This window comes from Limimaricola variabilis (genome assembly GCF_034371605.1).
In the GTDB taxonomy this organism is placed as follows: domain Bacteria; phylum Pseudomonadota; class Alphaproteobacteria; order Rhodobacterales; family Rhodobacteraceae; genus Limimaricola; species Limimaricola variabilis.
Genome location: NZ_CP139691.1, coordinates 1 through 54,193 on the forward strand (window position 1 = coordinate 1; position 54,193 = coordinate 54,193).

Sequence of the window (54,193 nt, forward strand, 5' to 3'; positions counted from 1 at the left end):
TTTGGGACGAAAAATGTCTAGACTATAGGCTGGTTTCTTTGTGCGCCTTGAGTCTTAAGGCATATTTAGCGCATGTGAGGCAAAGGTAGTCTTGCTAAGTATGCCGATGACTGATTCGCCTTTTATACTTCACGGGCGCTTTCCCCAAGCGAAAGGGGTTCTAGGCTCGTATTCGATCGTCAGATAGTGATTCCAAGGCTGGAGAGCAAGCCGCCAATTTTCTCTGCGAACGACCATAGGGAATCTACAGGTTTAACACGTTCCTCAATGCCCTTGAGAATGCTGCTAATTACTGGCTTAGATCGCTTTCCCGCAATTTGCTCAGACAAAGTGCCCAGTAGCTCGCCAATTTCATGCTTGTCTATTCCGGAAATGTCTTTCGAATCGATAACGGCTTGGGCGAAGTCTCTTATTGTGCGGCCTAGTTCTTCAGAGTCGCTGCCTTCCGTTATGGTAATTACCGCATTGATCTTAGCTAAATCTCCCGTATTAAGCACGCCTACGGATGAGTTTGATATCGAAATATGATTGTTAGTAGTCGGTTTGTTCATTGCTCGAGCCAAATCGCTTACGGGTATCCTGCCGCTATTCATTTGAAGGCCAGTTACCATATCCATGTCATCTAATGACTGATTCATCATCGCGGCATTCATTAAAAAGCTGCGGTAATTGTTTTCTTGTAGCAAGGTGTTGCAGTGAAGGCAGAGGGACGGCCCGTTTTCATAAGTATATAGAGCCGGTTTTTCACACTGATGGCACTTCATTGCCTTTGTTTCCCGTTACCAATTATACATTAACTTAGTTGCGCCTTCAGGACGCTACACTATTGTACGAGATTGGCAACTTAAGGTTGACTTAGACCGAAGCTCCGCAAAGAGGACTTCCAACGTGCTCCTGCTGTAAGGACAGCAGAATGGACAGTATACAATCACACCCGCCCATTCTTCTCCTGCAACGCATCGATCCGCTCGCTGGCCTCGGCCTTGGTCAGGCTGTCCTCGAACTCCTCACCGACCTCTTCGCACAGCGTCTTGAGATAGCTCGCCTGCGCGCCGATCATCGGCTCGTCGCCGGTGACCCCGTCCTCCGGATCTTTCTCGGCGTTGCCCTGCGGGTGGCTCTTGGGATTATCGGTCATGTCCTGATCTCCTGTGTGGGAGTTCATGTAATGTTCCGCGCTCGGGAGCGTTCCCCGCGCCGATGATCACACCGGCGCGAGGCGCGTCTCACCCCTCCAGAAAGCCCCTGACCGCCGCCTCGACCTCGCGCGGCTTTTCCGCGTGCAGCCAGTGCCGGGCGCCCTCGATCACCTCGAAGGACGGGTCGGCGAACAGCGCGTGGATCGCGTCGTGGCGCTCCTCGCCGACATAGTTCGAGTTCGCCCCTGAAAGGAACAGCGCCGGGCCGTCGAAGCGGCCTTCGACCTCCGGGAAGCCGAGGATCGTCTCAATGTCGCGCTCCAGCACGTCGAGGTTCAGCTTCCAGCGCTTTTCCTTGAGGTCGAGCGACTGCAGGAAGAACGCCGCCGTCGCGGCCTCCAGATCGTCGCCCAGCATCTCTGTCGCGTCGGACCGGCTGCCGATCCGCTCCAGGTCGACCTGCTTCATGCGGCGGATATTGTCGATCTGGTCATGGCCGTAGGACACCGGCGCGATGTCGGCCACGATCAGGCGACGCACGAGGTCGGGGCGGGTGAGGGCGAGCACCATTGACGCCTTGCCACCCATCGAGTGGCCCAGCACGTCGGCGCGGCCATGGCTCTCCAGCACCTCGGCCAGATCCTCGGCCATGCCGAAATAGTCGTGGCTCTCGGTCCAGTGGCTGTCGCCGTGGTTGCGCATGTCGACCGAGATCACCTGCCGGTCCTCGCCCAACCGGCGCGCGATGACGCCCCAGTTGCGGGCCGAGCCGAACAGGCCATGGACGATCAGGAGGGGCGGGCGGTCGGAGGGCTCTCCGGTGAGGATGGTATTGAGCATGGGGGATGTTGTAGCGCCTGCATCCGCGCGCGCCAGCCCCGTCATCTGCCATTGAGTGCCGCCGCCCGGGGCGCTAACAAAGTCGCATGGACCGCACCACGATAACCGGCTGGACGCGCGAGATTTCCCGGCTGCTCACCGACCGCGCCGGGGTCGACGGACGCACGTTGGGCGACCGTCTCGACCGCGCCGCACCGGTGCTGCCGCCCGAGATCCTGTCGCGTGCCCGTTTCCTCGCTGCCGCCGAAGCGGTGGCCCGGATGCCCGGACGCGCCGAGGCGATCGACATGGAGCGGGTGGAGGCGGCCTATGTCACCGTGCAGAGCTGGCTTATGGCCGAAGAGCCAGACGAGCTGCGCCACGCGCTGCACCGGGCGATCTGGCGGCGCAGGATGCGCCATGCGATCACCATCCTCGTCGCGGCGGTGATCGCCTGGGTGTTGTGGCGCGAGGTCCTCTGACCCCGCGCCGACGTTCTCAGAGGTTGGGGTAGAGCGGGAAGCGCTTGCAGAGTTCCTCGACCTCGCCGCGCACCTTCTCCTCGACCTCAGCATTGCCCTCGGCGCCGTTCGCCGCCAGCCCGTCGACCACCTCGACGATCCAGTCGGCGATCTGCCGGAACTCGGCTTCGCCGAAGCCGCGCGTCGTGCCCGCGGGCGAGCCGAGGCGGATGCCGGAGGTCACGGCCGGCTTCTCCGGGTCGAAGGGGATGCCGTTCTTGTTGCAGGTGATGTTGGCGCGGCCCAGCGCGTCCTCGGTCGCGTTGCCCTTCACGCCCTTGGGGCGCAGGTCGACCAGCATCAGGTGGCTGTCGGTGCCGCCGGTGACGATGTCGAGCCCGCCCTTCATCAGCTGGTCGGCGAGCGCCTGGGCGTTCTTCACGACCTGCTGCTGGTAGGTCTTGAACTCGGGGCGCAGCGCCTCGCCGAAGGCCACGGCCTTGCCGGCGATGACATGCATCAGCGGACCGCCCTGGATGCCCGGGAAGATCGCCGAGTTGATCTTCTTGGCGATCGCCTCGTCATTGGTGAGGATCATGCCGCCGCGCGGGCCGCGCAGCGTCTTGTGCGTGGTGGTGGTGGCGACATGCGCGTGCGGGAAGGGGGAGGGGTAGAGACCCGCCGCCACGAGGCCCGCGAAATGCGCCATGTCGACGAGCAGATACGCACCGACGCTGTCGGCGATCTCGCGCATGCGCGGGAAGTCGATGATCCGCGGAATGGCCGAGCCGCCGGCGATGATCATCTTCGGCTGGTGCTCGGTCGCGAGCTCCTGGATCCGGTCGTAGTCGATCTGCTGGTCCTGCTGGCGCACGCCGTACTGGACCGCGTTGAACCACTTGCCCGATTGGTTCGGCTTGGCGCCGTGGGTCAGGTGACCGCCCGCGTCGAGGCTCATCCCGAGGATGGTGTCGCCGGGCTGCAGCAGCGCCTGGAACACGCCCTGGTTCGCTTGGGAGCCGGAGTTCGGCTGCACGTTGGCGAATTCGCAGGAGAACAGCTGCTTGGCGCGGTCGATGGCGAGGTTCTCGGCCACGTCGGCGAATTCGCAGCCGCCGTAGTAGCGCCGCCCCGGATAGCCCTCGGCATATTTGTTGGTGAGCACCGAGCCCTGGGCCTCGAGCACGGCGGCCGAGACGATGTTCTCGCTGGCGATCAGCTCGATCTCGTGGCGCTGGCGGCCGAGTTCGTCGGTGATCGCCTTGGCGATCTCGGGGTCGCGGCTGTCGAGCGTTTCGGTGAAGAAGCCGTCGTCGCGGGTGGATGCGTTCATCTCGGACACCTCGTGCGGGGTTGCGTCGCGGCACTCTTAGCGCAGGGGAAGGGGGGTCAAAAGCCCCGAAACCGTCGCGGCTTGCCTTTCGGTCATGGCTGGCCGACAACCTATCGGCAGCATCCGGGAGGACAGGGATTTGGGGACCGACCGCATCGCCTTTCTGGCCAGCGAGACCGGCGTGGCGCAGGAGACGCGCGAACGGCTCGCGCTGCGCTACGGCGACCACCCGCTCGAGGATGCCGACGTCGTGGTGGCACTGGGCGGCGACGGCTTCATGCTACAGACGCTGCACGCGACCGAGGGGCTAGACCTGCCGGTCTATGGCATGAACCGCGGCACCGTGGGTTTCCTGATGAACGCCTTTTCCGAGGACGACCTGCCCGAGCGGGTCGCCGCCGCAGAGGAAGCGATCATCAACCCGCTCGCCATGCTGGCCGAGACCGCCTCCGGCGAGGTGCAGCGCGGTTTGGGCATCAACGAGGTCAGCCTGCTGCGCGCCGGGCCCCAGGCGGCCAAGCTGCGGGTCATCGTCGACGGGCGGGTGCGCCTCGAGGAGCTGGTATGTGACGGGGCGCTGGTGGCGACGCCGGCCGGGTCGACCGCCTACAATTATTCTGCCTACGGGCCGATCCTGCCGATAGGGGCCGACGTGCTGGCGCTCACCGCGATCGCGCCGTTCCGGCCCCGGCGCTGGCGCGGCGCGCTGCTGCCCACCGGCGCCACGGTGCGCTTCGAGGTGCTCGAGCCCGAGAAGCGACCGGTGATGGCCGATGCCGACAGCCGTCTGGTGCGCGACGTGGTCGCGGTCGAGATCCGCTCCGAGCCGCGGGTGCGCCACCGCATCCTCTTCGATCCCGGTCACGGGCTCGAGGAGCGGCTGATCCGCGAGCAGTTCGCCTAGTTGAAGCTGATCACGGCGAGGATCACCGCGAGGATCGAGAACAGGCCGGCCCCGGCACCCAGCCCGGCCATGCGCGCCGCATCCGGGGCGCGGGCCGCGCGGGCGGCGCGGCGCGCCTCGACCTGCATCAGCACCGTCATCGCGGTCAGCCCCAGCACCGCCAGCATCTTGAGCCAGAAGGACAGCGGCAGCGCGGCGCCATAGACCAGACCGGCCATCCAAGGGCCGGTGATCCAGAGCACCACCAGCGCGCCGACCGAAACCATGCCGATCCGCTTCTGCAGCGCACCGAAGGCTGGCGCCGCCTCGGGGCGCGACCGCGCCAGCCGTGCCGCGATGGCGTTGGCGACGCCGCCGCCCAGGCCCAGCGCCAGCGCGAGAATGTGCAGGCTCTTGAGCAGCCAGAAGGTGGCCGTCACGCCGTCTTCTCCGTCTTGGTCATGCCGTAGCCCAAGGGCGCGATCGCGGCCCGCAGCTCGTCGAGGATGGTGGGGTCGTCGATCGTCGCGGGCATCGCGAAATCCTCGCCATCGGCGATCTTGGCCATGGTCGCGCGCAGGATCTTGCCCGAACGGGTCTTGGGCAGCCGTTCGACCACCACCGCCAGCTTGAAGGCGGCCACCGGCCCGACGCGTTCCCGCACCAGATCGACCGCTTCGCCGACGATATCCTCGGGCGGCCGTCCGCAATTGCGGTTCAGACAGAGAAAGCCCATCGGCAGCTGTCCCTTGAGCGGATCGGACACGCCGATCACCGCGCACTCGGCCACGTCGGGATGATCGGCCAGCACCTCCTCCATCCCGCCGGTCGAGAGGCGATGCCCGGCCACGTTGATCACGTCGTCGGTCCGCGCGAGGATCGAGACATAGCCATCCTCGTCGATCATCCCGGCATCGCCGGTGGTGTAGTAGCCGGGATGGGTCGAGAGATAGCTGCGGCGGAACCGTGCCTCGTCGCCCCAGATCCCGGTGAGCGTGCCCGGCGGCAGCGGCAGGCGGATCGCCACCGCGCCCAACTCGCCGCGCGGCCGGTCGTGGCCCGCCTCGTCGAGGATGTGCACGTCGTAGCCCGGCATCGGCACGGTCGAAGAGCCGTCCTTCACCGGCAGCGGCTCGATCCCGACCGGGTTGCCGGTGATCGTGTAGCCGGTCTCGGTCTGCCACCAGTGGTCGTAGACCGGGACCTGCGCCACGTCGCGGGCCCAGGCCACCGTGTCGGGATCGGCCCGCTCCCCGGCGAGATAGATCGCGCGCAGCGCTGAAAGGTCATGGTCGCGCGCCATCCGCCCCTCCGGATCCTCACGCTTGATCGCGCGCAGCGCGGTGGGCGCGGTGAAGAAGGTCCGCACCTTGTTCTGTGCGATCACCCGCCAGAAGGCGCCGGCATCGGGCGTGCCGACGGGCTTGCCCTCATAGACCACCGTCGTGTTGCCGTGGATCAGCGGCGCGTAGCAGATATAGCTGTGGCCCACGACCCAGCCGACATCGGAGGCGGCCCAGAACACCTCGCCCGGCTCGGTGGCGTAGATGTTCTTCATGGTCCAGTGCAGCGCCACGAGATGGCCGCCGGTAGGGCGGACCACGCCCTTGGGCCTGCCGGTCGTGCCGGAGGTGTAGAGGATATAGGCCGGATGGTTCGCCTCCACCGGCACGCAATCGGCCGGTTCGGCCTCCTCCTGAAAATCGTGCCACTCGATGTCGCGGCCATGTTCGATCGCGGCCATCGCCTGCGGGCGCTGCAGGATCACGCAGAATTCCGGCTTGTGGTCGGCCTCGCGCAGCGCCTGATCCAGCAGCGGCTTGTAGGCGACCACGCGGTTCGGCTCGATCCCGCAGGACCCGGCGAGGATCGCCTTGGGCTTGCAGTCGTCGATCCGCACCGCGAGTTCGCGCGCCGCGAAGCCGCCGAAGACCACGCAATGGATCGCGCCGATCCGGGCGCAGGCCAGCATCGCCTCGATCGCCTCGGGGACCATCGGCATGTAGATCACGACGCGGTCGCCCTTGGTCACCCCGCGCGCCTTGAGCGCGCCTGCCAGCCGCGCGACCCGACCCAGAAGCTCGCCATAGGTGATCTCGGTCCGGCTCTCGGTGACGGGGCTGTCATGGATGATCGCGATGTCATGGGTGCGGCCCTCGGCCACGTGCCGGTCGAGCGCGTTGTGACAGCCATTGACCATGCCGTCGGGAAACCACAGCGGCACCGGGTCGGCCTCTTCCGAGAGCGCCTGGCTCGGGAAGCGGTGCCAATCGATGGCGCGCGCGGCCTGCAACCAGAAGCCCTCGGGATCCGAGCGCCAGCTTTCATAGACTTCCGCATAGGTCATGGCCGTCCTCCCTCGGGACGGAATCCTACGCCTGCCCAAGGGTTTCGGGCAAGTGTCACGCACCGTAGTCCGGTGCGATCCGGGGCAAACGGTGCGGATTGCCCGAATAGGCGGAGCGGAAAGTGGGGGAGGCGTGTGCCTCCCCGCAGGATCTCAGCCGTAATGTGCGACCGGCGTGCCGGCGATGGCCGACATGTTGAGAAGGCCGCGCGCGGTGATCGAGGGGGTCACGATATGGGCGCGGTTGCCCATCCCCATCAGGATCGGCCCGACCTCGAGCCCGGCGCCCTTCATCTTGAGGATGTTGCGCACGCCCGACGCCGCGTCGGTGTTGGCGAAGACCAGACAGTTGGCCGCGCCGTTGAGCCGCGCGCCGGGGAAGATCCGCTCGCGCAGCACCGGGTCGAGCGCCGCATCGACATGCATCTCGCCCTCATAGGCGAAATCGCGCGGGCTCGCATCGAGGACCTCCAGCGCGGCGCGCATCCGGCGTCCGGTGCCGATGTCGAGATTGCCGAACTGCGAATGCGAGCACAGCGCGATCTGCGGCGCGAGGCCGAAGCGGCGGATGTGCCGGGCGCAGCCTTCGACCGTCTCGGCGATCTGCTCGGGTGTCGGCTCGGCATGGACCTGCGTGTCTGCGATGAACAGCGGCCCATCCTCGAGGATCATCAGCGACAGCGCCCCGACCGGGCGCAGATCGGCGGTGCCGAGCACCTGCTCGATGTAGTTGAGGTGCCACAGATACTGACCGAAGGTGCCGCAGATCAGGCTGTCCGCCTCGCCGCGATGCACCATCACCGCGCCGATCGCGGTGGTGTTGGTGCGCATGATCGCCTTGGCCAGATCGGGGGTCACGCCCTTGCGGGCCATGATCTCGTGATAGGTGCCCCAGTAGTCGCGGTAGCGGGGGTCGTTCTCTGGATTGACGATCTCGAAGTCCATGCCGGGCCGGATGGTCAGGCCCGCGCGCTCGCAGCGGGTCTCGATCACCTCGGGGCGTCCGATCAGGATCGGCGTGTCGGTGGTCTCCTCGATGATCGCCTGCGCGGCGCGCAGCACGCGCTCGTCCTCGCCCTCGGCGAAGACGATCTTGCGCGCCGCCTCGCGGGCCGCGTCAAAGACCGGGCGCATCAGCAGCGCCGATTTGAACACCGAACTGTCGAGCCGTTCCTTGTAGCCCTTCATGTCGGCGATCGGGCGCGCCGCGACGCCGGTCTCCATCGCGGCCTTGGCCACGGCCGAGGCCACGACGCCCATCAGCCGGGGATCGAATGGCTTGGGGATCAGGTAGTCGGCGCCGAAGGTGAGCTGTTCGCCGCTATAGGCAGCCGCCGCCTCGGCCGAAGTGGTGGCGCGCGCCAGCGCCGCGATGCCTTCGACGCAGGCGATCTTCATCTCGTCGTTGATCGTCGTCGCACCGACGTCGAGCGCTCCCCGGAAGATGAAGGGGAAGCACAGCACGTTGTTGACCTGGTTCGGGAAGTCCGACCGGCCGGTGGCGATGATCGCGCCCGGTTTCACCTCGCGGGCGAGGTCTGGCATGATCTCGGGCGTCGGGTTGGCGAGCGCGAAGATGATCGGCCGCTCGGCCATCTTCCCCACCATCTCGGGCTTGAGCACGCCGGGGCCCGACAGGCCGAGGAACAGGTCGGCACCGTCGATCACGTCACCGAGGCCGCGCGGCCCGCCCGGCTGGGCATAGGCGGCCTTCTGGGGGGTCATGTCCTCTTCGCGGCCCTCATGGACGAGACCAGCGAGATCGCACAGGAAGACGTTCTCGCGCTTCACGCCGAGCTTGATCAGCATGTCGAGGCAGGCGATGCCCGCGGCGCCCCCGCCGGTCGAGACGACCTTGATCTCCTCGAACGACTTTCCGGCCACCCGCAGCGCGTTGGTGGCGGCGGCGCCGACGACGATCGCGGTACCGTGCTGGTCATCATGGAAGACGGGGATGTTCATCCGCTCGCGGCAGATCTTCTCGACGACGAAGCAGTCGGGGGCCTTGATGTCCTCGAGATTGATCGCGCCGAAGGTCGGCTCGAGGGCGCAGACGATGTCGGCGAGCTTCTCGGGATCGCTTTCGTCGAGTTCGATGTCGAAGCAGTCAATATTGGCGAACTTCTTGAACAGGACCGCCTTGCCCTCCATCACCGGCTTGGAGGCCAATGCGCCGATATTGCCCAGACCCAGAACGGCGGTGCCGTTGGTGACCACGGCGACCAGATTGCCGCGCGAGGTATAGTCGCGCGCCGTGTCCGGCTCGGCCTTGATCTCGAGGCAGGCCTCGGCGACGCCGGGGGAATAGGCGCGGCTCAGGTCGCGGCCATTGGCCAGCGGCTTGGTGGCGCGGATCTCCAGCTTTCCGGGCTTGGGCAGCCGGTGATAGTCGAGCGCGGCCTGCCGCAGCCCGTCGGAGCCCCCGCGGGCGGTGTCGTCACTGCTTTCGGCCATCGCGTCGTCTCTCCCCAAAACGGAATGGTTCAGCATTAAACCTTTTCTTCGGGGGCGCGAAAGCCCTATCGCTCGTCGCGCCTCTCGCGCAGCGCGGCGATCCGCTCGTCGGCCTGCGCCTCGGTGAGCGCGGTGTCGAACTCCTCGCCGGTCTTCTCGCACAGGTCGCGCAGGATCGTCGCCTGCTTCGGGTTCATCGGTGCGTCGGGATCGTCGGGGGTGCGCGCCTCGGTTTCGGGCAACACGGATTTGGTCGGTTCGATCATGTCGGGACCTCCTGTGATTGCGAAACCGGGCAGCGGGGCAGGGGTTCCGCGAGGGCGGACTTGCATGAAGCGGGGGCGCGGGACACAGTTTCCGGCAAACCCCCGATGGAGGCCCCTTATGTCGCTGGTCGATGACGCGCGCGCGGTGCGCGAGAACGCCTATGCCCCCTATTCCAACTTCAAGGTCGGCGCGGCGATCCGCGCGACCTCCGGCACCGTGCATCTCGGCGTCAACGTCGAGAACGTCGCCTATCCGGAGGGCACCTGCGCCGAGGCCGGCGCCATCGCCGCGATGATCGCCGCCGGCGATGCCGAGATCGCGGAGGTGGCGGTGATCGCCGACAGCCCGGTGCCGGTCTCGCCCTGCGGCGGCTGCCGCCAGAAGCTGGCCGAGTTCGGCAAGGGCGACGTACGGGTCACGCTGGCCACCACCGACGGCGAAACCCGGCAGACCACGCTGGCCGAGCTTCTGCCCGGCGCCTTCGATCGCCACCAGATGGACCGAGCCTGATGCAGGCGGCGCGTCTCATCGCCGCCCTGCGGCGCGGCGAGACACCCCCGGCGGAGGCGGTGCGCGGGTTTGCGCGCGGCCTCGCCGACGGCTCCGTGTCCGACGCGCAGGCCGGGGCCTTCGCCATGGCGGTCTGCTGCCGGGGTCTCGGCGAGGCGGGGCGCGTGGCCCTGACCGAAGGGATGCGCGACAGCGGTGACCGGCTGTCTTGGGACCTGCCGGGGCCGGTGCTCGACAAGCATTCGACCGGCGGCGTGGGCGACCCGGTGTCGCTGCTGCTCGCACCGGCACTGGCGGCTTGCGGCGTTTTCGTCCCGATGATCTCCGGACGGGGCCTCGGTCATACCGGCGGCACGCTCGACAAGCTCGAGGCGGTGCCGGGTCTCTCGACGCAGGTCGACGAGGATCGGCTGCGCGCGATCACCCGCGAGGTGGGCTGCGCCATCGTCGGCGCGACGGGGCGCATCGCCCCGGCCGACAAGCGGCTCTACGCCATCCGAGACGTCACCGGCACGGTCGACAGCGTCGACCTGATCACCGCCTCGATCCTGTCCAAGAAGCTCGCCGCCGGGCTGGAGGGGCTGGTGCTCGACGTGAAGCTTGGCTCGGGTGCCTTCATGAAGTCGCGCGAGGAGGCGCTTGCGCTGGGCGGCGCGCTGGTGGCGACCGCCAATGGCGCGGGCTGTCCGACCGCGGCCTTCATCACCGACATGGACGAGCCGCTCGCCCCGGCGCTGGGCAACGCCACCGAGATGGCCGTCGTGATGCGCGTGCTCGAAGGCGACCGTCTCGCCGCGCCGCGGCTGCACGACCTGACCGTGGCACTGGGTGGGCGGCTGATGGCGCTGGCCGGTGGCGCCGAGGGCGAGGGCGAGGAAATGATCGCCCATGCCATCGCGAGCGGCCGCGCGATGGAGCGCTTCGCCGCTATGCTGCACGGCCTCGGCGGCCCTGCCGACATGGCCGAGAATTGGCGCGCGCATCTGCCGTCGGCGCCCGTGGTGCGCGATGTCGCCGCCCGCGAGGCCGGGCATCTCACCGCGATCGACGGCGAGGCGCTGGGCCACGCGGTGGTGGGCCTCGGCGGCGGCCGCCGGGTCGAGAGCGACCGGATCGACCCGGCCGTGGGCCTGACCGATGTGACCCGGCTCGGCACCCGGATCGCCTCCGGCGACCTGCTGGCGCGCATCCACGCGGCGAACGAGGAGGCCGCCGATGCCGCCGAGGCGGCGCTGCGCGACGCCATGCACATCGGCTCGGCGCCGCAACTCAACGACCTGGTGATCGAAAGGATCGACCCATGAGCCGTGTCTTCCTGCTGGTGATGGACAGCGCCGGGATCGGCGGCGCGCCCGATGCTCACGCCTTCTTCAATGGTGACACCCCCGATACCGGCTCCAACACAATCGGCCATATCGCCGAAGCCTGCGCCGCGGGGCGCGCCGAGGAGGGCCGCTCCGGCCCGCTGCGCCTGCCGACGCTCGATTCCCTGGGGCTCGGGCGGGCCATCGCCCTGGCCTCGGGCCTCGACGCGCCCGGTCTCGGGGCCGAGCCCGTGGGCCCCTGGGGCGCCGCGACCGAGGTGTCGAACGGCAAGGACACGCCCTCGGGCCACTGGGAGCTTGCCGGCGTGCCGGTGCCGTGGGACTGGCACTATTTCCCCAAGGAGATCCCGGCCTTTCCGACCGAGGTGACCCGGGCGCTGATGCAGGCTGCCGGCACCGACGGGATCCTCGGCAACCGCCACGCCTCGGGCACCGCCGTCATCGACGAGGAGGGCCCCGAGCACATGCGCACCGGTTGGCCGATCTGCTACACCTCGGTTGACAGCGTGCTGCAGATTGCCGCCCATGAGGAGCGCTTCGGCCTCGATCGGCTGCTGGAGATGTGCCGGGAGGTCGCGCCGTTGCTGCACGACATGAAGGTCGGCCGGGTCATCGCCCGGCCCTTCGTCGGCGACGAGACGACCGGCTTCACCCGCACCGCCAACCGCCGCGATTTCGCCATCGCGGCGCCGGGCCGCACGCTGCTCGACAGCGCGAAGCGGGCGGGGCGGGACGTGCACGCGGTCGGCAAGATCGGCGACATCTTCTCGATGCGCGGCGTCACCGACCTGCGCAAGGGACCGGATGCGAAGCTGATGGCGCACCTGTCGGACCTCGTGGACGAGGCCCGGGACGGCGCCCTGGTCTTCGCCAATTTCGTCGAGTTCGACACCAATTACGGCCACCGCCGCGACGTGTCGGGCTATGCGCGTCACCTCGAATGGTTCGACGCCGAGCTGGGCCGCATCCTGCCGCGGATGCGTGCGGACGATCTCGTGATCGTCACCGCCGATCATGGCAACGACCCGACCTTTGTCGGCACCGATCATACCCGCGAACGGGTGCCGGTGCTGTGCCACGGCCCGGAGCCGCGCGCGCTGGGGCAGATCGGCTTCACCGATGTCGGCGCGCTGGCGGCTTCGCATCTCGACATTCCGCTCCCCGACCCGGAGGCCACGCCATGAGCTATCGATCCATGCCCAAGGTCGAGTTGCATCTGCATCTCGAGGGCGCGGCGCCGCCATCCTTCATCAAGGGGCTCGCCCGCGAGAAGCACATCGATATCGACCGCATCTTCGCCGAGGATGGCGGCTATGCGCGCGGCAGCTTCGAATGGTTTCTCAAGGCCTATGACGCAGCCTGCACCACGCTGCAGGGGCCCGAGGATTTCCGCCGCCTGATGCTCGCGGTGCTGGAGGAGAGCGCTGCGCATGGGGTGATCTACACCGAGTTCTTTGTCTCGCCGGATTTCTGCGGCGGCGGCGATCTCGCGGCGTGGCGCGACTATCTCGACGCGATGACCGATGCCGCCGACGAGGCCGAGCAGCGCATGGGCATCGCCTCGCGCGGCGTCGTGACCTGCCTGCGCCATCTCGGCCCAGAGGCCGCAAAGCCGATTGCGCGCTGCGCCGCCGAGACCAAGGGCCGCTTCGTCACCGGCTTCGGCATGGCCGGCGCCGAGATGATGCACCGGCCCGGCGATTTCGCTTGGGCATTCGACGCCGCGCGCGAGGCCGGGCTGGGGCTGACCGCCCATGCCGGCGAATGGGGCGGGCCCGACATGGTGCGCGAGACCGTCGACCTGCTGGGCTGCTCGCGGATCGGCCATGGCATCAATGCCGTGTCGGACCATGCGCTGTGCGACCACCTGATCGAGCGGGGCGTCACCCTCGAGGTCTGCCCGGTCTCGAATCTGGTGCTCGGCGCGGTGCCGGACTGGAAGAGCCACCCGATCGAGGAGTTGCGTGATCGCGGGCTGCGCGTCACCGTCTCGACCGACGACCCGCCCTGGTTCGGCACCACCATGACCCATGAATACGACATGCTGGAAAAGCATTTCGGCTGGGAAGAGGAACGGCTGGCGATCGCCAACCGCGTTGCCGCCGAGGCGGCCTTCTGCGATGACGCCACACGCGCGGAGATCCTGAAGAAACTGGAGGCGGCATGAGCCACACCGACAAACATTTGACCGTCGTCGAACACCCGCTGGTCCAGCACAAGCTGACCCTGATGCGGAAATCCGAAACTTCGACCGCGAGCTTCCGGCAGCTCCTGCGGGAGATCAGCTTGCTCCTCGCCTACGAGGTGACGCGCGATCTGCCGATGACCACCACCCGCATCGACACGCCGATGCAGCCGATGGACGCCCCGGCGATCGAGGGCAAGAAGCTGGCGCTGATCTCGATCCTGCGCGCCGGCAACGGGCTGCTCGACGGCATCCTCGAACTGATCCCCTCGGCTCGGGTCGGCTTCGTGGGTCTCTATCGCGATCCCGAAACGCTGGAACCGGTGGAGTACTACTTCAAGGTGCCCGGAGGCCTCGACGCGCGGCTGACCATCGCGGTCGATCCGATGCTGGCCACCGGCAATTCCTCGGTCGCGGCGATCGACAAGCTGAAGGAGGCGGGCGCCAAGGACATCATCTTCCTGTGCCTGCTGGCGGCGCCCGAGGGCGTGGCGCGGATGAAGGAGGCCCATCCCGACGTGCCGATCGTCACCGCCGCGCTCGACGAGCGACTCGATGATCATGGCTACATCGTGCCCGGACTGGGGGATGCGGGTGACAGGATGTTCGGAACCAAGTAGCGCCAGCTTTACAGCTTGACGGGGCTGCGCCATGGTTTCGGAAAACATCCCGGGGGCAGGGGGCAGCATGTTCAAGACGATACTCGCCGTGTCGGCGACGGCCTTGGCCGTGGCGGGCCCGGCCATGGCGCAGGACCGGCTTCCGGCGGAGTTTCCGCCCGAAAGCTATGCCGGCAACCAGTATGTGGACAGTGAGGGCTGCGCCTTCATCCGCGCCGGAATCGGCGGCATGACCAACTGGATCCCGCGCATGAGCCGGGACCGCGAGCCGCTTTGCGGCTTCCAGCCCACGCGCATCGCCGGCGCCGCGCCGCCGGTGCTGCCCGATCCGGCCCCTGCCGCCGCGCCCGAGCGGCGCGCCGAGGCGGTGGCCGCAAACGCGCCCGCGACGCGTCGCGCGGCGCCCAGTTCGCCCCGAGTGGTCGCGCCGCAGCCGGTCCGGAGCGAGGCGCCGCGCCTGACCTTCGCCGCCTTCTGCGCCGGCCGCAGCGGCCCGCAGCCGGGCTATGTCAGCAGCCGCACCGGCGAGACCATCGATTGCGGTGGTGCTGTCGCGGCGCCGGGCGCACCGCTGCGCGGTGCGGTGACTCTGGCCGCCGTCTGTGCCGACATGGCGGCGACCGGGCGGCGTTACGTGCTGCGCGACACCGGCACGCCGGTGACCTGCGGGCCACAGAGCGCGACCGCCCCGGCGCCGGGCAGCCGCCTCGCCGCGACCCGCATGCCCACGGCGCCCGCCGCCCCGGGCGCGCCGGTCGCCGCCGGGCAGGGGCCGGTTGCGATGGCCGTCACGAGCTGTGCCGAGACCGGTCGCTCGGGCCTGCCGCGTCGCTGCGGACCGCAGGCGCAATCCCCCTCGGGCATCGGCAACGCCGCCCGGGCCGCGACGGCGCCCGCCTCCGGACATGCCGCCGCTCTGGCCTTTCTCGACCCGCAGGCCGATCGGCTGATGCGCGCGGCCGCGGCGGTGACACTGCCCGATCCGGCAACGCCGCCGGCCGGCTATCGCCGTGCCTTCGACGACGGCCGGCACAACCCGCTGCGCGGCGTTCGCATCGTCGAGCGCGCGGGTGCGGGGCAGGTGCGTGCGCCGGTCACGGCCGCGCCGGTGGCCGTGCCGACGGCTCTGGTAGCCCGCGTGTCGACCAGCTCCGCCCCGGCGCAGGCCGCAACGGGCCGCTTCGTGCAACTCGGCACCTATGCCGAACCGGCCAATGCCGAACGGGCTGCGGCGCGGCTGCGGGCGATGGGCCTGCCGGTGGCGCAGGGCCAAGTCAGCCGCAATGGCACCAGGATGCGGGTGGTCGCGACCGGCCCCTTCGCCGACTCCGCGACGCTGGGCCGGGCGCTGGGCGCAGTGCGGGCCGCCGGATACACCGACGCCTTCGCCCGTCGCTGAAATTGGGTAACGGGCCGGGGCTCAGCCCCGGCAGATGCCCTGCAGGCTGACCCAGTCGCCATCCGAGATCACCGGACCGGCGCTGCCAGCAGGCTCCGCAGCCACCAAGACAGCTGCGTCGAGCCCTGCGGCACCAGTGGCGCGGACCCAAGGCCCGATCGGCACGCCGGCTTCCGCGAATTTCCCCAGGAGCAATGTCTCGTCGGCGCGCGGCGTCGGCGTCACCGCGAGGTGACGGGCCTGTGCCTGCAGCTTTTCGGTCGGGATGTCGCCGGTGGTCAGCAGCCGCAGCACCGTGCCGAAACCGGCCTCGCGCAGCAGCGCGTCGAGCGGGTCGTGTTCATCTCGGCTGGCGGCCGTGGCCAGCACGTGGCCTGCAACCACGGCCGGATCCTCGGTCTCGGTCAGCAGCGTCTCGGGCAGCACGATGATCCCGCCGGGCAGGTAGAGCGGGCCTTCGAGCCCTTCCGGCACCACGACGATCTGGCCGCCGCGCCGGCCCAGAAGGCGGTCACGCAGCCGGTTCAACGCCTCGCTGCCCAGCGGATCGCGGCAGGTCGGCCCGGTGATCTCCTGTATCATGCCGAGCAGCGTCGCCCCGAACTCGCTGCGCTTGCCCGGTGGCACAACGCTCAGGGTCTGCTGCATCAGCGCGCCGGGCAGCCAGAACACCGCCAGCCCGATCGCGAGCGCGGTGCTGCCCCAGATAACGCCTTGGCGCAGGCGCCCCGGCCGGGGCTGCCGCGCGGCGACGGCGCGGCGCACCTTTTCCAGCGCGCCGATCATCGTGTCGTCTTCGATTTCGAGCGTCTCGCTGGCCTCGGCATCGGGGGCGTAGAGGGCAGGGCGCTGTCCGGGGTTGAGCCGATTAAGTGCGGGCAGTGACCAATGGGTGACCGGCAGGCCGCTATCGTCTGACAGGACCAACGTCGCCTCGCCAAAGGATACCGTGACGCCACGCGGCTCGGCGCCCGGTTCCGGATACCAGGTGCCGATCGTTTCCAGCCGGGCGAATTCCTTCAGTGCGGTCATCGGTCCTTTCGCGGCCAAACCCTTCCCGGCCTGCCGTTTGGCGCAACATAGCCCCCGCTCCGGGGGAGGAACAGGGGCCAAGCGTGGATCGGTTCCCGCCGAAGCGCGCATATCGCGGCGCTCCGGCGGGAAGTGGCTCAGGCGGCAGCCGCGCGGCCGTCGCCGTAGCGGCCGTAGAAGCTCTGCCCGCCATCGGCGAGCTCCCGCAGAAGCCCGGGCGTGGCAAAGCGGGTGCCGTGCCGCGCGGCGAGGCCGTCGCAGCGCTCCGCCGCGGTGCCGGCGCCGATCATGTCGAGCCAGGAGAACGGCCCGCCCGACCAGGGCGCGAAGCCCCAGCCGAGGATCGCCGCCACGTCGCCCTCGCGGATGTCGGTGAGAACGCCATCCTCGAAGGCGCGCACCGCCTCGAGCACCTGCGCGAAGAGCAGACGCTGCTGCACCTCGATGAGGTCGGGCTGCTCCGCCGCGACCGGGAAGCGATCCCGCAGGCCGTCCCACAGGCCTGTGCGCTTGCCCTTGTCATCATAGGCGTAGAAACCGGAATTCGACTTGCGCCCCATCCGGCCCTGGTCGGCCATCCAGAACAGCACCTCGTCCACCGCCCCGTCCGGATAGGCGTCGCCCATCGCGGCCTTGGTCGCCTTGGCGATCTTGACGCCCAGATCGATCGAGGTCTCGTCGACCAGCTGCAGCGGCCCGAGCGGCATGCCGACCAGACGCGCGGCGTTCTCGATCAGCGCGGGCTCGACCCCTTCGGCCACCATGCGGATGCCTTCGTTGATGTAGGGGATGATGCAGCGGTTGGCGTAGAAGAAGCGCGCGTCGTTGACCACGATCGGCGTCTTGCGGATCTGCCGCACGAAATCGAGCGCCTTGGCCACTGCCACGTCACCGGTTTCGCGACCCTTGATGATCTCGACCAGCATCATCTTGTCCACCGGCGAGAAGAAGTGGATGCCGATGAACCGATCGGGTCGCTGGCTGGCGCGGGCCAGCTCGGTGATCGGCAGGGTGGAGGTGTTGGTGGCGAAGATCGCGTCCTCGCCGATCACCGCCTCGACCCGCTGCGTCATCTCCGCCTTGACGCGGGGATCCTCGAACACCGCCTCGACGATCAGATCGCAGCCCCGGAGCGCCTCGATCTCGGGCGTCGCGTTGATCCGGCCCAGCACGGCTTCCTTCTTCTCCGGCGTCACCTTGCGGCGCTGGATGCCCTTGTCGAGAAGCCCCTCGGAATGGGCCTTGCCACGGTCGGCCGCCTCCTGGTCGCGGTCGATCAGCACCACCTCGATGCCCGCCAGAGCCGCGACATGGGCGATGCCCGCGCCCATCATTCCGGCGCCCAGCACGCCCAGCTTCCTGACGCTCTGATCCGGTGCCTCGGGCCGGTTGGCACCCTTCTCCAGCGCCTGCTTGCTCAGGAAGAGCGAGCGGATCATCGCCTCGGAGGAGGGGTTCATCAGCACATGTGTGAACCAGCGCGCCTCGATCCTGATCGCGGTGTCGAAATCGACCAGAGCGCCTTCATAGACCGCCGAGAGCAGCGCCTTGGCGGCCGGGTAGACGCCCTGCGTCTTGCCATGCACCATCGCGCTCGCGCCGACGAAGGTCATGAAACCCGCCGGGTGGTAGGGCGCGCCGCCGGGCATCTTGTAGCCCTTGGCGTCCCATGGCTTCACCAGATCGGCGTCCTTGGCGCTCAGCACCCAAGCCTTCGCGGCGGCGAGCGGGTCCTCGACCACCTCGTCGACGAGGCCGAGCGCCTTGGCCTTCTTGGGGTCGCTCAGCTTGCCCTCGAGCAGCAGGGGCGAGGCGCCCATCGCGCCCAGCTTGCGCACGAGGCGGGTGGTGCCACCGGCGCCGGGGAAGATGCCGACCATGATCTCGGGCAGGCCGATCTTGGCCTTCGGGTTGTCGGCCACGAAGATCCGGTGACAGGCGAGCGGGATCTCGAGCCCGATCCCCAGCGCGGTGCCGGGCAGGGCGGCGGCGATCGGCTTGCCGCCCTTGTTGGTCTTGGGGTCCATCCCGGCGCGCTCGATCTTGCGCAGCACGCCATGCATCCGCATCACGCCTTCGAACACGGCCTTCGCCGGCTCGTCGCCGCCAGCCTGCTTCATCCCGGCGATCACGCCGAGATCCATGCCGCCGGCGAAATCGGGCTTGGCCGAAGTGATGACGATGCCCTTCACGGCCTCGTCGGCCAGGGCCTCGTCGATCCGCGCCTCGAGTTCCTCGAAGCCCTGCATCGACATCACGTTCATGGAACGGTCCGGCACGTCCCAGCTAATGACGGCAACGCCGTCGGCGCCCTTCTCGAGGGTGAAATCGGTCATCACGACCTCCCGTTGGCAGGATATGTGGAAAGGGGGCGGCGTGCCGCCCGTGTCAGTCGGCCGGCTCCGGCGGCGCGCCGAACTCGATCATCTCGATCACCGGGCGCGGCTTGTCGAAGCGGCAGTAGTAGATCACGTCCAGGTCGACCCGGTCGTGCCCGTCGTTCTCGAAGCTGCGCTCGATCCAGACCCGGAACCGGCCCGAGCGGGGCAACTCCAGCGTGTGGATGCGCAGCCGGCTTTCCCGCATCTGCCGCTTGCCGAGATCGCGCTGCCAGTTCTGCAGCCAGCTGCGGTACATGTCGCGCGTGGCGAGCACCCGCATGCCGTCCCTGCCCTGCACAGGCAGGGGATAGGCGCAATCGTCCAGCATCTCCTCGATCCGTCCCTCGCGGAACAGCTGGGCATGATGCTCGATGAACTGCGACAGGGGACAACCCATGCCAAGAACCTTCACGCTTGGGAGCGGTCGAGATCAAACAGACATTAGTTCCCGGCGCAATCATGTCCATGCGGCGGCGCGCGCCAAGATGCGGTGCTGCCACGGATCAGACCCGCTCGATGATGGTGGCCGCACCCATGCCCGAGGCCACGCAGAGCGTGGCGAGGCCGGTGCCCTTGCCGGTGCGCTCCATCTCATCGAGCAGGATGCCGAGGATGATCGCTCCGGTTGCGCCGAGCGGGTGGCCCATCGCGATGGCGCCGCCATTGGGGTTGAGCGCCGCGGGGTCGATGTCGAAGGCCTGCTGGAAGCGCAGCGGAATCGCCGAGAAGGCCTCGTTGACCTCGAACAGGTCGATGTCGGAGATCGCCATGCCGCTGTCAGCGAGGATCTTCTCGGTCACCGGCACCGGGCCGGTCAGCATGATGGTCGGGTCGGTGCCGATCTTGGCGGTGGCGCGGATGCGTGCGCGCGGCTTGAGCCCATGCGCGCGGCCGAATTCCGCGTCGCCGATCAGCAGACCCGCGGCGCCATCGACGATGCCCGAGGAGTTGCCCGCGTGGTGGACGTGCTCGATCCGCTCCAGATGCGGGTATTTCATCAGCGCGACCTTGTCGAAGCCGGGCATCACCTCGCCCATCGCCTTGAAGGAGGGCTCGAGCGCGCCCAGCGCCTGCATGTCGGTCTGCGGCCGCATGTATTCGTCGCGGTCGAGAATGGTGAGGCCGTTGACGTCCTTGACCGGTACCACCGAACGGGCGAAGCGGCCATCATCCCAGGCCGACTTGGCGCGGCGCTGGCTCTCGACGGCGAAGGCGTCGACATCGTCGCGCGAGAAGCCGTACTGGGTCGCGATGATGTCGGCCGAGATGCCCTGCGGCACGAAGTAGCTCTTCATCGCGAGCGACGGGTCGACGGCGATGGCCGCGCCGTCCGAGCCCATCGGCACGCGGCTCATCGCCTCGACCCCGCCGGCGATATAGGCGCGGCCCGCGCCGGCGCGAACCTGGTTGGCGGCGAGGTTCACCGCCTCCATGCCGCTGGCGCAGAAACGGTTGATCGACAGGCCCGGAATGCGCTCGTCGAGCGAGGAGGCCAGCACGGCGGAGCGGGCGAGGCAGCCGCCCTGTTCGCCGACCTGCGTGGCGTTGCCCCAGATCACGTCCTCGACCGCATGGCCTTCCAGCCCATTGCGGGACGCGAGCGCGTCGAGAACGAAGGCGGAGAGCCGGAGGCTCGTGACCTCGTGCAGCGAGCCGTCCTTGCGGCCCTTGCCGCGCGGCGTGCGGATGGCGTCGTAGATATAGGCGTCGGTCATGTCGTCACTCCTTCCCGGTCGGCAGGCGATCCGGGCATCAGCTCGTATGGGTGTTTCCAGCCGGGCAGGGCCGCGATGCGGTCGAGCCAGCGGTCGATATGGGGATGCGCGGCCCGGTCGAAGCCGAAGGGCTCGGGGTAATAGAGGTAGCCGCAGCAGGAGAAATCGGCATTGGTCGGCCCATCGCCCACCAGCCAGTCGCGGGTCTCCAGCGCCCGGTCGAGCGTGGCAAAGGTCGGGGCGAGCCGTCCCTGCAGCCACTTGATCACCTGCTCTGGCCGCTTCTCGGGCGGCAGGAAGTTCATCAGGAAGCGCAGGCTTCCGGCCTGCCCGGAGAGCTTGTGGTTGTCCCACAGCACCCAGCGCAGCACCTCGCGCTTCTGCTCGGGCGTCTCGCCACCGAACTTGCCGGTACGTTCGCTGATCCAGTCCTGGATCGCGCCAGACTGGCTGAGACGGAGCCCGTCATCGGTTTCCAGCACCGGCACCTCGCCCATCTCGTTGAGCGCGCGGAACGCGTCCGAGCGGGCCGCGCCGGCGAAGAAATCGACCTTCACCGGCTCCCAGTCGACCCCCGCGAGGGTCATCGGCAGCGCCGCCTTGTAGGCGTTGCCGCTCTCGCCGAAGCAATGCAGTCGGATCATCTTACCTCCCCGGATCGTGGCGCCCGATCGTGATCGGGCCTCTGCGTGATTGAAGAATGATGAAGCGGGGCGGCCGCCTTAACGGATCGTCAAGCTTTGCCGTCCATGCTCCGTCTCGCGGTACAGGCTGGCGAGCCGATGACCGCGAGTGGTGAAGCCCGGACCCCGCATCGCTCATGGCGATCGACGCGGGGTTCGGGTGGAGCGCCGGCCCCTTCACCATTCTAAAAATACGCAATTCCTCCATCTGCCCTCCCGCGCAGGTGCTATCTCTTGCGCGCCTCCAGCTCCGCGTTGAACAGCCGCAGCCGGTGGCCGAACGTGTCCGCGTCGATGACGCTGTCGAAATTCTCGAACAGAAAGGAGAGCGCCTCGCCCTCGTCGAGGCCTGCCTCCCGCGCGAAGCGCTTCAGGCGGCGATAGCCGTCCTCGCTCATCGCGACGGGAAAGCGGCGGGTCAGCTTCAGGCGCTTGGGCATCTCGTCCTCCGGGTCCGTGGTCCGGGGCGAGCCTCGCCCCGGACGCGGCCCTCGTCCATCAGAAAGCGTCGGCCTCGAGCGCCATCACCGTCGCCGCGCCGCTCTGGATCCGGGCGAGATGCATCTTGGTCGCCGGCAGCTGGCGCGCCATGTAGTAGCGCCCCGTGGCGAGCTTGGTCTCGTAGAAGCCACGGTCGCCGGCGCCCGAGTCCAGCCCGGCCTGCGCCGCGCGGGCCATCCGGGCCCAGGTCCAGCCGAGGCAGACATGGCCCATCAGATGCATGAAGTCGGTGCTGCCCGCGAGCGCGGCGTTCGGATCCTTCATGCCGTTCTGCATGAAGAACATCGCCGCAGCCTGCATGTCCTTCGAGGCGGCCTTGAGCGGCTCGAGGAAGTCGCGTGCGAAGGCCTCGTCCCCGGCGTTCTCCTTGCAGAAGACCTTGATCTCCTCGATCAGGGTCATCATCGGCTTGCCGCCCTGCGCGGCCAGCTTGCGGCCCACGAGATCGAGCGCCTGCACGCCGTTGGCCCCCTCGTAGATCATGGCGATCCGGGCGTCGCGGACGAATTGCGACATGCCCCATTCCTCGATGTAGCCATGCCCGCCATAGACCTGCTGGGCCTGCACGCACATCTCGAAGCCCTTATCCGTCAGGAAGCCCTTTATGATCGGGGTGAGCAGCGAGATCATCGCCTCGGCTTCCGCGTCGCCGGTCTTGTGGCTGCGGTCGATCAGCATCGCGCCCCAATAGGTGAAGGCGCGCGCCGCCTCGTTGAAGCTCTTCTGATCCATCAGCGAGCGGCGGATGTCGGGATGCACGATCAGCGGATCGGCCGGGCCCTCGGGGTTCTTCGCGCCGGTGACCGCACGGCCCTGCAGCCGGTCCTTGGCGTAGGCGAGGGCGTTCTGGTAGGCGACCTCGGACTGCGCCCAGCCCTGCAGGCCGACGCCGAGACGGGCCTCGTTCATCATGGTGAACATGGCGCGCATGCCCTTATGCGCCTCGCCCAGAAGATAGCCCTCGGCTTCGTCGTAGTTCATGACGCAGGTGGCGTTGCCGTGGATGCCCATCTTCTCTTCGAGATTGCCACAGGCGACGCCGTTGCGTGCGCCGAGCGAGCCGTCCTCGTTGACGAGGAACTTCGGCACCACGAAGAGCGAGACGCCCTTGATGCCCTCGGGGCCGCCGGGGATCTTGGCCAGCACGAGGTGGACGATGTTCTCGGCCATGTCGTGCTCACCGGCCGAGATGAAGATCTTCTGGCCCGAGATCCGGTAGGTCCCGTCCTCCTGCGGCACCGCCTTGGTGCGCATCAGGCCGAGATCCGTGCCGCAATGCGGTTCGGTCAGGTTCATCGTGCCGGTCCATTCGCAGGAGCCGAGCTTCGGCAGCCAGCGGGACTTCTGTTCGTCGGTGCCGTGGATCTTGATCGCCGTATAGGCGCCGTGGGTCAGGCCCTGATACATGTTGAGCGCCATGTTGGCCGAGACCATCGGCTCGTTGGCGGCGGTATGCATCAGATAGGGCAGGCCCTGGCCGCCGAATTCCTCGGCGACGTCGATGGCGGTCCAGCCGCCTTCGCGGATCTTGTCGAAGGCCTCCTTGAAGCCCTTCGGCGTGCGCACCACACCGTTCTCGATCCGGCAGCCCTCGTGGTCGCCCACCATGTTCAGCGGCGCGAGGACCCCCGAGGAAAGCTTGCCTGCCTCCTCGAGGATCGCTGCGGTGAAGTCGGCGTCGAGATCCGCGTAGCCGGGGATGTCCTGCTCCGAGACCTTCAAGGTCTCGTGCAGCACGAATTGCATGTCGCGGATCGGCGCGGTGTAGCTTGGCATTCCCTGTCTCTCCTCCGGCGGGCCCATGGCCCGGTCTGGTCCGATGCGCGCGTCCCGGGCCTCCCCGTCCCGGACCGCGCCTGTCTCACATCGACCAGTAGGAGAGGGCGGTCAGGCCGCCGTCGCCCGTGCGCGCAGCTGGTTCAGCCGCTCCGCGCCCCATTGCATCTGCGACTCCAGTTCCCGGATCGCTTCGTCGAGCGCCGCGCGCTGCTCCTGCATCTCCTTGAGATGCCGCTCGGCCACCTCGTAGGTGCGCGCAAGCTGCACCTCCTGCTGGTCGTCGGTCTCGTAGAGATCGAGCAGCTGACGGATCTCTTCGAGGCTGAAGCCGAAGCGCTTGCCGCGCAGGATCAGCTTGAGCCGGGCCCGGTCGCGCCGGGTGAAGAGCCGCTTGGTGCCCTCGCGAATGGGAAACAGGAGCTCCTTTGCCTCATAGAAGCGCAATGTGCGGGGCGTCACATCGAAGCTGTCGCACATCTGGCGGATGGTCATGGTCTGGTCGGTCATTTTTTTTGAACCCTCGGTGTCCGGTCAGACGCTCCACCTGCAGGCTCTGAATCGACCTTACAAGCAAAGGTGACGCGAACGTAAACATGACGCGACGTCAGAGCAGGGATGACGAAAGGTCAAGAAAAATCCTATCTTTCCGGAGAAATTTTGTTCTCTTGGTCAAAAATCACCGCTCGCCTCATGGTTGAGGCAAAATTTTACTCTTCATCGAGAGAGTTGGCAGATTCGTCGCGAAGCCGGCGCAGATCGGCGATCGTGCGGTCGAGTTCGGCCCGCTGTTCGGACAGAACCTCGAGTTGGCGGTCGGCCATGCCCACCCAGGTCCGCATCTGCGCCTGCGTGCCTTCGGTCTCGTAGATCATCAGGAACTGCCGGATTTCCTCGAGGCTGAAGCCGAAGCGGCGCCCGCGCAGGATCAACGTCATCCGCGCCACTTCGCGCGGGCCATAGAACCGGGCGCGTCCCTCTTTCTGAGGTGCGAGCAGCTCGATGTATTCGTAGTAGCGCAAGGTCCGGGGGGTTACCTCGAAGCGCTCGCACATTTCCTTGAAAGTCATGGGGGTATCGGACATTTTTTGCGCTCCTTCGAGGCAGACTCTAGGCCTGCGATGCCGCGACGACAACACGGCTGAGACTGAGGTTCCGCGAAGATAACGCTTGCGACCCATCTTCGGATCGCCAAGCTGCGAACATGACCTCCGATCCCGATACCGACCTCGCGCGCGCGCAGAGTTTCATCGACGCCTTGCCGCATGCCCAGGCGCTCGGGTTGCGCCTCAAGGCCCTGGCCGATGGCCATGCCGCGATCGCGATGCCTTATGACGCCCGGCTCGTGGGCGATCCCGAAACCGGGGTGATACACGGCGGCGCGGTCTCGGCCTTGATGGACACCTGCGCGGGGGCGGCGGTCATGTCGCACCCCTCCGCCCCGGTCAGCACCGCCACGCTCGACCTGCGGATCGATTACATGCGTCCGGCAACGCCGGGCGAGACGATCACAGCGCGGGCCGAATGCTGGCACGTGACCCGTTCGGTCGCCTTCGTGCGGGCCGTGGCCTGCGACAGCGACGAGGCGCGCCCCGTCGCCACGGCGACCGGCGCCTTCACCCTCGAAGCCCGAAAGGCGAAGCCATGAGCCGCCCCCGTCCCGAGCCGGTGCAGGTGATCAAGACCCGCCGTGACGGCGCCTTGCAGCGCCTGGTCGACGGCATCCCCTACATCGCCTTTCTCGGCATTCGCTTCGAGCGGCATGGCGACGAGTTGACCGCCGTGCTGCCCTATGCCGACCGGCTGATCGGCAACCCGATGCTCCCGGCGCTGCATGGCGGCGCGACGGCGGCGTTTCTCGAGACCACTGCCATCGTCGAGCTGGCCTGGACCCGGATGTGGGGGCTGATCGAAGCGGGCACGCCCGAGGCGCAGGCCGAGGCCGAAGCCCGGCCGAACTGGCCGCGCACGATCGACTTCACCGTCGATTACCTGCGCTCGGGCTTGCCGCGCGACGCCTATGCACGGGCCCGGATCAACCGATCCGGCCGTCGCTATGCCAGTGTCCATGTCGAGGCGTGGCAAGATAACCGCTCGCGGCTTTTCGCGCAGGCGACAGGGCATTTCCTGATGCCGGGGCTGGATGGCTGAGGTCGCGGCGCCGCCGGACCGGCCGCTGAACCATCGGCGCGTGCTGAAGATCGCGCTGCCGATCGTTCTGTCCAACGCCACGGTGCCGATCCTCGGCGCAGTCGACACCGGTGTGGTGGGTCAGATGGGCGCTGCCGCCCCGATCGGCGCGGTCGGCATCGGCGCGGTGGTCCTCTCGGCGATCTACTGGATCTTCGGCTTCCTGCGCATGGGCACGACCGGGCTCGCCGCGCAGGCGCTGGGCCGGGGCGAGGGGGCGGAAGTCGCGGCGCTGCTGAGCCGCGCGCTGCTCATCGCCTTTGCCGCGGGGGCCGGGATCATCCTGCTGCAGGCGCCGATCTTCGCCCTGTCCTTCACCCTCGCGCCCGCCAGTGCGGAGGTCGAGACATTGGCGCGCGACTACCTCGCGATCCGGGTGTGGTCGGCCCCGGCCGCGATCGCGATTTACGGCCTCACCGGTTGGCTGATCGCGCAGGAGCGGACCAGCGCGGTGCTGGTGCTGCAGCTGTGGATGAACGGCGTCAACATCGCGCTCGACCTGTGGTTCGTGCTGGGGCTGGGCTGGGGCGTGTCGGGCGTCGCGACGGCCACCTTTCTGGCCGAATGGTCGGGGCTCGCTCTGGGCCTTTGGCTGTGTCGCGACGCCTTTCGCAACACGGCATGGCGCGACCGGGCGCGGGTGTTCGACGCGGCCCGGCTGCGACACATGGCGGCGGTGAACACCGACATCCTGATCCGCTCGGTGCTGCTGCAATCGATCATCATCAGCTTCCTGTTCTGGGGCGCGTCCTTCGGTGACGTGCCGCTCGCCGCGAACCAAGTGCTGCTGCAATTCCTCAACATCACCGCCTTCGCGCTCGACGGGTTCGCCTTCGCGGCCGAGGCGCTGGTGGGGCAGGCGATGGGCGCGCGCGCGGCGCTGAGGCTCAGGCGCGCGGCGATCCTGCCCTCGATCCAGGGGGGCGTGGTCAGCCTCGGTCTGGCGGCAGGGTTCGCGATCTTCGGGCCCGCCATCATCGACACCATGACCACAGCGCCCGAGGTGCGGGCGGCGGCGCGCGACTTCCTGCCCTGGATGGTGGCGACGCCGCTGTTCGGGCTGATCCCGTGGATGCTCGACGGGATCTTCATCGGCGCCACCCGAAGCCGCGACATGCGCAACATGATGGTGTTGTCGGCGGCGATCTACTTCGCCGCCGCCGTTCCGCTCACAGCGGCCTTCGGCAATCACGGCCTTTGGGCCGCGATGCTGGTGAGCTACGTGGCGCGCGGCGCGACATTGGCCGCGCGCTATCCCGCTCTGGAACGCGCCGCCGCCTAGAGCCAGTCGGCCCGGCCGGTGCCGACGGCCTCGGAGACGTTGGCGAAGCCGTCGCGCTCCAACAGCCGGTCGAGCCCATGCGCGATCTCGCCCGCGAGGCTGACGCCGCCATAGACCAGCGCGGTGTAGAGTTGCACGGCCGAGGCGCCAGCGCGGATCTTCTGATAGGCCTGCTCGGCCGAGCCGACGCCACCGACGCCGATCAACGGCAGAGCGGTGAGCGAGGACAAACGCGCCAACACCCGCGTCGATTTCTCGAACAGCGGCTGGCCGGACATGCCGCCCATGTTGTCCTTCTGGGGATCGCTCAGCCCCTCGCGCGACAGGGTGGTGTTGGTCGCGACGATGGCCGACACGCCCGTCTCCTCGGCCACCCGCGCCACGTCCTCGATCTCGGCCTCCGACAGGTCGGGGGCGATCTTGAGAAAGACGGGCAGGGGCCGCGACAGCCCGGCATTGGCTGTCATCACCCCGGCGAGCAGCGCCGAAAGCGCGGCGCGGCTCTGCAAGTCCCGCAGCTTCTCCGTGTTGGGCGAGGAGACGTTGACGGTGGCGAAGTCGAGATGCGGGCCGCAGCGTTTCAGCACCGTCGCGAAATCGGCTGCCCGGTCCTCGCTGTCCTTGTTGGCGCCGAGATTGAGGCCGATGACGCCACGCGGCCGCCGCTCCAACCGTGCGGCGATGGCCTCCATGCCCTCGTTGTTGAAGCCGAAGCGATTGATCGCAGCACGGTCGGCGCTGAGCCGCCACAGCCGCGGACGCGGGTTGCCCTCCTGCGGGCGGGGCGTCGCGGCGCCGACCTCGACGAAGCCGAAGCCGGTCTTCGACAGTGCATCGAGAGCAATGGCGTTCTTGTCGAAGCCGGCGGCCAGCCCGACCGGGTTGGGCAGGTCGATCCCTGCCACGCGGGTCGCGAGCCGCGCGCTCGTCACCGGCCCGCCCTTGGGGCCGAGGCCGGCCTTCAGCGCCTTGAGCGCCAGCCCATGCCCGGTCTCAGGATCAATCCGGTGCAGTGCCGCGAGGCCGATCTTTTCCAGCGCGCTCATGCCATGTCCTCCGGAAACTCGTGCCGACCGCCCGCGAGCGGAAGTTTCTTCGACCAGACCACCTCGGACCGCTTCAGCGGGCGGTAGAGATGCGGAAAGAGCTGCCCGCCGCGCGACGGCTCCCAGCGCAGGGCGTCGCCCAGATCGTCCGCCTCGATGGCGGCGAGCACCAGCCCGTCCTCGCCTGCGAAATGCTTCGCGGCGGTCTCGGGCGCCTGCGCGGCGGTGGAGAAATGGATGTAGCCATCGGCGAGGTCGACCGGCGCGCCGCGTGTCTCGCCCGCGAGGTCCAGATCGGCCCATTCGGGGGCGCGGAATATCTTGAAGATCAGCATGCGCGCTGCATGGCCGCAGCCCGCCGCGACGTCAAGCACAGCCGTCATGCGCCCGTCATGCCGCTAGGGCAGGGCAAGAGCGGCTTTGACAGGGACGCGCAGGCTGGCGCAGGCTCGGGCCACAACGAAACCGACAGGGACGCTCCAAGATGAAACTCGGACTCTTCGGCACAACCGCAGCGGTCGCACTGGCCGCCGGCGCGGCGCAGGCCGAATACTCGCTGACCATCCTTCATACCAACGATTTCCACGACCGTTACGAGCCGATCTCGGCTTATGATTCGACCTGCGCACCCGAGGACAACGAGGCGGGCGAGTGCTTTGGCGGCATCGCACGGCTGATCACCGCCGTGCAGGAGGCGCGCGGGCGGGCCGGTGACAACATGCTGCTCGTCGATGGTGGCGACCAGTTCCAGGGCACGCTGTTCTACACCTATTACAAGGGCGAGATGACCGCCGAGTTCATGAACCGGCTCGGCTATGACGCAATGACCGTGGGCAACCACGAGTTTGACGATGGCCCCGAGGTGCTTCGGGCCTTCATCGACAATGTCGAATTCCCGGTGCTGATGTCGAACGCCGACGTTTCGGGCGAGGCGAAGCTCGCCGATGCGATCCAGAAGAGCACCGTGATCGAGCGCGGCGGCGAGAAGATCGGCCTTATCGGCCTCACCCCGCAGGACACCGACGAGCTGGCGAGCCCCGGTCCCAACGTGATCTTTACCGATCCGGTCGATGCGGTGCAGGCCGAGGTCGACCGCCTGGCCGAGGAAGGCGTCAACAAGATCGTCGTGCTCAGCCATTCGGGCTTCGAGACCGACAAGCGCGTGGCCGAAGGCACCACCGGCGTCGACGTGATCGTCGGCGGTCACTCCAACACGCTGCTGTCGAACGAGCAGGAAGGCGCGGTCGACGTCTATCCGGTGATGGTCGGCGATACCGCGATCGTGCAGGCCTATGCCTATGGCAAGTTCCTGGGCGAGCTTAACGTGACCTTCGACGACGAGGGCGTGATTACCGAAGCCTCGGGCGAGCCGGTGCTGATCGACGGCAAGGTGGTCGAGGACCAGGAGGCACTCGACCGCGTCTCGGAACTGGCCAAGCCGCTCGACGAGATCCGCAACCGCGTCGTCGCCAACACCACCGCGCCGATCGAGGGCAACCGCGACGTCTGCCGCGCGCAGGAATGCGAGATGGGCAACCTCGTGGCGGATGCGATGCTCGACCGCGTGAAGGATCAGGGCATCCAGATCGCCATCGCCAACTCGGGCGGCCTGCGCGCCTCGATCGACGAGGGCGAGGTGACGATGGGCGAGGTGCTGACCGTGCTGCCGTTCCAGAACACGCTCTCGACCTTCCAGGTTTCGGGTGCGGTGCTGAAGGAGGCGCTCGAGAACGGCGTCGGCCAGATCGAAGAGGGCGCCGGCCGCTTCCCGCAGGTCGCCGGCATGACCTTTGCCGTCGATCCCGCCGCCGAGCCGGGCAGCCGCGTGTCGGACGTGATGATCGATGGCGAGGCGCTGGATCCGGAGGCGACCTACGGCGTGGTGTCGAACAACTACGTCCGCAATGGCGGTGACGGCTATGCGATGTTCGTCGATGCCGAGAACGCCTATGACTTCGGCCCCGACCTTGCCGACGTCACCGCCGAGTACATGGCGGCGCAGGGCGACTACAAGCCCTACACCGATGGCCGCATCACGATGAAGTAAGGCCCGCTTTTGGGTTATTCGAACGCGCGCCGGGCGACCGGCGCGCGTTTTTCATGTCAGCGGCACGCGACCAGATGCAGCCGATGACGGCTTCCTGACGATGGCTCCCATCCCTCGTTTCCGAGGGATCGATCCTGTTCAGAGATCCCGAACCTGCAGACCCGTCTCCTCGCGGATCAGCTCCGCCACGATCCGGCGGTGGCACCCCGCGGCGCAGGCTTCGAAGCATAGCAGCGCCGCGTGGCGCTCGCGGGCGATGGCTTTGGCGAGGGCGAGCCCGTCCTGCGCCTCGGGCGTTTTCATGTGCTCGGCGAAGATCGCCTCCATCTCGGCAATGCGTCCCTTGCGTGCCGCCTCTCGGCCGGGCTTGGGGGTGCCGAGGCTGCGCAGATGCTCGTAGCCGATGCCCTCGGCCTCGAGGGAGGCGCGCAGCATGGTCTTCGAGAACCCGGCCCGGCGCGACGCCGCCACCGCCCGCACGTCGATCACGACCGCGACGCCTGCCGCTTTCAGCTTCGCGATCACCTCGGGCAGCGTCGCGGATTCGTAGCCGATGGTGGAGAGAACCCGGTCCATGCGTCCTCCGTCATGCCGTTCACTGTCGAAGGGTACCGCGTCAGGGACCCGATTGGCAGCCGTTCTTCGTCCCTTTCGGGAGGCGGGCGCGGGCGGTCATCCCTTTCCTTTCCAGGCGCATCTGCCAGATTGATCTCGAAGGAGAAGCCAGATGTGCGGACGCATGGCGATCACGCTGCCCCATGACGCGATGACCCAGATGTTCGAGGCGACCCCGGCCAACGACCTGCCGGAGGTGCCGAACTACAACGTCTGCCCGACGGTGCAGGTGCACACGGTCACCGCCCATGAGGGCAATCGCCGCCTGCGTCCGATGCGCTGGGGCTTCATCCCGCATTGGTACAAGAAGCCGAATGACGGTCCGCTGCTGATCAACGCCCGCGCCGAGACAGTGGCCGAAAAGCCCGCCTTTCGCGCGGCGGTCCGCGAACGCCGCTGCCTGATCCCGGCCTCGGGCTTCTACGAATGGACGGTCGATGAGGCGGGCAACAAGCTGCCCTGGTTCATCCACCGCGAGGATGGCGACCCGCTGGCCTTTGCCGGGGTCTGGCAGGACTGGGAACGGGACGGGGAGGGCTTCGTCAGCTGCGCCGTGGTCACCACGGCCGCGGCGGGCGCGATGTGCGACATCCACAGCCGAATGCCGGTGATCCTGGAGCCCGCCGACTGGCCGCTCTGGCTTGGTGAGGCGGGGCATGGCGCGGCGGTGCTGATGAAGGCCAACCCCGAGGTGCTGGCCTTTCACCGGGTCGACCCGAAGGTCAATTCGAACCGCGCCCATGGCCCCGAGCTGATCGAGCCGATCGAGGGCTGAGGCGTCTTGAAGCCCCCTGCGCGAGCCGCTATCAAGGCCCCGAAGCGGGCGTGATGTAGTGGTAGCCTGTCAGCCTTCCAAGCTGAACGTGCGGGTTCGATTCCCGCCGCCCGCTCCAATCCCCACTAGACCGAGACGGACGATACGGGGCGGACGCGCCGCCCCGCATGGCGTCACGCGGGGACCGATGTCGTCCGGTCGGAGGCACGCGGGCCGCTCTCCTGCCACTCGCCTTCGAAGTCGCGCGGCACCAGCAGGTTATGCGGGCTGAGATCGGCCACGTCGCGCTCGCCGCACAGCGCCATGGTGAGGTCGAGCTCCTTGCGGATCACCTCGAGCGCGGTCGTCACGCCCTTTTCGCCCATCGCGCCGAGACCATAGAGCCAGGCCCGGCCGATCATCGTGGCGTCGGCACCAAGCGCCAGCGCCTTGAGGACGTCCTGTCCCGAGCGGATGCCGCTGTCGAGCCAGATCTCCGTCTCGCCCTTCACCTCGCGCACGATGGAGGGAAGGATGCGGATCGAGGAGAGCGCGCCGTCGAGCTGCCGCCCGCCATGGTTCGACACGACGATGGCGTCGGCGCCGCATTCCACCGCCTTGCGCGCGTCACCGGCGTCGAGGATGCCCTTGAGGATCAGCTTGCCGTCCCATTTCTGGGCGATCTTGCGGACCTTTTCCCAGTCGAGCTTCAGGTCGAATTGCTCGGCGGTCCACTTCATCAGGGAGCGCGTGTCCTCCACGTCCGAGGCATGACCGACGATGTTGCCGAAGAAGCGCCGCTTGGTGCGCAGCATCTCCAGCCCCCATGTCCACTTGGTCGACAGGTCGAGCATCGTGGCCGGGGTCAGCTTGGGCGGGGCGGAAAGGCCGTTCTTCAGGTCCTTGTGCCGCTGACCCAAGAGCTGCAGGTCGAGCGTGAGAACCAGCGCCGAGCAGCCAGCGCGCTTGGCCCGCTCGATGATCCGGTCGACGAAATCCTCGTCGCGCATCACGTAGAGCTGGAACCAGAAGGGGGCGGAGGTGTGCTCGGCCACGTCCTCGATCGAGCAGATCGACATGGTCGAGAGGGTGAAGGGCACGCCGAACTTCTCGGCCGCGCGGGCCGCCTTGATCTCGCCGTCGGCGTTCTGCATGCCGGTCATGCCCACGGGGGCGAGCGCCACCGGCATGGCCACCTTCTGGTCCAGCATCCGGCCCACGGTGGAGCGGTCGGACATGTCCACCGCCACCTTCTGGCGCAGCCGGATCTTCTCGAAATCCGTGGTGTTCTCGCGGAAGGTCTGCTCGGTCCAGCTGCCGGATTCGGCGTAGTCGAAGAACATCTTCGGCGCCCGGCGTTTGTGCAGGCGCTTCAGATCCTCGATGCAGGTGATGACTGGCATGGTTCCCTCCCCCCGATTGGTCAGGATGATTTACCAGTGGTCACGCTGCGCCGCAACGAAAACGGCGCCCCACGGGGCGCCGTCTGGTCGTCATTTCCGACACTTGCCGAAGGATCAGGCGGAATGCGCGCCGTCAGCCAGCGCCTTCACGAAGGCGAGGATCTCGGGCACCGGCTTTCCCTCGGCGATCTGGCTCACGATGGCCGAGCCCACCACGGTGCCGTCGGCGATGCCGGCGATGTTCTTCGCGGTCTCGGGCGTCTTGACGCCGAAGCCCACGATGATCGGCAGGTCGGTCTTCGACTTGATCCGCGCAACTTCGGGCGCGACCGCGTCGGCCTGCGCCTCGGCCGCGCCGGTGATCCCGGTGATCGAGACGTAATAGACGAAGCCGGAGGTGTTCTGCAGCACCTTGGGCAGGCGCGCATCATCGGTGGTCGGCGTCGCAAGGCGGATGAAGTTGAGACCCGCCTGCTGTGCCGGGATGCACAGCTCGGCATCCTCTTCGGGCGGCAGGTCGACGACGATCAGCCCGTCGATCCCGGCCTCGTTGGCCTGTTGGAGAAATTTCGCCACGCCACGGGAATGGATCGGGTTGTAATAGCCCATCAGCACGATCGGCGTCGTCGTGTTGGTCTTGCGCAGGTCACGCGCGATGTCGAGCGTGCGGTCGAGCGTCATGCCCTGCGCCAGCGCCCGCTGGCCCGCGAGCTGGATCGTCGCGCCATCGGCCATCGGGTCGGTGAAGGGCAGGCCCAGCTCGATGATGTCCACGCCCGCGCTAGGCAGTCCGCGCACGATCTCCTTGGAGGTTTCGAAATCCGGATCGCCGGCCATCACATAGGCGACGAAGGCCTTGCGCCCCTCGGATTTCAGCCGCGCGAAAGTGTCGTCGATCCGTGTCATGCCCGTCCCCCTTGGCCGATCCCTTCGCGGTGTGGGCCAAAGGGGGGCGGAAATCAATGGGGCCTCAGCCCTCCATCGGCGTCTCGACCCCGATCATCCAGCGGATGCCGAAGCGGTCGGTCAGCATTCCGAAGCCGGGGCTCCAGAAGGTCGGCGAAAAGGCCATGTGCACCTCGCCATGATCGGCCAGTGCATCGAAGACGGCGCGGGCGCGCGCCTCGTCGGGGAGGTCCACCGTCACCGAGCAGCCGGCCATGCGCGGCGTGCCGCCCATGATGTCGTCCGAGCCGTAGATCCAGCCATCGCCGATCTTCAGCGCCGCGTGCAGCACCGCCTGCGGGCTGGTCTCGGGCATGCTGTCGCGCACGTCCTGCGGCGCCTCGCCGAAGGTCATCACATTGGGCTCGGGCGCGTCGAAGATCCGGCGATAGGTCTCGAGCGCCTCGAGGCAGTTGCCGTGGAAGGTGAGGTAGGGAATCGGGGTCATGAAAGCTCTCCTGTCACTGGCCCCGAGCATGGCATGCGGGCCGGGCCGGGACCAAGGCTTGGCTTGCGCGGCGGCCCCCGTGCGGATAGGACCGCCGCGATGTGCTGATAGGAGGCGTGACATGGGCTTTCGCATGGGGATCGTGGGGCTGCCGAATGTCGGCAAATCCACCCTGTTCAACGCGCTGACGCGCACCGCTGCGGCCCAGGCCGCGAACTTTCCGTTCTGCACGATCGAGCCGAATGTCGGCGACGTGGCCGTGCCCGATCCGCGGCTCGACAAGCTGGCCGAGATCGCCAAGTCGAAGCAGATCATCCCGACCCGGATGACCTTCGTCGACATTGCCGGTCTGGTGAAGGGCGCGTCCAAGGGCGAGGGCCTCGGCAACCAGTTCCTCGCCAACATCCGCGAGACCGACGCGATTGCGCATGTGCTGCGCTGCTTCGAAGACGGCGATGTGGTGCATGTCGACGGCCGGGTCGATCCGGTGGCCGACGCGCAGGTGATCGAGACCGAGCTGATGCTCGCCGATCTGGAGTCGGTCGAGAAGCGGCTTCAGAACATCACCCGCAAGGTGCGCGGTGGCGACAAGGAAGCCGTCGACCAGGAGCGGCTGCTCAAGGCCGCCCACGCGATGCTCTCGGACGGCAAGCCCGCCCGCATGGTCGAGGTGGCCGACGAGGACGCCAAGGCCTGGAAGATGCTGCAGCTGATTACCGCCAAGCCGGTGCTCTATGTCTGCAACGTCGAGGAGGCCTCGGCCGCCTCGGGCAACGAGCATTCCGCCAAGGTGGCCGAGATGGCCGCCGCCGAGGGCAACGCCCATGTCGTGATCTCCGCCCGCATCGAGGAGGAGATCAGCCAGCTCGACGCCGAGGAACAGGCGATGTTCCTCGAGGAGATGGGCCTCGAGGAAGCCGGCCTCGACCGGCTAATCCGCGCGGGCTACGAGTTGCTGCATCTCGAGACCTACTTCACCGTGGGCCCCAAGGAGGCACGCGCCTGGACCATCCGGCAGGGCACGCTGGCACCGCAGGCGGCAGGCGTCATCCATGGCGATTTCGAGCGCGGCTTCATCCGCGCCGAAACCATCGCCTATGACGACTATGTCAGCCTCGGCGGCGAGAGCGCGGCCAAGGAGGCGGGCAAGATGCGCGCCGAGGGTAAGGGATATCTCGTCAAGGACGGCGACGTGATGCACTTCCTTTTCAATACCTGACCTGTGAGGGGGCACGGCGCATCGGTTGCGCCGCGCCCCCCGAATCGGGCAGTCAGACCCTTTTTCGCTGCCGAGAAAGGGAAAAGTCCGATGCCCAACCTGTCCCTCCGCCGCAATCGCGAGCGCGACCTCGCCCCGCTTGCGCGCCTGCTGACCGACGAAAACGACCTGCGTCTGGTCAACCCGTCCGCCGGCCACCCCTTCGATCCGCTCGAATGGCAGGAGAAGTGGCTCGGCGATTTGCACGACGAATCCTTCTACGTGCTGGACGGGCAGGGGCGGGAGATCGGCTTCTTCGCAATGCGCGTCGGCATCGGCCCGGAGGTGCGGCACCTCACCTACGTATTTCTCGAAGAGGCGGCGCGCGGCGGTGCCGGGGCCGAGCTGGCGCGGCTGATCGAGCAGGCCGGGCGCGAACTCGAGGCGCTGTCGATCACCCTCAAGGTCGAGACCGACAACGGCCCCGCTCGCAACCTCTACCTCTCTGCCGGATACGAGGAGCTGAGCCAACGCGACGGCATGGCGACGATGCGGCTCGATCTCGACTAGGAGGCGCGCAGCTCCTCGAGATGGGCTTGGGCCGATCTCAGGTCGGCGCGGAACTTGTCGGTTTCCTCGTCGCGCAGCGCCGGGTCGGGCAGTCGCAGCAGGTATGAGGGGTGGACCGTCAGGAAGACCGGCACGCCGTTCTCCGTGGCCTCTAAGGTGCCGCGTCGCGACAGGATCCCCTTGCGCGAGCCGGTCAGGCTCTCGGCAGCCGTGCCGCCCATCGACAGGATCAGCCGGGGCTTCACGATCTCGATCTCTGACTGGACCCAAACCCGGCAGGCCTTGATCTCGCCGGTGTTGGGGTTCTGGTGGATCCGTCGCTTGCCGCGCGGCGTGAATTTGAAGTGCTTCACCGCATTGGTGACGAAGGCGCGCGACCGGTCGATCCCCGCTTCCTTTGCCAGCCGGTCGAAGAGCTGGCCTGCGGGTCCGACGAAGGGCCGACCTGCCAGGTCCTCCTGGTCGCCGGGCTGCTCGCCCACGACCATCAGCTCGGCATCGCGTGGACCCTCGCCCGGCACCGCCTGCGTCGCGTTCTCGTAGAGCGGACAGCGGGTGCAGGCGTTCTCTTCCGCGCGAAGCTGATCGAGATCATCGGCCATCGGCCGCAGAATGCTCGGAGCAGAGAGCCGCTCCGTGATCTTGGCCGCACGCAGCGGCGGCAGGGTGGGAGCGGCGGCCTGCATCGCCTCGGCCCGCGCGCCCGCCGTCGCGATCATCTCGGGGATGTGCCGCGCCTCGGGCAGGTTCTTCCAGTATTTCTTTGGCATCTCCGACATCATCGCCCCGACCTTGAGCCGGGCGGGGTTAAAGATATTGCGGAAATAGGTGCCCCAGAGTTCTTCCGTCGCATCGTCCGGAATGTCCGGTTTCGGCTGCCCCTCGGCGAAGTCGAGCCGCCCCTCCTCGAACAGCGCCGTCAGGTCCGGCGTGGCGATCATCCAGTCCATGTCCGCGAAGCGGCGCGCGAAGAACGGCGCGGTCGGCTCGAGCGTGAAATGCGTCGGCTCGAACCACGCGGCAAATCGGCGGCGGGGCAGATCGCGCGCGCCGATCTCGCGAAACCGCACGAAGGCGGTCATCTTGTGCCGGTCGCGATGCACGGCCTTTTCCATGGAGCGCAGCTTGGCGAGATCGGCGTCGCCGCGATCTTCCATCAGCCCCTTCTCCGATCTCAGCCGCCACAGCATCGCGTAGAGCCGAGCAAAGCGTTCGGGATCACGATGCCAGACCGCCGAGCCCGCCAGCGACACGAAATCGCGCGGCACCTTGAGGGTGGCGCGCGTCTGCGCGACCTGTTCCGGCGCCTGTGCGAAGAGGTCCTCTTCGGCCGCGCCCCGGCTCCACGTCACCTCGTCCGGCGGCACGCGCCGCGCAATCAGCCCCCGCGCGGCATCGCGCCAGGCCTTGTCGGTTCCGGTATGGGGCAGGGCGACGTGCGGCATGGGCCCGAAACGTCAGAACAGCGATAGCTGTTCCGGCTGCGGTGCGAAGCGCGCCGCGAGGTCCGGCGCGTCCAGCATCGCGCCGGGCGTCCAGTCCGCGAGCGTCACGAAGGGCCGGGCGTTCTTCATGTTGGCCCCCATCCGCACAAGATCGTCCCAGCGCAGCCGACGATGCCGCCGCGCCGCGATGATCCGGCCCACGGTCTTGGCCCCGAAGCCCGGCACCCGCAGCAGCGCCTCGCGATCGGCGCGCATCGGATCGACCGGAAAGGCGTGACGATTGCGCAGCGCCCAAGCGAGCTTGGGATCGATCGCGAGGTCGAGATTGCCATCCGTCCCGGCAGTGATCTCGCCCGCATTGAAGCCGTAGAACCGCATCAGCCAATCGGCTTGATAGAGCCGGTGCTCGCGCATCAAGGGCGGCTTGATCAGCGGCAGCTTGGCCGTGGCATCGGGGATCGGCGAGAAGGCCGAATAATAGACCCGCTTGAGCCCGTAGGAGGAATAGAGCCGGGTCGACTGGCCGAGGATCGTCGCGTCGTTCGACCCGTCGGCGCCGATGATCATTTGGGTCGACTGACCCGCAGGCGCGAAGCGCGGCGGCCGTTTGCCGGTGTGGCTTTTGTCCTTCGCGGCCTCCTTGCGCATCCGCACCCCGGCCATCGCACGGCGGATCGTGTCGGGCTTCTTCTCGGGCGCGTATTGCGTCACGCTCGCATCGGTCGGCATCTCGACATTGATCGAGACCCGGTCGGCATAGAGCCCCGCCTGTTCGATCAGCTCCTCGCTCGCCTCGGGAATGGTCTTGAGATGGATGTAGCCGCGGAAGTTCTCTTCGAGGCGCAGTTTCTTGGCGATCCGGACCATGTCCTCCATGGTCTTGTCCGGACTCTGGATGATGCCCGAGGACAGGAACAGCCCCTCGATGTAGTTGCGCCGGTAGAACTCCAGCGTCAGCTTCACCACCTCATCGACGCTGAAGCGCGCGCGCTCGGTGTTGGACGACACCCGGTTCACGCAATAGGCGCAGTCGAAGATGCAGAAATTCGTCATCAGGATCTTGAGCAGGCTGATGCAGCGACCGTCAGGCGCATAGGCATGGCAGATGCCCGAGCCTTCGGTCGAACCGAGACCCTTCCCGTCCTTGGAGTTACGCTTCGACGTCCCCGACGACGCGCAGGAAGCGTCGTAACGAGCGGCGTCCGAGAGGATGGCGAGCTTGCGCTCGAGGCTTTGCGCTGTCATGGCGTTCAGCTAATGTTCCATCCCCGTTCCGACAAGGCGCGCAACCTGCGACAGGTTGTCCGCCAGCGCGGTTCCGCTAGGTCCGGGCGCATGACCGCCTTCGACGTGATCCCCGACCTGCATGCCGATCCCGGCCGCCTCGAGCGCAGCCTCGCCGCGGTGAACGCCGGGGCACGGATCGCCTTTCTCGGCGATTTCATCGATGCGCTGTCTGGGCAGGCCGCAGTCTCGGACCGTGCCGTGCTGGAGCGCGTGCGGGATCTGGTCGACTCCGGTCGGGCCGTGGCGGTGATGGGCAACCATGAACTCAACGCCATCCTGTTTCACCGTCTCGGCGTCGACGGCGCGGCGCTACGCCGCCACACGCCGTGCAACATGGCCGGGCATCGCAGCTTCGTGGCGGATTTCGGGATCATGACGCCGGAGGCGCTGGGCTGGACCGAATGGTTCCTGACGCTGCCGCTCTGGCGCGAACTGGAGGGGCTACGCCTCGTCCATGCCTGCTGGAGCGCGCCGGCGATCGAGACAGTGGCCGCGCGCCGCCCGGACGGCCGCCTGCGCATCGAAGACCTTCCCGAAATCGCGGCCCGCTCGACCCGCTTCGGCCGCGCCGTGCACATGCTGGTGACCGGGCCGGAGCTGACCTTGCCGGAGGGCAGGGGGTTCAGCGACAGCCACGGCGATCACCGCCGCAGGGTGCGCCTCGCTTGGTGGCGCCATGCGGCCACAACGTGGCGCGAGGCCGCGCTCTCGGTCCCCGATCCGGGCGAGCTTCCGGACGCGCCCTTGCCCGAGAGACCGAATCTGGCCTTCTATCCCGCCGGGGCGCCGCCGGTGCTGTGCGGCCATTACAAGATGCAGGGCCCGCCGCGCCTCGAGGAGGACAACGTCGCCTGTCTCGATCATCCCGACACGCCCTGCCTCTATCGCTGGCGTGGCGAAGCAGTGCTGCGCGACGCGCATCTGGTCTGCGCCTGACGGCGCGGCAGATTTCTTCGATGCCCCGGATTTCGCCCTTGTTTTCACCCGGCCCGCCGCATAGACACACCGGCGGAGACGTGGCCGAGTGGTCGAAGGCACACCCCTGCTAAGGGTGCAGGCGGGAAACCGTCTCGAGGGTTCGAATCCCTTCGTCTCCGCCACTTTCCCGAAAAACTTGCAAGTATATCAAGTTCTTTGAGTTCACGGGTTTCATTCTGTATGCCGGTCTGTATACCGCGTATCTGCCTAGCTACTGACTAGTTACGCGTTTCGCGCCAGCGTTATCGTCACCAGACATTTCGGCCGCCCGCTAGCATTCTTGGAGGGAAGTGGTTCTTCCTTATCTCGCGCTGTTGCTTGCAGTTGCATGAGATGCGTCAGCGAGACAGTCTTGAGTTGTGAGGCTAGCTTCGAGGGAACAGCGGTGTCGTGGGGATTTGAGAGGGGTCGAACCAATAATCGGCGAGCGAACATTCATGCGCGCTACGGAGGTCAGCAGCAGGGAGGGATTGTTACCCCAAGAGATCATAACTTAGTCATCATCATCACCGGGAAGCGGGCCACGCGCACGGATGCAGCGACCGGTATCGTGCTGATGGCGTTTTCGAATATTTCGGCGGGGGCCAAGTTGGCGATATGACTATGGTCCGGGGAAACCGCGCAAACCTTGCCCATTCAGGGAATGGGAAAGATCTACTCCTCTTTCGCAAGACGCGAGAAGGCCTTCGTTTTGAAGGGCAACTCGTATGCGAGGGGCATCACCTTGAGCAAGCTCCTGATACAGAAGGCAGTATGCGAAATGCAATTGTATTTGAGCTTCGTCCACTGGAGCAGATCCAAGAAGCGCCCGACGCCGTCCTTGGCGACGAAGCCGGTCGATCACTTGATGAGTTAGGAAGATTGGCTCTGACAGCTGCGAAAGCAGAGCCAAAGCGCGGGCAAAAACTGGCAACAATCTTTGAGCGGGCTGCCGCCATTAAGATGTACCTATTCGCACGTGCCTCTGGACGATGTGAAGGATGTAACGATGCAGCGCCATTCCTGACGGCGAGAGGGCGACCCTACCTCGAAGCGCACCATATCCGGCGCATGACCGACGGTGGCCCAGACGACCCCAGGTTCATGATTGCCCTATGCCCAAACTGCCATCGACGGGCTCACTATGGGCGAGATGCAAAGGCTAGGAGTGAGGAGCTGCTGAGAATTGTGAGCGCCCTTGAAAGTCGGGCAGGGCAAAAGGTACGGAATACGATGGCCGAGAGTTATGAGCGATAGTTATCGGCGAGAAAAGCGGAGAGATATTACTGGCGGGGCAAAGGTGGGTTAGTGTTTCTCCTGAAAATGGAAAGAAATCCTCCAGTATTGCTGGCGCTGTTGCATATATCGGTCAAGAGGACTCACTAAGCGGGCTCTCACGGTTAGCTCGAGGGCATGCCGAAGCCTTCCCCGACCCGCTACCGCACGACGAACTGGACCGACTACAACGCGGCGCTGCATAAGCACGGTTCGCTGTCGGTTTGGTTCGATCCCGAGATGGTCTGGCACGCCGACAAGACCGGCAAGCGTGGCCGAACCGAGACCTTCTCGGACGCTGCGATCCAGACATGCCTCACCCTGAAAGTGCTCTCCGGTCTGCCCCTTCGGCAGACGGTCGGGCTGGTCGAGAGCCTGATCCAGATGGCGGGGCTTGATTGGCTGGTTCCGGACTATTCGACGCTGTGCCGCCGGCAGGCGCGGATCGCGGTGCAGGTCCCCTATCGCACATCGGGACAGCCGCTGAACCTGGCTCACCTAAGTATTTTTAGCGAAGGGATGAAAGGATGTTTACCACAATCCCTAGTTATGAGTATCTAGCAGCAACCAGTTCATGAAGATCGTCTTTCGCTTCATCATGAAGATTCCATTTAAATCATGGAGCTGAAATGCTTATTACCGTAGGTTTCCCGATAGTGATCGTGTCACTGTTGATAAATGCTTTTCTCATAAAAAGAAATGGCATTGGCCTGTGGAATCGTGATTCAAAGTATTTACGTTATGCCAATGTAGTATTTTTACTTGTTTCCGTATTTTCTATTTTTCTTCAGGATAGCACTATAGTTCTATTTTCATTTGTTGCAATACTGCTGCTTTCTGTAGCTTACGATATCAAGAAATATGTATATCTCAGGGGTATCGGCAGTTCGTCTGAATTTAGAAATTCAAGCGCAAGAATGTTTGTTAATATGATTTCCCGCTTATCCACCAAAGAAAGCAGATCACCAAATCCGTGAAATCCAGAATAAGTCCTCTCGAAAACGGAGACCATTCGCGCTGCCGTGCGTGCCTTTGCGCGCGCCCTTGAAGGCAGCCGCGATCCTTGTCGGCCTCTTCTCCGTATGATCCCGAGTGGGTTGATCTGGTTGCACTCTGGGAGGCCACCCGCTATCTGCGATCCAATCATCTGGACCCGGGGTGCGATCCCTGGGTGGCTCTCCCGGCCGCCGATCCGCCGGGCCAACCAAGATTATCTGCAAAGATGACCGGTGCGGCATAGCCGCCGAACCGGACAGGAACGGAACACTTAAACATGAACCTCGACGCCTACCGACGCCAATGGCTCGGTAACGTGCGCGGCGATCTGCTCTCCGGCATCGTCGTCGCGCTCGCCCTCATTCCCGAAGCGATTGCCTTCTCGATCATTGCCGGCGTGGACCCCCAGGTGGGTCTCTACGCCTCGTTCTCCATTGCCGTCGTCACTGCCATCGCCGGCGGCCGGCCGGGCATGATCTCGGCTGCGACAGCCGCCACGGCTGTGCTGATGGTGACACTCGTCGCCGACCACGGCCTCGAATACCTCTTGGCGACCACGGTGCTCGCCGGCCTTCTCCAGATCGCTGCCGGTTTCGCGCGGCTGGGGCACCTGATGCGCTTTGTCTCGCGCTCGGTGATGACGGGTTTCGTCAACGCGCTCGCCATTCTGATCTTCATGGCGCAGATCCCGGAACTGACGGGGGTGCCTTGGCTCACTTATCCGCTGGTCGCGGCCGGCCTCGGGATTATCTACCTCTTTCCCTATCTCACTCGGGCCGTGCCCTCGCCGCTGGTGACGATCATCCTCCTGACGGCAGTGGTGATGGTCATGGGCTGGGACGTCCGCACCGTCGGCGACATGGGCGCGCTGCCCGACACGCTGCCGGTCTTCCTGATCCCAGACATTCCGCTCAATCTCGAGACGCTCGCGATCATACTACCCTATTCGGCGGCGGTGGCCGTCGTCGGGCTGCTCGAGAGCATGATGACCGAGAATATCGTCGACGATCTGACGGACACGGGGTCGGACCGGAACCAGGAGTGTATCGGCCAGGGCCTCGCCAACACGGCGACGGGCTTTATCGGCGGCATGGCCGGCTGCGCGATGATCGGGCAGTCGATGATCAACATCAAATCCGGCGGCCGCGGACGGCTCTCGTGCTTCGCGGCCGGTGTCTTCTTGCTCTTGATGGTGGTCCCGCTTGGCGAACTCGTGGCGCAGATTCCGATGGCCGCGCTCGTGGCAATCATGATTATGGTCTCGATCGGCACCTTCTCCTGGTCCTCGATCAAACAGCTGAAGACGCACCCTCGGTCTTCGTCCATCGTCATGCTCGCGACGGTGGCGGTCGTGGTCTACACCCACAACCTCGCCATCGGCGTGCTCGTCGGCGTGCTGCTGTCGGGTCTGTTCTTCGCGGGCAAGATTGCGCAGCTGTTCCGGGTCTCCTCGTCCCTGTCTGAGGACGGGCGCGTGCGGACCTACCATGTCGAGGGGCAGCTCTTCTTCGCCTCGGCGGAGGATTTCATGGACGCCTTCGACTTCAAGGAGGCCGCTGACCGCGTGGTGATCGACGTGAGCCGCGCGCATATCTGGGACATCTCCTCAGTTGCTGCCCTCGACATGGCCGTGCTCAAGTTCCGCAGGGATGGCTCTGAAGTCGAGATCGTCGGCATGAATGAAGCGTCCGAAACCATCGTCGACAGGCTTGCCGTGCACGACAAGCCCGGCGCGATGGACAAGCTGATGGCGCATTGAGGGAGGAGACGTCATGACCAAGAAGATTATCGCCCTGGTAGACGGCTCCGCCTACTCGAGGAGCGTCTGCGACCACGCCGCATGGATCGCCGGATGCGGCGACTATGCGGTCGAGCTGATGCACGTGCTCGGTCGGCGCGAGAGTGGCGCGGGATCGGACCTCTCCGGCGCAATCTCCCTCGGCGCACGCAGCGCCCTACTGGAGGAGCTGTCCAGTCTCGATGAGCAGCGCGCGAAACTGGCCCTTACGCGCGGCCGTGCCATCCTCGAGGACGCAAAGGCGCTTCTCGACGACGCGAGTGTCCGTGCGACGGAGCACCTGCGCCACGGGGATCTGATCGAGGCGATCTCCGAGAAGGAAGGCGGTGCCGAGATGATCCTGATCGGCAAACGCGGCGAGGCCGCCGACTTTGCAAAGGGGCACCTCGGCTCGAACCTGGAGCGCGTGGTCCGTGCCGCGTCGAAGCCTCTGTTCATCGCGTCCCGGGCATTCCGCCCGATCGGCAAGGTGCTCATCGCCTACGACGGCAGCGCGAGCGCCATGCGTGCGGTCGATTACGTGGCGCGCTCTCCGCTCTATGCGGGGCTCGGGATCAGGATCGTCACGGTCGGGTCCGAAACGGAGGCGACGAAGAAAGGGATTGAGGACGCGAAGGCTCTGCTCCTGGCCGCCGGGCTCGAGGCGGAGACGGGCATCCTTCCCGGCCAGCCGGAGGAGGCCCTCGGCAAGCTCATCGACGAGGCCGGGGTCGATCATCTCGTCATGGGGGCCTCGGGGCATTCCCGTCTGCGGTCGCTCTTCGTGGGCTCGACGAGCCTCGAGATGATCCGCACCTGTAAGGTGCCGATCCTGCTGGTGAGATGAGCCTACGAGTTCGGACCGTGGAGGGATGCGCACTTCAGGCTACGGCCAGTATAGCCCGTATTCCTTCGAGCGGCGGATCTGCTTTCCGACCGCCCCCTGAAGCAAGACGCGCATCTGGTCGGCCACAGGGATCGGCTTCCAGATTGTCGTCGATTTCTCCCGGTCGATGCCGGCCTTCGTAGTCCATTGCTTGACCACTTCCCGGACCGGGTCGCGATGGTTCCACCGCCAGACAATCTCGTCGAGGTATCGCTGGAGGTGCTGTCGACCGAGGTTGTGGTAGACCCCGACCAAAGCGCGCTGCACCTGGGAGATCACTGCCTCAGCCGTGTTCACGTGGGCGCCGGTCTCCGGGTTGGCATACTCTTTCTGGCTGTGGATCACATACTGGTGGTCGGCCATCGTCTGTCCCAGACCCCGGTAGCTCTTGCTTCCATCGGTCATCAGGTTCGTCGTCTCGGGGTCGATCCACTCCAGGAGAACCGGCTCGAGCGTCGCCCTTTTGTCATCGGAAACGACCCTGGCGCGTGTCTGCCCATCGCGAGAGGCCGCCACGAAGATCATCGGCTTCCCAGTGCCCTTGCCGCGTGGATTATAGGCCTCTGACAGGGATTTAGGGGCTCCCCCGACATACGCCTCGTCCACCTCGACGATGTCCTCCAGCGGCAGCAGCTCGGCGTTCCGGTCGTCCATCATTTCCCTGATGGCGTGCCCCATCTTCCACGCGGTCTTCTGGTTCACGCCGAGCAGCCGTGCCATCACGACCGAGGATATGCCCTTGCTCGATGTGAGCACCAGGAACATCGCGCAGATCCAGATACGCAAGTCGAGCTTGGTGCCGTGCATCGGGGTGAGCGTGGTGACCGTGAATTGGAGACGGCAGTCTCGGCACTGGTAGAGCCCCGGTCGGCAGGTCCTTCCGCGCAGCGCCGACGAGGTCGCCGACCCGCAATGCGGACAGTGCCTGCCGGTCGACCATATGATACCCTCCAGGAAGCGTCGCGCGTGCATCTCGCTCGGCATCCGCTTCCAGATGTCAGGGATCGACTTCAGTTCGGTGATCATCAGGGCTCTCCGCTCGTTCCGCCAACCGAGCAATGTTGGCCCGGCGGGTGTTCGGCGAAGAAGAAACCTGGAAAATCGCGCAAAATGCGGCGATATGGCGGAAAAGCTAAGCTAAATCAGAGTCTTGGTCTATTAGCTGCTTTTTCTCGTGGATAAGCGGGTATGATTTCTATTTTCTTGTCTGCTAACATTTTTAGTGTATATGAGGTTTACATTGTAGTTTTTGCTATAATTGCTATAGCTTCTTGGCTTCTCATTTTTGCCTTCGTTTTTAGTAATGTGCGAGTTACCGGATTGCTCTCGGGTTTCTTTAGGTAATAGATTGATATTATGATATATCTATTCTGTCTTGCGCAGATTGGTTTATCTCATCTACGCAGTATAGGGAGAGGTCCCGATGGCCGTGCGTAAGGGGTGCCCTATACGGAAAATCATCGCGACACGGCGCGCAACGATCTGCACCACGCTCCTGATGCGGAGCGTGATCTAATATTTATGGCGCGGGTAGAGGCTTTTGTCGAAGCGGATGCTGTCTGGCATATCCAGTGGAATTAGAGGGCCAGTTTTTCAGCATTCATGGCATGGGCTGGGGCGCTACCGCCCCCACTGTTTTCAGAACGGCAGGAAGACCCATGTCGCCCTCGGGCTGGGGCTGGCCGCCCGCCAGAAAGGGCTCTCGGTCAGCTTCATCACGGCCGCAGCGCTGGTCAGCGAACTGATGGAAGCCCGCGACGAGCGCCGCCTGCTCCGCCTGCAAAAGCAGCTGGCCACCGCCAAGCTGCTCATCCTCGACGAGCTGGGCTTCGTTCCCTTGTCGAAGACCGGCGCCGAGCTCCTGTTCGAGGTGATCTCGCAGCGCTATGAGCGCGGCTCGACGACGATCACCAGCAACCTGCCCTTCGATGAGTGGACTGAAACCTTCGGCACCGAACGCCTGACCGACGCACTGCTCGACAGGCTGACCCACCACGTCAATGTCCTCAAGATGAATGGCGACAGCTACCGGCTCGGTCAAAGCCGGGCTCGAAAGGCCGTAGTCCCCACCTGATCCTCATCGGATGAATTGGCCCTGCGGGCCAGTGTGCCATGCCACTCGCCAGCTATGGGGCAAGCGCGCGCGGCATGGCGCTTGCCGCCGCGCCACTGGCCTGGTTTTGCGCCGCCGCGTGGCCGGTTCTTAGTCCGCCGTTGACACGAGAAAGGGAAAAATGCGACTTGAACCTAGTTTCTGCAACATTGCCCAAAGGGATGCTGTTGCCTATCAACTCCGCGCGGCAAGAGTAACTGAGGCACGAAAGCCTCTAAGAGACGTGGGGCTATTCGCTTAAGATACGCGCATGACATGATCAATCTGACAGCCGGCCAATATTTTCTGCAAGTGGCCAGGTTCAAGTCCATCCGCCTCGCGGCCGAGCGGTTGCACGTCTCGCCCTCGGCAATTAGCCGGCAGATCGTCAAGCTCGAGCATGAGTTCGGCGGACAGCTTCTGGAACGCCGGGCCGAGGGCGTTGAGCTGACCGAGGCGGGCCGGGTTCTGGTCGAGCATCTAGCCGTTGTCTTCAACCGCATTGAGGTGGCCAAGGGCGATATCGCCGACCTGCACGATCTCAAGGCCGGGACCGTCTCGATCGCCACGGTCGAGGGGATCACCGATCCGTTCCTGTCGGCGCATATCACCGGGTTCCGCGCCCGGCATCCGGGCGTCGAGTTCCGTGTGCGGATTCGGGGGCGCGAGCGGGTGCTCGAGGCTGTTGAGCAGCACCTGTCGCAGATCGGCTTCGTCTATGACCACTATACCCATGAGGGGATCGAGACGGTCGGGCAATGGCGCCAGCCGCTTCTGGCGCTTACGCCGCCCAAGCATCCGCTGGCGGATGGGCGGCGGCTCCGGCTCGGCGATCTTGCGCAGGAGCCCTACGTCATGCCGGACTCAGGTTTCGGCATCCATCACCTGCTTAACCGCGCCTTCGCCAAGATCGGCGTGACGCCGCGCCCAATCGTGGTCGCCGACCAGTTTCATTTCCTGATCCGGCACGCGATCCGCAACAATGCGCTCGTCTACCTGCCTTTGCAGGCGGTGATGCGCGAGGTCACGCTCGGCCAGTTGGTGCCACTGAACCTCGATTGCAGCGATTTCGAGCATCGCTTCATCTATGCAGTGGTGCGGCGGGGGCAGCATCGCTCCCCCGCCTGCGAGGCCTTTATCGCCTCGATCCTTTCGGTCTTCTCGGAAGGCGAGACGTCGGATGCCAAGCTTCTCGCCCGCCTGCGTGCCGATCAGGCGTGAAGCTCGATCGTGATGTCGGCCTCGACCGGGGCGTTCAGCCCTAGCACGTGCTGAGTTAGCGCCGCGCGGGCATGGCAGCCGTTCTCTTCGCCCCATAGCGCGACGAACAGGTCAGAGACCCCGTTGAGCACCTTGTGCGGCTCGTAAAAATCCGGCGCGCATGACACGTAGCCGATCATCTTCACAATGCGCTTCACCCGGTCGAGATCGCCGAGCACCGCCTTCATCATGGCGAGGTGGTTGATCGCCATCAGCCGCGCCGATGCATAGCCCTCCTCGATCGTGAGATCCGAGCCGACCCGCCCGACATAGGGCAGTACGTCATTGTCGTTCTCGTCCGGCCGGGTGCCCAGCGTGCCGGAGGTGTAGAGCATGTTGCCCACCACCACGCCGGGGACGTAGTTGCCGATCGGTTTCGGCCGCCGGGGCAGGATGATGCCCAGTTCGTTCAGCCGGCGTTCGGTGTCATGTGCCAAGAGTCGGTCTCCAATGCGCTTTGCTTTGTCTGCGGTGCCAAATTAGGCATTTCAGGATCGACCACGAGCGCACAGGCGGCAACGGGGCTTTGCCGAACCGGCAACGGCCAGCCCCGGCAAAAACTGCAGTTCGTATGTTTTATTATTTCGTTTCATACAGATAACGGATCACGAGAACAACGTCTCCGCCACCACTTGCGCATCGAGGCATCGCAAAGGGCAGTAGCGTTACGGAAAGCTCTGCATAAGGGTGAGGCACCAGATCAACCGCAGGAGGTGACTACAGGTGCTCCGGGCTTCGCTCCAACATATCGCCCGCGGCTTGCGCGACGGCACGCTGAGCGCCGCCGGGCTCATGGCCGAGGCCACGGCACGCCATGACGCCACGGAGGATCGCCTGAACGCCTACAAATGCTGGGCCGGCGACCGCGCCACCCGGCAGGCGGGCGCCATCGACACGCTCATCGCCACCGGCGCTGATCTGGGCCCGATGATGGGGCTGCCGGTCTCGGTCAAGGATCTCTACGGCGTGCCGGGCCTGCCGGTCTTTGCCGGGACGGATACCGAGTTTCCGGAGAAATGGCGCCGGGCCGGGCCGCTCGTGCGGTGCCTCCTTGACCAGCTCTGCCTCGTAACCGGCAAGACCCATACCGTGGAATTCGCCTTCGGGGGCCTGGGCACCAATTCGCATTGGAGGGCGCCGGTGAACCCGTGGTCCACGCCAGGCGCGCCGCGCGCGGCGGGCGGATCGAGCTCTGGCGCGGGTGTGTCCCTCGCCCAGGGCAGCGCGCTCGCGGCGCTCGGCACCGACACCGCCGGATCGGTGCGCATCCCCGCCTCCTTCACCGGCCAGACCGCGCTCAAGACCACCCATGGCCGCTGGTCGAGCGACGGGATCGTACCGCTCTCGCCCTCGATGGATACGCCCGGCCTGCTGGCCCGTACGATCGCGGACCTGGCCTATCTCTTTGCCGCGGTCGAAGGGCGCGAGCGCGTCGCGCCCCGCGCGCCCGGCGGGCTGCGGATCGGCATCGTCACCAATCTCGTCTGGGACGATATCGACCCGGTCATCGCCGAGATCACCCGCGCCGCCATCGCCCGGCTGGAGCGGGCCGGGGCACGGCTGATGGAGGTGGAGCTGCCGCATCTCGACCGCGTGCTCGACATCTTCCGTCGGGGCGGCCTCGGGGCGCCCGAGCTGCGCAGCTTTCTCGAGGGGCATTTCCCCGAGCGGATCGCGCGGCTTGACCCGGCGGTTCGGGTGCGGGTCGACCAGGCATGCGAGATCACCGCTGCCGATTACCTGCAGCGGCGCGAGATCCTCGCTGAAAGCGGCCGCGCGGCCGCGCAGGTCTTCGAGAGCATCGACCTGATGGTCACCCCGACCATCCCGATCTCGGCGCCGCTGCTGGCCGATCTCGAAGATCCCGAGACCTACCGGCAGACCAACATGATGGCGCTGCGCAACACCGCCATCGTCAATCTTCTGGGCTGGTGCGCCCTGACGCTTCCGACCGGGCTGGACGGCAACGGCATTCCCACCGGCCTGCAGATCATCGCCCCGCCCCACGAGGAGGAGCGGCTGCTCGCCGCGGGCCTCGGGGCCGAGGCGGTGCTGGGGGCGGCCCCCGACCTGCTCGGGCTGCCGCCGCTCTGACACCCGAAGACCACCAAGTAACAACAAAACAAACCAACAGGAGACGACATGTCCTATCGCACCCTTACCATCTCGCTGGCCACGGCGGGCGCCCTGCTGGGCTCCGCGGCCGCGGCGGCGGAGTTCGAGTTCACCTTCGCCCACGTGCTGACCGAGGACACTCCCAACGCGCGCGCCGCGGTGGTGTTCAAGGAAGAGGTCGAGAAGAACTCCGACGGCCGGATCGAGATCAGCATCCGCCCCGCCGCGCAGCTCGGCGGCGATGTCGAGATAATCGAGCAGACCCAGATGGGGCTGGTCGATATCGCGATCCCGCCGACCGGCAATCTCGCCAACTTCAACGAGCAGATGTACCTGTTCGACCTGCCCTTCCTAATGGAAGGCAACGAGGCGATGAAGCGCGTTCTCGATGGCGAGGTCGGCACCGAGCTGCTCGCCACGCTGGAGGCCAACAACCTACACGGCATTGCCATGTGGGGCGCGGGCTTCCGCAACATGACCAACAACATCCGCCCGATCGCCGGCCCCGAGGATCTCGAGGGCATTAAGATGCGCACGCTGCAGGCGCCGACGATCCTCTCCACCTACCGCACCTATGGCGCCAACCCGACTGCGATGGCCTACGTCGAGGTCTATAACGGCCTCCAGCAGGGTGTTGTCGAGGGGCAGGAGAACCCGCTGGCCAACATCGCCTCGATGAAGTTTTACGAGGTGCAGGACTACATGACGCTCACCAACCACGCCTATCACACCTATGCAGCGGTGATGAACCTGCAGGCGTGGAACAGCCTGCCCGACGATCTTAAGACGGTGGTCGAGGAGGCGATGATTACGGGCCGCGACGCGGCGCGCGAATTCACCGTTCAGGACGAGGCGCGCATCCTCGAGGACATCGCGGACGAGATCGCGATCATCGAGCTGTCCGAGGAGGGCCGCGCCGCCTTTATCGAGGCCTCGCAGCCGATCTACGAGGAGTTCCGCCCCAAGATTTCGGATGCGCTGATGGACAAGGCGCTCGTGGCGGCCAAGGGCGAATGACCAGATCTGGGACCCGTTAGCATGATCGTCTGGCTCAATCGCATCGTTGACTGGATCGAGGGCGTCCTCGTCACGGGACTTGTCCTCGTCGCCACGCTCGTCGCTATCCTGCAGGTCATAGCGCGCTACGTGTTCAACCACTCGCTTTTCTGGTCGGAGGAGCTGATCCTCTACTCGCTCATCACCATGAGCTTCCTGACCATGGGTATGGGGGTTCGCTACGCCTCTCATATCAGCGTCGAGGCGGTCTATGCCTTCGCGGGTCCCCGGACCGGCAAGATCCTCCAGATCGGGGCGGCCTGCCTCGGTCTGGTCTTTGCCGCCATGCTGGTCTGGTATGGCGGGAAGCTGGTGCTCAACACCTCGCGCATGGGCCAGCTGTCGCCGGCCATGCGCATCCCCGTCGGCTACATCTACGCCGTCATTCCCTCCGCCGGCGCCTTCATGATGCTGCGCTACCTGCTGGTCCTTCGGGATCTCGTAGGCGGCCGCGTCTACGAGCCGCCGCAGGCCGACATCAAAACCAGCTGAGGTCCGACATGGTTGGCGCTCTCGTTCCTGTCTTCTTCGGCCTGCTGATCTTCGGCCTGCCGATCTTCGCCGCGCTGGCGCTTGCCGTGGCGGCCGTCTTCTACTTCTGGGGCGACATGGATCCCGTCCTCGTACCGATGCGCATGTTCTCGGGCATGAACAACTTCTCGCTCATGTCCATTCCCTTCTTCATCCTCGCCGCCGAGCTGATGCGGATTGGCGGCCTGTCCGAACGGCTCATCGGTCTGGCCCGTGCGCTGATCGGCTGGCTGCCCGGCGGGCTCGCGGCAGCGGCAGTAGTGGCATGCCTAATGTTTGGTTCGATCTCGGGCTCGAGCCCGGCCACGGTGATCGCGATCGGCTCGATCCTGTTCCCCGCGATGGTCGAGGCGGGCTACGACCGGCGCTTCTCCATCGGCCTGATCGCCACGGCCGGTACGCTTGGCCCGATCGTGCCACCCTCGATCGCGCTGATCATCTACGGCTCGGTCACCGGCACCTCGGTAGGCCAGCTCTTCGCTGCGGGCTTGCTGCCGGCGCTGCTGATTGGCGGGCTGCTGGTCGGCTTCGCGACTTGGTACTCGGCGCGCAAGGGTTACCCGCGTGATGCCTACCCCTCGGTGAGCAGCATCCTTGCGGCGCTGCGCCGCGCCGCCTGGGGGCTGGGCCTTCCGGTGATCCTCCTGGGCGGCATCTATTCGGGCGTGTTCACCCCCACCGAGAGCGCCGCTGCTGCCTGTCTCTATGGCTGGTTCGTCGGCGCAGTGGTCTATCGCAGCATCTCCCTGCCCGAGACCTTCAAAGTGCTGCGCAGCACCGGGCTGATCTCCGGCCCGCTGCTGCTGATTACGGCGGGCGCCTCGGCCTTCTCGTGGCTGCTGGCCTCGACCGGCGCGCCCGGCGATCTTGCGGCCTATGTGCTGTCGAGCACAGACAACCCATTCCTTGTGATTGCGCTGTTTAACGTGATCCTGCTGCTGGCAGGCTGCTTTCTCGACAGCGCCTCAGCCATCATCATCCTCGGCCCGCTAATGATGCCGATCGCCCAGCAGTTCGGCGTGGACCCGATCCATTTTGGCGTGATCATGTTGGTGAACCTCTCGGTCGGGATGCTGACCCCGCCAGTGGGGCTCAACCTCTTCGTCGCCATGGGAGTTGCGAAGATGAGCTTAGGCGAGGTCTTCCGCGCTACCTTGCCGACGATCTTGTTGATGCTGTTGGCACTGATGCTGCTGTCTTACATTCCCGCCATCAGTATGGCTTTGCCAAGTCTGCTGTTCTAGTTCGGCGCTCTGCCATCTCCTGTGAGCAGAGCGCTCTATCGATCGATGCAGTCAGTACCCTCATTATCATGAAGGCCGCCCGATGGGCGGCCTTCGCGCCATCCAGCAAAGGTCGCCTGTCTCACACTTCCTCATTGCTCCGAGCAACATTTAGGTTCGCCTCAGCGGTTTCGCGGTTCAACTCGAACTAGTGATCTGTTTCCGACTAACTGGCCCACCCGATTTGGATAGGTCAGCTGCTGCCTTTCGGCTTTTCTTTGCGAAGTGGAGGGCTGCCGGAGACTGCCACAACTACCACAAGTGCCACCGCCCCCGTTCGGCCTTCTGTTGAAGGCTTTGTTTTCAGCTGGCGTGGCACTTGTGGCGGTCAGTTCAGGTCTCAGCGGTAAGATACCTGGCGAACGCGTCGTCGAAGTCGTGCATCCGGTAGAAGCTGCCGGCACGGTCCCGAATGGGCTTGATACCGAACGGCTTCAGCAACTGTGCGACGCCGCGGGTGCTGATCGGTTTGTTGCCGCGCCACTCACCCCACGGGCTGTCTTCCAGTGCGCAGAGAGTGTCGCACAAGTCAGAGCTGTTAATCCGCTCGCCACGCGGGGTTGTGAAGATTGCTGCGATATCGCGCAGCAGGAGCGCGCCATCCGACTGGGGTTCGTCTTCGACCTTCGCGGCGGAGGCAACCAAAGCGGCACGGATGGTTTTGGCCTGCCCCCTGAAAAGTGGTCCTCCCTGGAGTAGGCTTTCGAGCCAGTTGGAGGGTGCAAGAATGCCCTAGAAGAAGCACAAGCCGGAAGAGATCGTCGTGAAGCTCCGGCAGGTCGACGTCCTGGTGTCTCAAGGCCGGACGGTGTCCGAAGCTGTGCGCACCATCGGCGTGACGCAGTTCACGTATTACCGGTGGCGCAAGGAGTTCGGTGGATTGAAGACCAATCAGGTGAAGCGCT

53 protein-coding genes, 2 tRNA genes, 3 pseudogenes and 1 other annotated feature (1 of these 59 cut by a window edge) are annotated in these 54,193 nt (G+C 66.1%); of the genes and pseudogenes, 30 read left to right on the forward strand and 28 right to left on the reverse strand.

What is annotated here, in order from left to right; genetic code table 11:
- Positions 1-179: 179 nt before the first annotated feature.
- The 3 genes from T8T21_RS00005 to T8T21_RS00015 form a co-directional block, all read right to left on the reverse strand.
- Positions 180-764: a hypothetical protein gene (locus tag T8T21_RS00005; RefSeq protein WP_322336289.1), complete on the reverse strand. Its 585-nt coding sequence runs from the start codon at positions 762-764 to the stop codon at positions 180-182.
- Positions 765-928: 164 nt separating this feature from the next.
- Positions 929-1,138, reverse strand: coding sequence for a DUF3072 domain-containing protein (locus tag T8T21_RS00010; RefSeq protein ID WP_322336290.1), 210 nt, complete (start codon positions 1,136-1,138; stop codon positions 929-931).
- Positions 1,139-1,226: 88 nt separating this feature from the next.
- Positions 1,227-1,979 (reverse strand): alpha/beta fold hydrolase, encoded by a 753-nt coding sequence (locus tag T8T21_RS00015; protein WP_322336291.1) that lies wholly within the window; start codon positions 1,977-1,979, stop codon positions 1,227-1,229.
- An 86-nt stretch (positions 1,980-2,065) separates the two neighbouring features.
- On the opposite strand from T8T21_RS00015, the gene T8T21_RS00020 reads away from it, so the two are divergent.
- Positions 2,066-2,440, forward strand: a complete 375-nt coding sequence (locus tag T8T21_RS00020) for a hypothetical protein (RefSeq protein ID WP_183470814.1) — start codon at positions 2,066-2,068, stop codon at positions 2,438-2,440.
- Positions 2,441-2,456: 16 nt separating this feature from the next.
- On the opposite strand, the gene glyA is transcribed toward T8T21_RS00020, so the two are convergent.
- A complete protein-coding gene (gene glyA, locus T8T21_RS00025) occupies positions 2,457-3,752 on the reverse strand; it encodes a serine hydroxymethyltransferase (RefSeq protein ID WP_322336292.1) in 1,296 nt (431 codons plus the stop codon).
- A gap of 94 nt (positions 3,753-3,846) precedes the next feature.
- Here glyA and T8T21_RS00030 point away from each other — a divergent pair, with 94 nt between their 5' ends.
- On the forward strand, positions 3,847-4,656 hold the full coding sequence (locus T8T21_RS00030) for an NAD kinase (protein WP_407660074.1): 810 nt from the start codon (positions 3,847-3,849) through the stop codon (positions 4,654-4,656).
- Here T8T21_RS00030 and T8T21_RS00035 read toward each other — a convergent pair.
- The 4 genes from T8T21_RS00035 to T8T21_RS00050 all read right to left on the reverse strand — a co-directional run bounded on the left by T8T21_RS00035 (position 4,653) and on the right by T8T21_RS00050 (position 9,702).
- Positions 4,653-5,075 (reverse strand): hypothetical protein, encoded by a 423-nt coding sequence (locus T8T21_RS00035; protein WP_322336294.1) that lies wholly within the window; start codon positions 5,073-5,075, stop codon positions 4,653-4,655. The genes T8T21_RS00030 and T8T21_RS00035 overlap by 4 nt on opposite strands.
- Positions 5,072-6,982, reverse strand: a complete 1,911-nt coding sequence (locus tag T8T21_RS00040) for an AMP-binding protein (RefSeq protein WP_183470806.1) — start codon at positions 6,980-6,982, stop codon at positions 5,072-5,074. Before T8T21_RS00040 ends, T8T21_RS00035 begins: the two co-directional genes overlap by 4 nt.
- A 153-nt stretch (positions 6,983-7,135) precedes the next feature.
- Positions 7,136-9,436 carry an NADP-dependent malic enzyme gene (locus T8T21_RS00045; RefSeq protein ID WP_322336295.1) on the reverse strand — a complete coding sequence of 767 codons (2,301 nt, stop codon included), beginning with the start codon at positions 9,434-9,436 and terminating at the stop codon, positions 7,136-7,138.
- Between the two features lie 65 nt (positions 9,437-9,501).
- The gene (locus T8T21_RS00050) at positions 9,502-9,702 is read right to left on the reverse strand and encodes a DUF3072 domain-containing protein (RefSeq protein WP_322336296.1); all 201 of its coding nucleotides are present in this window, start codon (positions 9,700-9,702) and stop codon (positions 9,502-9,504) included.
- Between the two features lie 118 nt (positions 9,703-9,820).
- Between T8T21_RS00050 and T8T21_RS00055 the strand changes: the two genes are divergently transcribed.
- The 6 genes from T8T21_RS00055 to T8T21_RS00080 all read left to right on the forward strand — a co-directional run bounded on the left by T8T21_RS00055 (position 9,821) and on the right by T8T21_RS00080 (position 15,742).
- Positions 9,821-10,213 (forward strand): cytidine deaminase, encoded by a 393-nt coding sequence (locus tag T8T21_RS00055; protein ID WP_322336297.1) that lies wholly within the window; start codon positions 9,821-9,823, stop codon positions 10,211-10,213.
- Positions 10,213-11,517 carry a thymidine phosphorylase gene (locus tag T8T21_RS00060; protein ID WP_322336298.1) on the forward strand — a complete coding sequence of 435 codons (1,305 nt, stop codon included), beginning with the start codon at positions 10,213-10,215 and terminating at the stop codon, positions 11,515-11,517. The genes T8T21_RS00055 and T8T21_RS00060 overlap by 1 nt, the downstream gene beginning before the upstream one ends.
- A complete protein-coding gene (locus T8T21_RS00065; RefSeq protein ID WP_322336299.1) occupies positions 11,514-12,722 on the forward strand; it encodes a phosphopentomutase in 1,209 nt (402 codons plus the stop codon). Before T8T21_RS00060 ends, T8T21_RS00065 begins: the two co-directional genes overlap by 4 nt.
- On the forward strand, positions 12,719-13,705 hold the full coding sequence (locus T8T21_RS00070) for an adenosine deaminase (RefSeq protein ID WP_322336300.1): 987 nt from the start codon (positions 12,719-12,721) through the stop codon (positions 13,703-13,705). The genes T8T21_RS00065 and T8T21_RS00070 overlap by 4 nt, the downstream gene beginning before the upstream one ends.
- The gene (gene upp, locus T8T21_RS00075; protein ID WP_183470792.1) at positions 13,702-14,343 is read left to right on the forward strand and encodes a uracil phosphoribosyltransferase; all 642 of its coding nucleotides are present in this window, start codon (positions 13,702-13,704) and stop codon (positions 14,341-14,343) included. The genes T8T21_RS00070 and upp overlap by 4 nt, the downstream gene beginning before the upstream one ends.
- 67 nt (positions 14,344-14,410) lie before the next feature.
- Positions 14,411-15,742: an SPOR domain-containing protein gene (locus T8T21_RS00080; protein WP_322336301.1), complete on the forward strand. Its 1,332-nt coding sequence runs from the start codon at positions 14,411-14,413 to the stop codon at positions 15,740-15,742.
- Between the two features lie 21 nt (positions 15,743-15,763).
- Here the strand turns inward: T8T21_RS00080 and T8T21_RS00085 are convergent, their stop codons facing one another.
- The 9 genes from T8T21_RS00085 to T8T21_RS00125 all read right to left on the reverse strand — a co-directional run bounded on the left by T8T21_RS00085 (position 15,764) and on the right by T8T21_RS00125 (position 24,915).
- A complete protein-coding gene (locus T8T21_RS00085; protein WP_322336302.1) occupies positions 15,764-16,774 on the reverse strand; it encodes a hypothetical protein in 1,011 nt (336 codons plus the stop codon).
- Positions 16,775-16,911: 137 nt separating this feature from the next.
- Positions 16,912-19,110 carry a 3-hydroxyacyl-CoA dehydrogenase NAD-binding domain-containing protein gene (locus T8T21_RS00090; RefSeq protein ID WP_322336303.1) on the reverse strand — a complete coding sequence of 733 codons (2,199 nt, stop codon included), beginning with the start codon at positions 19,108-19,110 and terminating at the stop codon, positions 16,912-16,914.
- A 52-nt stretch (positions 19,111-19,162) separates the two neighbouring features.
- Positions 19,163-19,552, reverse strand: coding sequence for a hypothetical protein (locus T8T21_RS00095; protein WP_183470784.1), 390 nt, complete (start codon positions 19,550-19,552; stop codon positions 19,163-19,165).
- 106 nt (positions 19,553-19,658) lie between these two features.
- Positions 19,659-20,870 carry an acetyl-CoA C-acetyltransferase gene (locus T8T21_RS00100; RefSeq protein ID WP_322336304.1) on the reverse strand — a complete coding sequence of 404 codons (1,212 nt, stop codon included), beginning with the start codon at positions 20,868-20,870 and terminating at the stop codon, positions 19,659-19,661.
- Positions 20,867-21,514 (reverse strand): glutathione S-transferase family protein, encoded by a 648-nt coding sequence (locus tag T8T21_RS00105; RefSeq protein ID WP_322336305.1) that lies wholly within the window; start codon positions 21,512-21,514, stop codon positions 20,867-20,869. The genes T8T21_RS00100 and T8T21_RS00105 overlap by 4 nt, the downstream gene beginning before the upstream one ends.
- Positions 21,515-21,780: 266 nt before the next feature.
- The gene (locus T8T21_RS00110; RefSeq protein WP_085895624.1) at positions 21,781-21,993 is read right to left on the reverse strand and encodes a hypothetical protein; all 213 of its coding nucleotides are present in this window, start codon (positions 21,991-21,993) and stop codon (positions 21,781-21,783) included.
- Between the two features lie 58 nt (positions 21,994-22,051).
- Positions 22,052-23,830 (reverse strand): acyl-CoA dehydrogenase C-terminal domain-containing protein, encoded by a 1,779-nt coding sequence (locus T8T21_RS00115; protein ID WP_322336306.1) that lies wholly within the window; start codon positions 23,828-23,830, stop codon positions 22,052-22,054.
- Positions 23,831-23,941: 111 nt separating this feature from the next.
- Positions 23,942-24,340 (reverse strand): MerR family transcriptional regulator, encoded by a 399-nt coding sequence (locus T8T21_RS00120; protein ID WP_183470776.1) that lies wholly within the window; start codon positions 24,338-24,340, stop codon positions 23,942-23,944.
- A gap of 200 nt (positions 24,341-24,540) precedes the next feature.
- Positions 24,541-24,915: a MerR family transcriptional regulator gene (locus T8T21_RS00125; RefSeq protein WP_183470774.1), complete on the reverse strand. Its 375-nt coding sequence runs from the start codon at positions 24,913-24,915 to the stop codon at positions 24,541-24,543.
- Between the two features lie 119 nt (positions 24,916-25,034).
- Between T8T21_RS00125 and T8T21_RS00130 the strand changes: the two genes are divergently transcribed.
- The 3 genes from T8T21_RS00130 to T8T21_RS00140 are packed head-to-tail and all read left to right on the forward strand — an operon-like array spanning position 25,035 to position 27,302.
- Positions 25,035-25,478: a PaaI family thioesterase gene (locus tag T8T21_RS00130; RefSeq protein ID WP_183470772.1), complete on the forward strand. Its 444-nt coding sequence runs from the start codon at positions 25,035-25,037 to the stop codon at positions 25,476-25,478.
- A complete protein-coding gene (locus T8T21_RS00135) occupies positions 25,475-25,981 on the forward strand; it encodes a PaaI family thioesterase (RefSeq protein WP_183470770.1) in 507 nt (168 codons plus the stop codon). Before T8T21_RS00130 ends, T8T21_RS00135 begins: the two co-directional genes overlap by 4 nt.
- The gene (locus T8T21_RS00140) at positions 25,974-27,302 is read left to right on the forward strand and encodes an MATE family efflux transporter (RefSeq protein ID WP_322336307.1); all 1,329 of its coding nucleotides are present in this window, start codon (positions 25,974-25,976) and stop codon (positions 27,300-27,302) included. Before T8T21_RS00135 ends, T8T21_RS00140 begins: the two co-directional genes overlap by 8 nt.
- Here T8T21_RS00140 and T8T21_RS00145 read toward each other — a convergent pair.
- The gene (locus T8T21_RS00145) at positions 27,299-28,348 is read right to left on the reverse strand and encodes a quinone-dependent dihydroorotate dehydrogenase (protein WP_322336308.1); all 1,050 of its coding nucleotides are present in this window, start codon (positions 28,346-28,348) and stop codon (positions 27,299-27,301) included. The genes T8T21_RS00140 and T8T21_RS00145 overlap by 4 nt on opposite strands.
- The gene (locus T8T21_RS00150) at positions 28,345-28,683 is read right to left on the reverse strand and encodes a DUF952 domain-containing protein (RefSeq protein ID WP_183471196.1); all 339 of its coding nucleotides are present in this window, start codon (positions 28,681-28,683) and stop codon (positions 28,345-28,347) included. Before T8T21_RS00150 ends, T8T21_RS00145 begins: the two co-directional genes overlap by 4 nt.
- A gap of 149 nt (positions 28,684-28,832) precedes the next feature.
- On the opposite strand from T8T21_RS00150, the gene T8T21_RS00155 reads away from it, so the two are divergent.
- Complete coding sequence (locus T8T21_RS00155; RefSeq protein WP_322336309.1) at positions 28,833-30,395, forward strand: bifunctional metallophosphatase/5'-nucleotidase; 1,563 nt, start codon at positions 28,833-28,835, stop codon at positions 30,393-30,395.
- 138 nt (positions 30,396-30,533) lie between these two features.
- Here T8T21_RS00155 and T8T21_RS00160 read toward each other — a convergent pair whose 3' ends face one another.
- The gene (locus tag T8T21_RS00160) at positions 30,534-30,971 is read right to left on the reverse strand and encodes a DUF488 domain-containing protein (RefSeq protein ID WP_322336310.1); all 438 of its coding nucleotides are present in this window, start codon (positions 30,969-30,971) and stop codon (positions 30,534-30,536) included.
- 151 nt (positions 30,972-31,122) lie between these two features.
- Between T8T21_RS00160 and T8T21_RS00165 the strand changes: the two genes are divergently transcribed.
- Complete coding sequence (locus T8T21_RS00165) at positions 31,123-31,785, forward strand: SOS response-associated peptidase (protein WP_322336311.1); 663 nt, start codon at positions 31,123-31,125, stop codon at positions 31,783-31,785.
- Positions 31,786-31,829: 44 nt separating this feature from the next.
- Positions 31,830-31,903, forward strand: a tRNA-Gly gene (locus T8T21_RS00170).
- A 55-nt stretch (positions 31,904-31,958) separates the two neighbouring features.
- Here the strand turns inward: T8T21_RS00170 and T8T21_RS00175 are convergent.
- The 3 genes from T8T21_RS00175 to T8T21_RS00185 all read right to left on the reverse strand — a co-directional run bounded on the left by T8T21_RS00175 (position 31,959) and on the right by T8T21_RS00185 (position 34,560).
- Positions 31,959-33,167 carry an alpha-hydroxy acid oxidase gene (locus T8T21_RS00175; RefSeq protein WP_322336312.1) on the reverse strand — a complete coding sequence of 403 codons (1,209 nt, stop codon included), beginning with the start codon at positions 33,165-33,167 and terminating at the stop codon, positions 31,959-31,961.
- Positions 33,168-33,281: 114 nt separating this feature from the next.
- Positions 33,282-34,073, reverse strand: a complete 792-nt coding sequence (trpA, locus tag T8T21_RS00180; RefSeq protein WP_322336313.1) for a tryptophan synthase subunit alpha — start codon at positions 34,071-34,073, stop codon at positions 33,282-33,284.
- A 64-nt stretch (positions 34,074-34,137) separates the two neighbouring features.
- A complete protein-coding gene (locus T8T21_RS00185) occupies positions 34,138-34,560 on the reverse strand; it encodes a VOC family protein (RefSeq protein WP_322336314.1) in 423 nt (140 codons plus the stop codon).
- Between the two features lie 121 nt (positions 34,561-34,681).
- Here T8T21_RS00185 and ychF point away from each other — a divergent pair, with 121 nt between their 5' ends.
- Together ychF and T8T21_RS00195 are read left to right on the forward strand one after the other, a co-directional pair.
- On the forward strand, positions 34,682-35,779 hold the full coding sequence (gene ychF, locus T8T21_RS00190) for a redox-regulated ATPase YchF (protein ID WP_322336315.1): 1,098 nt from the start codon (positions 34,682-34,684) through the stop codon (positions 35,777-35,779).
- 90 nt (positions 35,780-35,869) lie between these two features.
- Positions 35,870-36,328, forward strand: coding sequence for a GNAT family N-acetyltransferase (locus T8T21_RS00195; RefSeq protein WP_322336316.1), 459 nt, complete (start codon positions 35,870-35,872; stop codon positions 36,326-36,328).
- Here the strand turns inward: T8T21_RS00195 and T8T21_RS00200 are convergent.
- Both T8T21_RS00200 and T8T21_RS00205 read right to left on the reverse strand, forming a co-directional pair.
- Positions 36,325-37,773: a UdgX family uracil-DNA binding protein gene (locus tag T8T21_RS00200; protein WP_322336317.1), complete on the reverse strand. Its 1,449-nt coding sequence runs from the start codon at positions 37,771-37,773 to the stop codon at positions 36,325-36,327. The genes T8T21_RS00195 and T8T21_RS00200 overlap by 4 nt on opposite strands.
- Positions 37,774-37,785: 12 nt before the next feature.
- A complete protein-coding gene (locus tag T8T21_RS00205; protein ID WP_322336318.1) occupies positions 37,786-39,018 on the reverse strand; it encodes a putative DNA modification/repair radical SAM protein in 1,233 nt (410 codons plus the stop codon).
- A 90-nt stretch (positions 39,019-39,108) separates the two neighbouring features.
- Here T8T21_RS00205 and T8T21_RS00210 point away from each other — a divergent pair, with 90 nt between their 5' ends.
- From T8T21_RS00210 to T8T21_RS00235, 7 genes and pseudogenes are all read left to right on the forward strand, one after another.
- Entirely contained in the window at positions 39,109-39,996 is an 888-nt protein-coding gene (locus T8T21_RS00210; RefSeq protein ID WP_322336319.1) for a metallophosphoesterase, read from the forward strand.
- Positions 39,997-40,070: 74 nt separating this feature from the next.
- Positions 40,071-40,160: transfer RNA gene (locus tag T8T21_RS00215), tRNA-Ser, on the forward strand.
- Positions 40,161-40,980: 820 nt separating this feature from the next.
- Complete coding sequence (locus T8T21_RS20815; protein ID WP_407660138.1) at positions 40,981-41,274, forward strand: HNH endonuclease; 294 nt, start codon at positions 40,981-40,983, stop codon at positions 41,272-41,274.
- A gap of 156 nt (positions 41,275-41,430) precedes the next feature.
- Positions 41,431-41,817: pseudogene (locus T8T21_RS00220) on the forward strand (transposase); the annotation flags it as partial.
- A gap of 104 nt (positions 41,818-41,921) precedes the next feature.
- Positions 41,922-42,269 (forward strand): hypothetical protein, encoded by a 348-nt coding sequence (locus T8T21_RS00225; RefSeq protein ID WP_322336320.1) that lies wholly within the window; start codon positions 41,922-41,924, stop codon positions 42,267-42,269.
- Positions 42,270-42,438: 169 nt separating this feature from the next.
- Positions 42,439-42,497, forward strand: a sequence feature (sul1 is cis-regulatory element that is thought to sense ions involved in sulfur or methionine metabolism; They are found in Alphaproteobacteria).
- Positions 42,498-42,565: 68 nt separating this feature from the next.
- Positions 42,566-44,047, forward strand: coding sequence for a SulP family inorganic anion transporter (locus tag T8T21_RS00230; protein ID WP_322336321.1), 1,482 nt, complete (start codon positions 42,566-42,568; stop codon positions 44,045-44,047).
- Positions 44,048-44,060: 13 nt separating this feature from the next.
- Positions 44,061-44,912: a universal stress protein gene (locus tag T8T21_RS00235; protein ID WP_322336322.1), complete on the forward strand. Its 852-nt coding sequence runs from the start codon at positions 44,061-44,063 to the stop codon at positions 44,910-44,912.
- Between the two features lie 39 nt (positions 44,913-44,951).
- Here T8T21_RS00235 and T8T21_RS00240 read toward each other — a convergent pair whose 3' ends face one another.
- The gene (locus tag T8T21_RS00240) at positions 44,952-45,977 is read right to left on the reverse strand and encodes an IS1595 family transposase (protein WP_322336323.1); all 1,026 of its coding nucleotides are present in this window, start codon (positions 45,975-45,977) and stop codon (positions 44,952-44,954) included.
- Between the two features lie 625 nt (positions 45,978-46,602).
- Between T8T21_RS00240 and T8T21_RS00245 the strand changes: the two are divergent.
- Positions 46,603-47,025 (forward strand): annotated as a pseudogene (locus T8T21_RS00245) (ATP-binding protein); the annotation flags it as partial.
- A 294-nt stretch (positions 47,026-47,319) separates the two neighbouring features.
- Complete coding sequence (locus tag T8T21_RS00250; protein ID WP_322336324.1) at positions 47,320-48,264, forward strand: LysR family transcriptional regulator; 945 nt, start codon at positions 47,320-47,322, stop codon at positions 48,262-48,264.
- Here the strand turns inward: T8T21_RS00250 and T8T21_RS00255 are convergent.
- Positions 48,255-48,740, reverse strand: a complete 486-nt coding sequence (locus T8T21_RS00255) for a RidA family protein (protein WP_322336325.1) — start codon at positions 48,738-48,740, stop codon at positions 48,255-48,257. The two genes, T8T21_RS00250 and T8T21_RS00255, sit on opposite strands and share 10 nt — an antisense overlap.
- A gap of 286 nt (positions 48,741-49,026) precedes the next feature.
- On the opposite strand from T8T21_RS00255, the gene T8T21_RS00260 reads away from it, so the two are divergent.
- Genes T8T21_RS00260 through T8T21_RS00275 form a run of 4 tightly spaced genes read left to right on the forward strand, consistent with a single transcriptional unit; the run spans position 49,027 to position 53,249 of the window.
- Positions 49,027-50,397, forward strand: coding sequence for an amidase (locus T8T21_RS00260; protein WP_322336326.1), 1,371 nt, complete (start codon positions 49,027-49,029; stop codon positions 50,395-50,397).
- 48 nt (positions 50,398-50,445) lie between these two features.
- Positions 50,446-51,435, forward strand: coding sequence for a TRAP transporter substrate-binding protein (locus T8T21_RS00265; protein ID WP_322336327.1), 990 nt, complete (start codon positions 50,446-50,448; stop codon positions 51,433-51,435).
- A gap of 21 nt (positions 51,436-51,456) precedes the next feature.
- Positions 51,457-51,966 carry a TRAP transporter small permease gene (locus T8T21_RS00270; RefSeq protein WP_322336328.1) on the forward strand — a complete coding sequence of 170 codons (510 nt, stop codon included), beginning with the start codon at positions 51,457-51,459 and terminating at the stop codon, positions 51,964-51,966.
- Between the two features lie 8 nt (positions 51,967-51,974).
- A complete protein-coding gene (locus tag T8T21_RS00275) occupies positions 51,975-53,249 on the forward strand; it encodes a TRAP transporter large permease (RefSeq protein WP_322336329.1) in 1,275 nt (424 codons plus the stop codon).
- Positions 53,250-53,621: 372 nt separating this feature from the next.
- Here the strand turns inward: T8T21_RS00275 and T8T21_RS00280 are convergent, their stop codons facing one another.
- Positions 53,622-54,017 carry a DUF3631 domain-containing protein gene (locus T8T21_RS00280; protein ID WP_407660139.1) on the reverse strand — a complete coding sequence of 132 codons (396 nt, stop codon included), beginning with the start codon at positions 54,015-54,017 and terminating at the stop codon, positions 53,622-53,624.
- Between the two features lie 28 nt (positions 54,018-54,045).
- Here T8T21_RS00280 and T8T21_RS00285 point away from each other — a divergent pair.
- Positions 54,046-54,193 (forward strand): annotated as a pseudogene (locus T8T21_RS00285) (IS3 family transposase); it runs 988 nt beyond the window's last position.

What these genes read in the sequence shown, in the direction of transcription:
- T8T21_RS00005 (WP_322336289.1), bottom strand. Translation starts at nt 764, where the DNA reads ATGAAGTGCCATCAGTGTGAAAAACCGGCTCTATATACTTATGAAAAC.
- T8T21_RS00010 (WP_322336290.1), bottom strand. Translation starts at nt 1,138, where the DNA reads ATGACCGATAATCCCAAGAGCCACCCGCAGGGCAACGCCGAGAAAGAT.
- T8T21_RS00015 (WP_322336291.1), bottom strand. Translation starts at nt 1,979, where the DNA reads ATGCTCAATACCATCCTCACCGGAGAGCCCTCCGACCGCCCGCCCCTC.
- T8T21_RS00020 (WP_183470814.1), top strand. Translation starts at nt 2,066, where the DNA reads ATGGACCGCACCACGATAACCGGCTGGACGCGCGAGATTTCCCGGCTG.
- glyA (WP_322336292.1), bottom strand. Translation starts at nt 3,752, where the DNA reads ATGAACGCATCCACCCGCGACGACGGCTTCTTCACCGAAACGCTCGAC.
- T8T21_RS00030 (WP_407660074.1), top strand. Translation starts at nt 3,847, where the DNA reads ATGGCTGGCCGACAACCTATCGGCAGCATCCGGGAGGACAGGGATTTG.
- T8T21_RS00040 (WP_183470806.1), bottom strand. Translation starts at nt 6,982, where the DNA reads ATGACCTATGCGGAAGTCTATGAAAGCTGGCGCTCGGATCCCGAGGGC.
- T8T21_RS00045 (WP_322336295.1), bottom strand. Translation starts at nt 9,436, where the DNA reads ATGGCCGAAAGCAGTGACGACACCGCCCGCGGGGGCTCCGACGGGCTG.
- T8T21_RS00050 (WP_322336296.1), bottom strand. Translation starts at nt 9,702, where the DNA reads ATGATCGAACCGACCAAATCCGTGTTGCCCGAAACCGAGGCGCGCACC.
- T8T21_RS00055 (WP_322336297.1), top strand. Translation starts at nt 9,821, where the DNA reads ATGTCGCTGGTCGATGACGCGCGCGCGGTGCGCGAGAACGCCTATGCC.
- T8T21_RS00060 (WP_322336298.1), top strand. Translation starts at nt 10,213, where the DNA reads ATGCAGGCGGCGCGTCTCATCGCCGCCCTGCGGCGCGGCGAGACACCC.
- T8T21_RS00065 (WP_322336299.1), top strand. Translation starts at nt 11,514, where the DNA reads ATGAGCCGTGTCTTCCTGCTGGTGATGGACAGCGCCGGGATCGGCGGC.
- T8T21_RS00070 (WP_322336300.1), top strand. Translation starts at nt 12,719, where the DNA reads ATGAGCTATCGATCCATGCCCAAGGTCGAGTTGCATCTGCATCTCGAG.
- upp (WP_183470792.1), top strand. Translation starts at nt 13,702, where the DNA reads ATGAGCCACACCGACAAACATTTGACCGTCGTCGAACACCCGCTGGTC.
- T8T21_RS00080 (WP_322336301.1), top strand. Translation starts at nt 14,411, where the DNA reads ATGTTCAAGACGATACTCGCCGTGTCGGCGACGGCCTTGGCCGTGGCG.
- T8T21_RS00085 (WP_322336302.1), bottom strand. Translation starts at nt 16,774, where the DNA reads ATGACCGCACTGAAGGAATTCGCCCGGCTGGAAACGATCGGCACCTGG.
- T8T21_RS00090 (WP_322336303.1), bottom strand. Translation starts at nt 19,110, where the DNA reads ATGACCGATTTCACCCTCGAGAAGGGCGCCGACGGCGTTGCCGTCATT.
- T8T21_RS00095 (WP_183470784.1), bottom strand. Translation starts at nt 19,552, where the DNA reads ATGGGTTGTCCCCTGTCGCAGTTCATCGAGCATCATGCCCAGCTGTTC.
- T8T21_RS00100 (WP_322336304.1), bottom strand. Translation starts at nt 20,870, where the DNA reads ATGACCGACGCCTATATCTACGACGCCATCCGCACGCCGCGCGGCAAG.
- T8T21_RS00105 (WP_322336305.1), bottom strand. Translation starts at nt 21,514, where the DNA reads ATGATCCGACTGCATTGCTTCGGCGAGAGCGGCAACGCCTACAAGGCG.
- T8T21_RS00110 (WP_085895624.1), bottom strand. Translation starts at nt 21,993, where the DNA reads ATGCCCAAGCGCCTGAAGCTGACCCGCCGCTTTCCCGTCGCGATGAGC.
- T8T21_RS00115 (WP_322336306.1), bottom strand. Translation starts at nt 23,830, where the DNA reads ATGCCAAGCTACACCGCGCCGATCCGCGACATGCAATTCGTGCTGCAC.
- T8T21_RS00120 (WP_183470776.1), bottom strand. Translation starts at nt 24,340, where the DNA reads ATGACCGACCAGACCATGACCATCCGCCAGATGTGCGACAGCTTCGAT.
- T8T21_RS00125 (WP_183470774.1), bottom strand. Translation starts at nt 24,915, where the DNA reads ATGTCCGATACCCCCATGACTTTCAAGGAAATGTGCGAGCGCTTCGAG.
- T8T21_RS00130 (WP_183470772.1), top strand. Translation starts at nt 25,035, where the DNA reads ATGACCTCCGATCCCGATACCGACCTCGCGCGCGCGCAGAGTTTCATC.
- T8T21_RS00135 (WP_183470770.1), top strand. Translation starts at nt 25,475, where the DNA reads ATGAGCCGCCCCCGTCCCGAGCCGGTGCAGGTGATCAAGACCCGCCGT.
- T8T21_RS00140 (WP_322336307.1), top strand. Translation starts at nt 25,974, where the DNA reads ATGGCTGAGGTCGCGGCGCCGCCGGACCGGCCGCTGAACCATCGGCGC.
- T8T21_RS00145 (WP_322336308.1), bottom strand. Translation starts at nt 28,348, where the DNA reads ATGAGCGCGCTGGAAAAGATCGGCCTCGCGGCACTGCACCGGATTGAT.
- T8T21_RS00150 (WP_183471196.1), bottom strand. Translation starts at nt 28,683, where the DNA reads ATGCTGATCTTCAAGATATTCCGCGCCCCCGAATGGGCCGATCTGGAC.
- T8T21_RS00155 (WP_322336309.1), top strand. Translation starts at nt 28,833, where the DNA reads ATGAAACTCGGACTCTTCGGCACAACCGCAGCGGTCGCACTGGCCGCC.
- T8T21_RS00160 (WP_322336310.1), bottom strand. Translation starts at nt 30,971, where the DNA reads ATGGACCGGGTTCTCTCCACCATCGGCTACGAATCCGCGACGCTGCCC.
- T8T21_RS00165 (WP_322336311.1), top strand. Translation starts at nt 31,123, where the DNA reads ATGTGCGGACGCATGGCGATCACGCTGCCCCATGACGCGATGACCCAG.
- T8T21_RS00175 (WP_322336312.1), bottom strand. Translation starts at nt 33,167, where the DNA reads ATGCCAGTCATCACCTGCATCGAGGATCTGAAGCGCCTGCACAAACGC.
- trpA (WP_322336313.1), bottom strand. Translation starts at nt 34,073, where the DNA reads ATGACACGGATCGACGACACTTTCGCGCGGCTGAAATCCGAGGGGCGC.
- T8T21_RS00185 (WP_322336314.1), bottom strand. Translation starts at nt 34,560, where the DNA reads ATGACCCCGATTCCCTACCTCACCTTCCACGGCAACTGCCTCGAGGCG.
- ychF (WP_322336315.1), top strand. Translation starts at nt 34,682, where the DNA reads ATGGGCTTTCGCATGGGGATCGTGGGGCTGCCGAATGTCGGCAAATCC.
- T8T21_RS00195 (WP_322336316.1), top strand. Translation starts at nt 35,870, where the DNA reads ATGCCCAACCTGTCCCTCCGCCGCAATCGCGAGCGCGACCTCGCCCCG.
- T8T21_RS00200 (WP_322336317.1), bottom strand. Translation starts at nt 37,773, where the DNA reads ATGCCGCACGTCGCCCTGCCCCATACCGGAACCGACAAGGCCTGGCGC.
- T8T21_RS00205 (WP_322336318.1), bottom strand. Translation starts at nt 39,018, where the DNA reads ATGACAGCGCAAAGCCTCGAGCGCAAGCTCGCCATCCTCTCGGACGCC.
- T8T21_RS00210 (WP_322336319.1), top strand. Translation starts at nt 39,109, where the DNA reads ATGACCGCCTTCGACGTGATCCCCGACCTGCATGCCGATCCCGGCCGC.
- T8T21_RS20815 (WP_407660138.1), top strand. Translation starts at nt 40,981, where the DNA reads ATGTACCTATTCGCACGTGCCTCTGGACGATGTGAAGGATGTAACGAT.
- T8T21_RS00225 (WP_322336320.1), top strand. Translation starts at nt 41,922, where the DNA reads ATGCTTATTACCGTAGGTTTCCCGATAGTGATCGTGTCACTGTTGATA.
- T8T21_RS00230 (WP_322336321.1), top strand. Translation starts at nt 42,566, where the DNA reads ATGAACCTCGACGCCTACCGACGCCAATGGCTCGGTAACGTGCGCGGC.
- T8T21_RS00235 (WP_322336322.1), top strand. Translation starts at nt 44,061, where the DNA reads ATGACCAAGAAGATTATCGCCCTGGTAGACGGCTCCGCCTACTCGAGG.
- T8T21_RS00240 (WP_322336323.1), bottom strand. Translation starts at nt 45,977, where the DNA reads ATGATCACCGAACTGAAGTCGATCCCTGACATCTGGAAGCGGATGCCG.
- T8T21_RS00250 (WP_322336324.1), top strand. Translation starts at nt 47,320, where the DNA reads ATGATCAATCTGACAGCCGGCCAATATTTTCTGCAAGTGGCCAGGTTC.
- T8T21_RS00265 (WP_322336327.1), top strand. Translation starts at nt 50,446, where the DNA reads ATGTCCTATCGCACCCTTACCATCTCGCTGGCCACGGCGGGCGCCCTG.
- T8T21_RS00270 (WP_322336328.1), top strand. Translation starts at nt 51,457, where the DNA reads ATGATCGTCTGGCTCAATCGCATCGTTGACTGGATCGAGGGCGTCCTC.
- T8T21_RS00275 (WP_322336329.1), top strand. Translation starts at nt 51,975, where the DNA reads ATGGTTGGCGCTCTCGTTCCTGTCTTCTTCGGCCTGCTGATCTTCGGC.